Origin of the sequence: Pseudarthrobacter enclensis (assembly GCF_030811655.1) — a bacterium.
GTDB lineage: Bacteria > Actinomycetota > Actinomycetes > Actinomycetales > Micrococcaceae > Arthrobacter > Arthrobacter enclensis_A.
The window spans coordinates 1-57,671 of sequence record NZ_JAUSRE010000017.1 but is presented as its reverse complement, the minus strand read 5'-3'; the positions used below and the strand labels follow the sequence as shown (position 1 = coordinate 57,671).

Genomic DNA, 57,671 nt, shown 5'->3' with positions numbered 1-57,671 from the left:
TGGGTGAATCGGTGGTTTCGGGGAGGGTGACGCCTGAGCACTATGTGCTCGGCCATGCGGGCGCGGTCCGAAGTTTCGTCCCTGGGGGCGGTGAGGTGGTCATGAGCACGGACGTGGGTGGCGGCACGCGCGAGCAGTCCGGGGTCCACAGCGGGGTTCCTTTGCTGAACGCCGACCGGTTGCGCGCGCTTGCCAGGCTGGCTGGACGGCTGCAGGACCATTTTGGCCGGCCGCAGGATGTCGAGTGGGCCCTGGTCGAAGGACGCATTTATATCCTGCAGTCGAGACCTATGACCGCGTTGCCCCCGCAGCCGCTGCGGCTGAACGCTGTCCAGAAGCGGGTGGCGCCCTTCTTTATCGAGATGTTCCAGGAGCGGCCTTACCCGTTGGACGTATCCGGCTGGATGAATCAGGGAATCCTGGCCATGCTGCATGTGATGGCCGGTAGCCTTGGGGTGCGTTTCCCCACGGTTGAGGAGCTGCTGCCTGAGGAGGATGGTGTTGTGGTGCAGCTGGTACCCCCAACCCCGCGCCCGACTCTTCGTCTCTTGGCAGCCCCACTAAGCGTGGCCTGCCGGGCGCGGCAGTTCACGATAGCCGACTGGAAGCAGGATCCCAGGTTCGCTGCTTTCCTGGAGCAGGTGAAGCGGCTCGAGAACCAGGACCCTGAGACTTTGCGGTGGGCAGGGGTGGTGGACATTGCGCGCGATTCCTTCGCCACCATGCGCGGTATCACCGGGCTGCGAAGCTCCTACCTCCCGGGGATCTTCCTGCCGGCGCTGAGGTTACGGCTGTTGCTGGTTCTGCTGGGGAGGACTCGATTGGCCTCTGCCCTGATCGCGGGTGCGGAGACCATGACGAGCAAGGCCAACCGGGCCCTGGAAGAATTGGCCGGGCTGGTCCGTGCTGATCCGCAGCTGGCCGCCGACTTCTCCGCTTTAGACGGGGGCGCCTTGCTGCAGCGGGTGGAGCAGGACCCGCCCCACGCTGCCTTCCGCGACGCGTTCTCCAGCTTCCTGCGCGAATACGGGAACCGCGAGACCGTCAGCGTGGTGTTGAGCAGCTCACCCACCTGGTCCGATGCGCCCGAGGTGGTGCTTGGGCTCGTCAAGGCCCTCCAGAGCGAGGAAACCGACCGGGAAGACCAGACCGGTGCCGCACTGGAGGAGCTGAAACGGCATCCGTTCCTCCGCATTAGCTTTTTTCGGCGACTGTTGCTCAGCACCGTCGAGGCCGCGCGGGCAGGGATGGCGTTCCGGGAGGACAGCCACTTCTACGCCACCAAGGTCATCCCGCCCATGCGCGCCGCATACCGTGAGCTCGGCCACCGACTCGTCGCCGCCGGCGTCCTTGACCATGTCCAGGACGTCTACCATCTTAGGTTCGAGGAGTTGGAGGCGATAACTGATGATGAGGCCGGCGCGCTGCCGGCATCCGTCCGGCTGCGCTATCGGCCAGTTGTTTTGGGCAGGGCGGCCAAGCGGCGGCAGCTGGACGGGGTCCCGCTGCTGGATACCACCCTGCTGTTCAAGGATCAGCGGCCCAGGACCGGTGTTCTGCTCTCCGGTACCCCAGCCAGCCGCGGCCGCGCCGAAGGCCCGGTGAGGATCATCGGTGGCCCTAACGAGTTCGGCCGGTTACAAAGCGGTGACATCCTCGTATGTCCTTACACGAATCCTTCCTGGACACCGCTGTTCCAGCGCGCCGCCGCGGTAGTCGTTGACATGGGAGGCCTTGGCTCACATGCCGCCATCGTCGCGAGGGAGTACGGGATTCCAGTCGTCATGGGAACAGGAAAGGGAACCAGGACCCTGGCCGAGGGACAAAACGTCATCGTGGACGGCACCACCGGCACAGTTCTCGCCACCGGGGACGCCACGGCATGAACGACCGGACCACTCTCCTCTGAGCACAAGCCGGCCGGACCCGGCTGACAGGCTGACGGACGGCGTGGACGCTCATGGTGCTGCTGCTGTGGATCAACGGTTACCGGCATGGCTTCGCCACGGATGAAGGCTTCGACCTCGTCGTCGGAGCCGCCGCGGGGACCATCGATTTGCTCGACTCTGCCGCGCCGATTTCCGAACATCCGGTGCCCCGATAGTCCTTCAGCGTCCGAATCGAGGCGTGGACAATAATGTCCACACTTACGTCTGCTTTATAAGAGAGCATGGGGCTGCGGATGGGGGCCCAGCAAGTTCCGGTTTTGCAACAGAGTGTGCGGTCACAGTTGCGCAGGCGCGGCTCCCAGCGAATAACGAGCTTTGTAAGGGGTGGCAGTGAAGCTGGCGTTGGTCGTGCAATACGTGGCGAGCCGACCGATCTGTGGTGGGGTCCGGTGGGGCACCGGCGTTGAGCGCCAGAACCTGTGCTGGCTCGGACCCCAGCATGGCGCCCCTTGACGACCGAGGACCGTCGGCAGAGAGTGGCACATGTGAAGCGTGAGGCTCTTCGGGAGTATCTGGCGAGTGCACTGTGGGCGATGCCGACATGCGCCGTCGTGCTCGCGCTCATCGCGGGGGCGAGCCTTTCTGCTGTGCAAATCGACAAGGCGTCGCCTGTTGCCGTCCTCCTCTTCCAGGGGACATCCGACGACGCCCGGAACCTGCTCGTGAGCATCGCCAGCACGATGGTCACGGTCATCGCCCTCGTCCTGGGACTTACCGTGGTGGCCCTGCAGCTCGCGTCGACGCAGTTCAGCCCTCGGCTCCTGCGGAATTTCCTCCGCGACATCCCCAACCAGCTGACCCTGAGCGCCTTCGTCGCGACCTTCGCGTACAGCACGGCGGGGCTGTACACGGTCGGCATCGCAGCCGGCCAACGCATCGAGGAGTACCCGCGCCTGGCCGTGAGCGGCGCGCTGATGCTGCTGTTCGTGAGCATGGTGATGCTCGTATTCTTCGTCCACCATCTATCGCATTCGATCCAGGTGGACCTGGTTATGAAGGGCGTCGAGACGGCGACGCTGAAAGTGATCGGGAGGTCATTCGTCCCCGGCGACCTTGGCATCCCCATTCCGGTCGTGCCGCAAGGCGCCACCGCCTTGCCGTCACCCGCATCGGGCTACATCCAGGCCTTCCATGTCGGGCCATTCGTCGGCGCACTCGCGAAGCACGATCTCAAGGCACTGATGGTGCCCATGGTGGGCCGGCATGTGGTTGCCGGTGCACCCATCGCCTGGGTATGGAACGTCTCTGGCGCCGGAGGGAGACCGTTTGCGCCCGGCGCCTCCGCGGAGCTTCGGCGTGCGCTCGCGCAGAGTGTACGGATCGGCTACGAACGGACACTGGAGCAGGACGTCGCGTTCGGGATCCGACAGCTCGCGGACGTCGCCTCCAAGGCGCTCTCGCCTGCTATTAACGACCCCTACACGGCGAACCAGGCAGTCGACCATCTGGGCACGATCCTTGCGGCGCTTACACTCCGGGAGCACGGTCCGCGAGCAGTGACAGATGCCCACGGCACTGTCCGGCTCCACATCCCGGCCCGCGACTTCGCCTATCTCGTCGATCTGGCCCTCGGACAGGTTCGGCGTTACGGATCGAACGAACCCCGCGTCGTCCGGGCCTTGCTGCGCGTGTGCGGTGATCTGGCCTGGTTCGGAGAGACCGCGCACCGCGCCATCATGCGGCAGTATGTGCAGACCCTTATGAACGACGTAGCCCGGCTCGTGGCGCAGCCAGCCGATCGCGACCCCCTCCTGGAAGAGGGCGCAGCCGTCCTTGACCTCTTCAACACGAGGGACGGAACTCCCGGCGCCTCATAACTACGTCAGAGCGTGATTTCGTATTCGTAGGGAAGACGCTTCCAATTGGTGACCCTCAACTGGTCCTTTTTAAGGCATACGCTGGCTTGTGCCCCTTGCCACGGCGTCAATCAGCATCTCGTCCAAGGTGACCCATCTCGAGGACCAGCCACGCCAGTAGGAACTGCGGATCCACTCCTCCCGTATGGGTGTCCTGTTGCCGGTCAGTCCGCCCTCCAGCGGCAGCCGGTACAGTTCGGCGTCGGTGCCGACGGCAAGGCCAGTGTCCGGGAACAAGAGCCAGCCGGAGAGTGAAGGCCGGTACCTTCGGGGGCCATGGTAGGTTTCCAGCGGCAGTGGATGGATGCCGCGTGCCTGTGCAGTCTGGACAAATTCCACCAGGCGTCGCCTGAGCGTCTGCTGCTGTTCCGTCTCGCCCGGCTCGTGCGCCATGGCGCGGTAACGATCCGCTGTCGGCCTGTCCGGGTCCTCGGGAAGTCCCATGCCCGCATGATTACACACCGCGCCGAGTCTTGGTACCGGCTTTGTCCCCCCATTTCCGGCTGCGAGCCGGGGGAGGAGGTGTGCTGAGTTGTTCTGGCTACCGACTGCGGTCGAGGAGGCAGGATGGGTCCATGTCCGCCGCCAGGGGGCGCCGCAGTCTCCTCACCAGGAAGACGAACGGCAGCAGTACCAGCTGGAGCAAGCCATCGGCGATGAGCAGGGGGTACGAGCAGGATGATGTCTGGAAGGTACAGCAGGAAGACTCCGGCAAGCGTGGCAAGGTGGCCGACGGTGTAGCTGAGGATTGTCCCGGTATCCCTGATGCTTCCCGGTGCTGGTGGTTTAGCGGCGGATTTCCCGGAGTCTCAACCTGCGCCTCGGCACGAGACTCCGACCTGTGACAGAACGTACTCGCCGTCACCGGTGCGGCCGGTACGCGGTCAGGTCCGGGGGTGGAGGAGCCGCAGCAAGCGCTGAGGACCCTTTCCTTGGGCGGAGCAGCGCCAGGAGGACAAGCAGGGTCACGCCGATCCATGCGAAGGCAGCCACGAAGATCAGCGCCACGGTCTGCGCCGTGCTCATGACAGGACGTTCTGAAGAGACGCGGGGAGTACGAGCGAAAGCTTGGATGCTGGGTTAGGGTCAGCGTTGGTCATGACGCCCCGGCTCTTGGCGGCTACCGTTGGGCTGACTGCTTAACTCGGTAGCTCACGTCTCCGTTTGCGAAGACGAAGCGGCAAGGGCGCCGGTCTTAAACAACCGCCCCGTCGTTGAGCCCCGCCTTCGGGAACTCCAGGGGAGGTTGCGGGCACCATCCGCGATCATAAGACCCTCGTGGCGGCCCCACCGGCGTAGATCCAGGGCGAGGACCACGATCCTTCCGGGGTGGGAATGGCTAAGGCGATCCAGACGCGGACGTGCCATTGGATGTCACAACTGGCAGCGGGATGTCCGTCTTCTGCCCGATGTCCAGTCGCCGGTGGAGCTTTCGGGGTGACGGGTCCGGTGAGACGATGCCCTTATGAACAATAAAGACGAAGGACAAAGGGATAGTGCGCGACAGCGTACGCCAGGAGCGTCGCCGAGCACGCAACAGATCCGGACCGTGGGGCAGCGCCGCCGGGAAGCGGAGGAGAAGTTGGAGCACCATCTGGACGAAGCCCGTCACAAAGGCGACCACCATATCCCGGAATAATATGACGAGGACACACAGACCGACAGCCGGCCGTAGACCTGGCCTTGTAGAGCGGGCGAAGCCGAGTGTTCGGCGCTGTCGATTCGTGTCGAAGATGTGTCTGCGGCGATGTCCCTCCATCAGGCCTGCGCGTTGGTTGCGGGAAGGTCATTCGCCGCCTCGTTCGTGGGGACGACTGGCAGCGTCATCGCTCGGCTTTCCCCGTGGGAAGCATGTGCCTTCCGGCTCTGTTGACGCCCTGATGGGGCTGTCATCATTCGGAGCATGCCCTATCTCGTGGAATACGTGACGGAGCGGTCTGTTGGTCGGTCGGTTATTTACTCTGCCAGTTTTGGCGAAGCTCTAAGAAAAGCGCAGGATGCGTTGTGGGGGGTGGAGTGCAACTCCGCTGTTCTGTGTCATACCCCGGGATCGGATCCCGTTTTTGGCGAGCGTTCTGTCCTCGCAAGCTATACGCCCGCTGACGGCTGGAGGATCCGTGAGGATAGGCCACGGTAGCTTTCCCGCTCAATCAACCTGGTTGCTGCTCTGCGGGGAAGAGCGCAGTTGAGGCGCCCCAGCACCTTACTGTTGATCTCGGCCAACAGTAAAGGGGGTCTGACGAAGCAGCAGATCCTCGAAGCGATCGCACGGCGGGGGGCAACGCCCCGAGCAGACCATAGGGCAGTCCGGGCTTTCCTTGAGCTGTATGTGCGTGAGCAAGGCTCAAGGGTTCCGTGAAGCCAGAAACGAGCTAGCGTGCTGATACTTCCTCTACCGCCCAAAAGAGGATTAGGGCGTCGTACTCGTCCGGATCTAGGAGACCGTAAATGTAGGCCTCGAAGTCTAGGGGACCGGCATTGCCGCCGTTGGCAAGATATCTCAACCACAGGTTCTCGATGCTGGCCCTGTCTTGCTGGACCATTTCAAGCGCTGCTTGGCGCGGATCGTTCATAAGGGCATTCTCTTTACTGCCGTCGGAATCTTCGTCCGGCGACTACTTGGGTGGCCCGATATCCCCACTGGTGGAGTTACCTCACAGTAAAGACTTCCACCGCCAAAAGCACCCCCATTTACCCCCTCTCTTTCCCTGCAGTCCCTGGTAGTCGGCCGTGGGACGCTGGTTATGAGTCATATCGGAGCAGGGGAGGACGAAGCTTTCTGGCAACTGCGTCGGTTTTGCACCGAAAGGTAGGACTCGCCTTCGAACCTGTCCCGCACCCGATAGTTCAGAACCGATTTGTGGAGACGTTTTTGAGAAACTGCCTGGCTTTTCTCGTGGCCTCCTCGAACTAGACTCGCACAAGGAACTACCCCTAGTCCGGGTTGCTCCCGTGGTTCTGAGGGGACACAGCATGACGAGTGAAGTTAGTGAGCCAGGATCACCTTCGGTTCTGGAAATCAGTCAGTTAAGAGTGGCGTATGAGGGCCGCACGGTGGTTGACGGTGTCAGCTTCCGGATTCAGCGCGGGGAGATATTCGGTCTGCTGGGTCCGAATGGTGCAGGGAAGACCAGTACTCTGAGTGCCATCGAGGGGCTGGTCAGGCCGGCCTCGGGCTCCCTGCTGGTAGACGGTCTCGATGTCGAACAGCAGCCTCTGGCGGTAAAAGCGCTCCTTAAAGTGCAACTGCAATCTTCCAGTTTCCAGGACGAACTGAGCATTCAAGAGATCGCAAGGCTTTATGCCGGTCTGTACGGTGTGAAACTTTCCCGTGAGCAGGTTCGCGGGAACACGCGCCCTGTCGGCCTTGGCGACGAACTGGGCAAGAAGTTCAAGCAGTTGTCGGGTGGCCAACAGCAACGCCTTGCGTTGTATATAGCCACCATCCACAACCCGCTCCTGCTGCTGCTGGACGAACCGACAGCCGGGCTGGACCCCCAGTCACGCCGAGGACTATGGCGCCACATCGAGGAGCTCCGCGCGGAAGGCAACAGCATCCTCCTCACTACCCACTCGATGGAGGAGGCCCAGGCAGTCTGTGACCGGGTGGCGATCATCGACCACGGAAAACTGCTCACCGAGGGAAGACCGTCGGAGCTAATCAACAAACATAAGGACGGCCCCAGGGTGCTTTCGGTCGCCCATGGAGCGCCGACACTGGAAGACGTCTTCATCGGACTGACAGGAAGTGAGATCCGTGACTAACACCGGCGTCAACACCGCGCGCCCGCCGCTTGGCCTGGCCCTAAGGTCGCTGCTTCGCGCTGATTTCCTTGTGCTGCTCAACGGAAAGACGTCGGTCTTCCTGAGCATTCTCCTGCCGGTTGTGATCCTTGTGGCCAACACGTTCGGCAAGGGTCAAAGCCGCCTTGGCGGATCCAGCCTGGTCATTGGCCTGGCCCTGACTTTGGGACTGCTCACCTCCGGCCTGTTCGGGTACACGCTCGCGCTGGCCCATGACCGCGATGTCGGGGTGCTGCAACGACTCCGGGTCACCCCAGCGCCAACCTGGATGATCATGACCAGCCGGGTCCTCGTGCAGGTGGCCACAAACCTGGTCGCCTCCGTCATTGTTGTCATCGTGGGAGCCCTCGCCTACGGGCTGTCACTCAACCCGGGCCAGTACCTCTTGGTGATTGCGGTCTCCGTCCTCGGTGCCGCTGCGTTCCTTGCAATCGGCCAAGCCGTCGTCGGGCTGGTTCAATCCACCAGCGCCATCAACGCGGTCACCCGCGTACTCATGATCCTCCTGCTCCTCCTCGGCCTCCTGGGCGGAACCGGCATCCTCGGTGACACGATGAAATCAATCGCAGCCTGGTCGCCCGTCGGAGCGCTCATGACACTTTTCGCCGACACGCTGAACGCCTCCTCATGGAGCGGTCAGGACACCACCGCACTCCTGGCCTGCATCGGTTATGTCGCCGTATGCGCCACGATAGGCGTCCGCTGGTTCCGCTGGAACTCGCGATAATCCACAGAACGCGGCCTTACGGGCTTGTTCCCTTTGCAGCCCGTACTGTGCGGTGTAGCGGGCAGCGTCCTCCTCGATAAACATGCGCCGCGGCTCGGCCTCACCGAAGGCGATCCATACAACGGCCCCGTCCTGCCTCAGGTCGTCGACCACCCGTTCTCCGAGGTCACGCCCACCGGCATGGATGCGCACGCTCTGGCCACGCATCAGGGCGCTACCATCAACAGTCAGTTCGGTCATCTCGTCAGTACTCACGGCTCTCGTCCTTTCGTCGGAATGTCGTTACTCGACAGTTGGATTCACGCATGAAACGCGGGTGAACGCTGGCTGGGAATGTCGCCGACGGGTGTCGCCCACATCAGGCGTGGAGGCGACGGCCTGCCCAAGCCATCCTGAACGCGTACCCGATGCCAGCCCTCAACAACCGCCACGGCCAGACGCAGCTCACGGAACCTGCCAGGCCGCGCATCAGATGGCCGGAGCCGGCGACGCCGGCATCCACGCCAACCAGAACAACCGGCATCCCAACGCCGGCCGGACCAGCCGCGTCGCCACCCGCAGCGCCCAACTCCGCGCCATCCTCCGCCACGAGGGAGGCGCGTAGCACGGCCAGCGCCTTCGCGTGTTGGGGCGGAAGTCATGGTAAGGCACCAACCCTGACCGGGGCTGTGGCCGCCTGGCTGCTGGTGCCATGCGGGAAACGGCGCGGCGGAACTGGATTCACCACAGGCTGCGACCACCCTGTCCGGCCGGAGGGATCCGGTCGGCCTGGGCCGGCAGTCTCCCTGTCGGGTGCAAGGAAGGCTGCCGGCAGGGACGCTACCGGGCGGGCTCGTTGTGTTTAAGGCTGGGTGGGTCGTTGGGCGATTTTGAAGGCAGCGCCGGTGGAGTCCGTCAGGGTTGCCATCCGGCCGAAGGGCGTGTCTTCCGGGGCGTGGATGACGGTGCCTCCGAGGGATTCAGCGGTGGCGACCGCGGCGTCGGCATCATCCACCCCGAAGTAGATCTGCCAGTTTGAAGGCACCGATTCGGGTAGGTAGGAGGACGCGTCCATGATGCCGGCCCGGGATTCGACTCCGGATCCGAGAGTGGTGTAGCGGAACTCTTCGGTGTCGCTCATGACGGAGGTATTCCAACCGAAGGCGTCCTGATAGAACTTCACGGATGGCTCGTACGCCCGGGTGTGCAGTTCGTGCCAGAACGGGGCGCCGTGTTCACCTGCCAGTTGGAACCCGGTGTGTCCGCCGAACTGCCAGGCACCGATAACGGCACCGCCGGCGTCGGCGAAGAGAGCCATGTGGCCCTGCTCCGGTACTTCCATAGCGGGCATCAGGATCTGACCGCCGGCCGCCACGGCCGCGTTCTGGGTCGCGTGGATATCGTCCACGCGCAGATACGTGGTCCACGCGTCGGGCTGGCCGGAGCCGGGCTCATTCTGCATCATCCCTGCCACCGGGGCGCCCTTGGCAAAGGCCATCACGTATCCGCCGTAGGTTTCCTCGTCACCAGTTTCGTAGGCCCAGCCGAACAGACTGGAATAGAACGCGCGCGACGTCTCGATGTCGGAGCTGGTCAGGTCTACCCAGCAGGGATCACCAGGAGCGATGGTTGGCTTAGGCACGTAAGGTCCTTTGATAGTAGGTAGCAGGTCTTTGTCACTCTAATCCGCGCACACGGACCTGAAGCAGCAACCACGGCGAAGTATTCGCCCGCAGGCGGGGATTATCATCGGCCGGCACTCCGGCAGGATCCGGCCGTTACGGGCGGACGAGGACCGGGGGGGTGGGCCGGCGGCTGTCCGATGCGGCGTCCGGATCTCCGGGATCCCCTGGCCACCGGCCCCTTTCCCCATTTGTAAGGCCCTGCCTCAGCGGCAGGATCTTGATCTCCACAGTAGGAGCTGTTCCCCCGACGGCCCTCCAGGATCAGCACAAGATTGGCTCAAGACTGCACAGCGCTCAGTTACGTGCCAGGTCCGCGCCGCCAGAAATCGAATCGCCTGCCAATCGCCTCCTGGACGCGCGCCTGAGGCGCGGCCGCGGGCCGGTAATCGTGGTCCCGGGCGTAGCGGACGCCTGCGACCACGTCACTCAGGGAGGGCTGCCCGAAGGGCGTGGTGGCGGTACAGATCTGTACAAAAGCAGGTATTCCCTGCATAAATGCAAGTTGTACCCGGGAGTAACGAACAGTAGCCTTTTCGGGGCAACTACCGCACCCCCCGGTCGGAGAAGCCAGGAAGACCCCGAGGCGTCCCCCATGCCTCGGGGTCTTCTGCTCTGCGGCTTCCTCGTCGGCATGAGCGGCAGGAACATGTGATCGGACTGGGTGTTCTGTGCGGCAGAGGAACATATCTGGGGGCATCTGTCGCTCTCCTTTTGTCCGGTCCAGGGCGCGACGCCAGAGACTGTTGATCGCGTCGACGCATCCTCCTTTGGCGACCTGACGGCCAAGCGGACGTCCGCCGGGGCTGTGTCCACGGAGGCTGTGAACAAGCTGGGAGTCCAGGATGCCCTCACGGGCGACACGTTGCTGTTGGCGGTGGTAGGTCCGGTTGTCCTAGGACTGACAGGGCCACGCGCCAGCGACCGCCTGCGGTCTAGGTTTGGGCTGGTGATGCCTGGCCCGATCAGCGTGGCCAGGATCCACGGCGGTGGTTCTCAGCCCGGTGCGGCTCGGAACAGTCGAACAATGTCGAGGAGAGTACTGATGAAAATTGCGGTGACGGGTGGAAGTGGCAAGCTGGGCCGGCACGTGGTGCGGCACCTTACGGAAGAGGGCCACCAGGTGCTGAACCTGGACCGGACCGGTGAACGAAACCCCGGTCTGGTGGTGGTGGACCTGCGGGACTACGGCCAGGTCGTAGATGCGCTCCTGGGCGTGGACCGCCGGCACACGGGCTTCGACGCCATCGTTCATTTGGGCGCGATCCCTGCCCCGGGACTCTTGCCGGACGCCGCGACGTTTGAAAACAACATGCTCTCCACGTACAACGTGTTTCAGGCGGCGCGCCGGGCTGGGATCAAGAAGGTGGTGTACGCCTCCAGTGAGACTGTCCTGGGCACACCGTTCGAGGTCGACCCGCCCTATATTCCGGTGGACGAGGAGTACCCGCCCCGGCCGGAAACCACGTATTCCCTCGTGAAACGTCTGGAGGAGCAGATGGCCATCGAGATGACGCGCTGGGACCCGGAACTGAGCATTGTTGGGCTGCGGTTCTCCAACGTGATGGATCCGGAAGACTACGACGCCTTCCCTTCGTTCGATGACGACGCCATGCTGCGCAAATGGAACCTGTGGGCCTACATCGACGGCCGGGACGGCGCGCAGGCCGTACTCCGGGCACTGGAGAACGGCAAACCGGGGTTTGAAGCCTTCATCATCGCCAACGCGGACACGGTCATGAACCGGTCCAGTGCCAGCCTCGCGGCGGAGGTCTACCCGAACGTGAAAGTGGTCAAGGATTTGGGCGAACACGAGACCATGCTCTCCATCGACAAGGCCCGGCGACTGCTGGGCTTCGAACCACAACACACCTGGCGCACCAGCCACTCCAATCCAACCACGAACTAAGCGACCTGAGGCGCCCCGCGGCTTTGGGCAACAGCGGCGCCGTGGTGAGCGGCCGCTGGCTCGGCCAGTGCTCAGCAGCTAAGGATCGGATCGTGCTCGTGACCAGGGCTTACTGCATCAAGTTAAATATCAGGGGATCAATGTGGTGCTAATGTGGTGGGCCGTCGACGAGGTGCCCTGCACTTAAGATCTTGGCTCCGGAGACGGTGTTCGCCGACGCGGAGCCCCGGTCGCCTGGCTCTCCCGTCTCGGAAACGAGAAAGGCCGGGCGCCCGTGAGGGCTACCCGGCCTGGGTCGGCGAGTGTTCCTATTCTGTCGGCGCCGGAGAACTCACCCCGCGTCGCCCTTGTTCTTGTCCTGCGCTCCGGCTTTTTGTGGTGAATCCGTACGGGGCCGCTGGAGCGTGAAGGTTTCGAAGGATGCTAGCTGACCCTGGGGGCCGGTGACGTTGTAGTAGGTCACCTCGATCTTTGTTGTTCCTCCGGGCTCGGTGCCGGGGTCAACGCTGAAGGACGCGAAGCCGTAGGAGTTGGCTGCGTCGCGCTGGGCTGACCAGGGAGCGTCTTCCTGGGCATAGACCGGGGGACGCTTGTGCGTGGTGGGGTCCGGTTCGCCTACGGCGGTGATGACCCGGCATGCAGGAGGGTTTGTGAACAACTGGTTCGATGTCACGGATGTTCCGCCGCCGCCCAGAACCATGTGGACGGTGCCCTTGGTGGTGTCGATGACGTCCTTGCGGGTGTCCGCCGGGATGGGGGTCAGGGTGGCGTTCTTCTGCTGGCCGCGGATCGGGTGGGAACGTTCGTAGTGGTGCTCGTGCCCGCACACGACGAGGTCGACACCGTACTTATCGAAGAGGGGCACCCATTCCTGCCGGATGCCCAGGTCAGCGCCGTTGAAGGACCCTGCGGTGCTGATAACAACCTGGTGCATGCAGACAACCACCCAGTCGATGTTCTGGTCCGACCGGGCAGCACTGAGCTCTTTCTCCAGCCAGGCCTTCTGGGCGCCCTGCGAGTAGCCCCGGACGTAACTGTTGCCGCCGTCCTGGTAGCAAACGTCATCGTTGGCGAGGCTGATGATCCGGACCGAACCTGCCGTGAATGAGTACCAGAGCCCCCGGGTGGTGTCAGTCTGGCCGGGCTGCAGGGGAACGGAGAAGTACGTCTGGTAGGCGGCATATCCGATGGGCCCGTTACCGAGTTCGTTTTCGTGGTTCCCGGCTGCGGGCATCCAGGGCCGGTGGCGGGCGCTGCGCGAGTTGTTGTCCCAGAAGTCCGTCCAGGTCCGGACGCGGTTCTCGGAGAGGTTGGCGTAGCAGAGGTCCCCGTTGAAGAGGTGGAAGAGTGGCTGGACGCGCTCAACCCCGGCCGGCATGTCGCCGGCCGCCGGGGAGCCCAGGTTGTCGTTGACCCACTGCTGTCCACCATTGGCACTGGTCGCCTTCTTTCCCAGGGTGGGGGTGCCCTGGTCGCCGAAGCTGGTGAACGTGATCTTTCCGCGTCCGTGCGGGCCAGTCCTGAAAGAGCCGAATTCCGCCTGCGCGCCTTCGTGGATCGCCGCATAGACGTAATCGTGGGACGGGGCGAGCCCGGTCAGTTTCGCGTGGTAGGCGTAGACCTTTTGTCCGGACTTGGCGTCAACGTAGCTGGTTTCCACGGCCTCCTCGGTCCGGCCGTAGCTTCCGTCGGCTTCGCCCAGCATAGCCCGCGCGTTCTTGACCGGCTGCAGGGCGTGCCACGAGACGACGACTTCGCTGGATGCATCGGCCCCGAACTGCAGGTGTAGCCCGTTAACTACCGGGGTGGTCAGTGGATCGCCCGCCGAGGAAGGTAGCTTTGCCCTGTCATCGGCCGAGGCCGGAGTGGCAGATGCCCAGGCGGCTGTTACGCCCGCTACTGCCGCGGTGCCGAAAAAGCCGCGGCGCGATAACCCGGACCTAAAAATCTCTTTGTCGTCAGTCATGCAGCCAGCTTCACCGTAAGGCGGGACGAGCCGATTAAGTTTGGTGAAGCGGGGGACCGATGGTAGCTGAACGATGGATTAACTGGCCGCGCTAGTCCGGGGCCACTGCATCAGAGACGACAAAAGCCGGGCACCGGTGAGGTCGCCCGGCCTGCGCCGTAAGCGGATGCTTCAGTTTACGAGGCCGGTGCTGCTTCAGCCTTGCTTGCCAGTAACTGGGCCAACTTCTGGAACCTGTCACCGGTGTCCCTGCACTAAAGACCATTGGGCGACTCGACAGGGACGAACGCGTTGACATGGATTTTGCCCAGCTGCCCTTCGCCAAGCACGCGGAAGTCGACCTCAAGACACTGCGAAGCCTTGAAAAGGGTGGGCGCTTGCCATCGGATACTACGCTGAACAAGGTGGAGAAGGTGTTCCACAGTATGGCGTCCCACGTGGCAGCCTTCGCCCCCTCGGCGGCAGGCTGAAGACAAGGTCATCGCCCAGGGCCTTCGCGGGCTCGACTGGCCTCATTGCCCCGTCAGGTACTTCTTGGATGAGGATGAGGCTGTGGCCTGGCTGGAGGGGCACTGCTAACGAGGGCTGCAAAGGGAGCCTATTGAATTCCAGCGCTCGGTCCGCCGGGCATGGAAAAGGCGCGCCCGTTCCCGGGGACGCGCCATTCGGCTACTTTTCGGCTCAGGCGGCGCCGCGGGCCGGGTAGTCGTGCTCCTGGGCGTAGCGGACCCCGGAGATCACGTCATCCAGGGACGGTCGGCCGAAGGGCATGGTGGCCGTGCTGGACCAGAACAGGGTGCCGTCCTCATCGAGGATGAAGATGCCTGGTTCGTTGAACAGGTCCGGCTCGCGTCCTTGATCGCGTGGGAGAGGTTCAGGCCCCACATCCGTGCAGCTTCCTCTTCCAGACCGTAGGCGACCCGGAGGCTGGCCAGGTGCCATTCATCCACGATCCGGGTGCTCCGTTCGAGCGTTTCCATGCTGACGGCGACCACCTGACCGATACCGGCGGCTTTCAGGTCCTCGATCCGCTTGTCGATTTCAGCCATCTGCTTGCGGCAGATCGGGCAGTGCAGGCCCCGGAAGAAGACGATGAGGCTGAAGCGGCCGCCCTCCCCGGTGCCGAGCTTCAGATCATCGGTGGTTCCCCAGCCCACCAGGGCAAGGTCAAGGGCGGGTGCTGTCTGCGTCGGAATGAGCGTCATGGTTACCTTCCTGCTGTGAAAGATTGATCGGTTGGGGTTAGGCGGTTTGCTCGAGTTCCCAGTCCTTGACGTCGGCGACCGGCGAGAAGAGGCTGCCGTCGAGTTCGTCCAGGCCGTCGTTGCTGCGTGCCCGGCGGGGCCAGTCGCGGGTGGCGAGAGCTGCTTTGCCGAGTGCGATGACGTCGGCCTGCCCGTCAGCGATTAGAGCGGCTGCTGCTTCCGGTTCATCAAGGCTGCCGTTGGCAATAACCCTCAAGCCTGCGTGCTGCTTGGCCAAGGCGGCGAGGGAGTCGCCTTCCTCGCCAAAGGCAGGGGCGTCAGCACGGTATTCGGTGGTGTGGATGTAGTCGATTCCGGTGGCGGCCAGGGCGGTGAAGATCGTCTTTGCTTCGTCGGCCCCCCCGGCCCATTTGTGCGTGTAATCGCTGACCTTGCCCTGGGAAACGCGGATGCCGACGCTCATGTCGGGCCCCACCGCGTCGCGGACGGCCCGGCTCACCTCAACGGCAAGCCGCACCCGGTTTTCGGGTTTGCCGCCGTACTGGTCGGTGCGCTGGTTCAGGTAGTCCGTGAGGAACTGGTCCAGCAGGTAGCCATTCGCGCCGTGGATCTCCACCCCGTCGAAGCCGGCGGCCTTCGCGTTGAGCGCCGCGTTCACGAAGCCCTCGCGCACCTCGTCGAGCTGCGCTGTCGTGGCCTCTTGCGGTTGGCGGTAGGGTCCTTCGCCGCGGTAGAAGCCTAGCTGTTCTCCCTTGGGGGCGACAGCGGAGGGGCCAAGCGTGGAGTCAACGAACCGGTTGCCCTGTGACTGGGCGCCCGCGTGCATCAGCTGGGCGAAAATGCGGGAGCCGCGGGCATGGACGGCGTCCACGACCTTGGCCCAGGACTCGGCCTGTTCAGTGGTGGCCAGGCCCGGCTGGAACAGGTAGCCCTGGCTGTGGGTGGTGTCGGTGTAGATGCCTTCGGTGATGAGCAGTCCGAAGCCGCCGGCCGCGAACCGGGAGTAGTAGGAAGCCATCCGGCCGGTTGCATGGCCGTCTTCGGTGGCGCTGACACGGGTCATCGGCGCCAGCGCGACACGGTTGGGCAGCTCGGTGGACCCGATAGAAAAGGGGGTCCAGAGGGGATCGAGGTGGGGCATGAAAGTGTCCTTGAAAGTCTCGGGGATTGTTCCTGGCAAGGGCGTTTGGAGAAAGGCCCGTATTAGCGGCAAGACCACGGCGCGGCATTAAATTCCCGGCACGTCTGGTCTTCCTGCTGGTGGTGGGCCGTGTTTAGGCGTCTGCTGTCAGGGCCGGTGCGAGTTCGGTCAGGGTGGAAATGGTGACGTCCGGAGCCTCAAAATAGGGGGGTAGCTGCCTGCGGTCCTGTTCAGCCAGGCGGTTCGGAGCCCGGCGCGGGCGGCGCCGTGGATGTCCCACGGGTGAACGGCCACGAGCAGCATGCTGCCCGGATCGGTACCGGTACTGGCGGCCGCGTATTCGTAGGAGCCGCGTGCAGGCTTCCACGCGGGCGCGACTTCGACCGACAGCAGTGACTCAAATTCATCCCTGATCCCGGCATCGCTGAACAGCTTCCCGGCGATCTGGGCTGAGCCGTTGCTGAGCGTCACCAGCCGGAACCCTGCGGTCCTGAGGGCTCGGATCCCCTCCGGCACATCCGGATGCACTCCCAGGTCTTTCATGCCGCCCATAACGTGGTCGACAGCCGCGTCAAGGGGCCGGTCGAGCTCCACCCCACTCAACAGCCCCCGGAGCACACCGGCACCGATGGCGGCAAACGAACCGTTGTCTCCGCTGGTGGCCAGCGCGAAGCCGTCACGCAGGAGAGTCGCGAACCAGAGCTTCGCCATCTCGGTGGGTGCCCCGACTTCGCGGAAGCGCTCCCCCATAGGGGACATATCGGACAATGTTTCGTTCACGTCAAAGACAATGACTGAGCGGGCGGGGGTCATGGTTTCTCCTTGCATAGAAGGACGAATCAGCCGTGCTGGCCTGACGTGATTCCGGGAAACACAGAGCTACCCGGGGAAGTCAAATCCCGGAGGCGCGCATCCGCTGCGGTGCCACCAGCACCCGGGTCAGTTTGCGCCCCCACTCGCGGTCGGGCCTTCGCCAGGGAAATCAGCAGAGTCAGAACGGTGCCCAACCATGCAAACCCGGCAAGGAACACCAGGGTGAATGCCACAAAGGGGTGCATGGCCAAAGCATGGGACCGTGTCCCGGGTGGCCCGGGGGAAACTCCGAGCCATCAGGGGCGAAGTTTCCCGGGCCCGGGCACGGAAAAGGCGCGCCCCGTTCGCTGAGCGCGCCCTGCCCGGTATGCCTGTCAGTCCTTGAAGGCGTCCTTGACCTTTTCGCCGGCCTGCTTCACGTCGCCCTTGGCCTGGTCAGCCTGGCCTTCGGCCTTCAGGCTTTCATCGCCAGTGGCGCTGCCGGCCGCTTCCTTGCCCTTGCCGCCGGCTTTCTCGGCGGCGTTCTGAATCTTGTCGCCCAATCCCATGGTGTTTCCTCCTCTGGTTGGTAGCCGTTCGCATTCGGCTGCACCCATAGTAAGCATGCTTAGGATTGGATGCGCAAGTAGGTGGCCTTCCTTTCAGGACCAGAAGTCGGATGCCTGGGCCGTGTCCTCCGCCATCTCCAGGGCTTCCGACACCTTGCCGCCGGAGATGGTGAATACGATGACAGTCCGCTGGTCCAGCGACTTCCCGTGGCGCTCCGCATGGCCCGACTGCACCCCGATCGTGTACCTGTCGCCCGCGGCAACATCGTCCAGAGTGAGCTTGAGTGTCCCCTGGGACCGTGAGAACAGCTCACCGAAATACGCCAGGATCTCCCCGACACCCTTCTTCTGTCCTGAAAGGCCACCGGTTCCGCCGGTATGCCAGACGGCATCCTCGGTGAACAGCTCCCTGAGCGCGTCCATGTCGCCCGCGCTGAACGCTTCATACCCGCGCCTCACCAGTGCGACGTCTTCCTGTGCTCCCATGTCGAACCCCTCCGTCCGTGTTGTTGGGTTCTTGCGGGGAAAGAGTAGGGCCGGGTACTGCCGGCGTATAGGGGGACGCGCCCCCTTCCTGCACCCCCCATGACCCCAGTCACCACAATGGGGGATTGGCAGTCGAAGGCCCTCAGTGAGCAGGGAAGCTGTCACGTTCTACAGTGAGGCAACCCACGTGACGGCCTTCGCCCTCCACGGCAGCACGGCCGTCGACAAAGTCATCGCCCACGGCCTTCGCGGGCTCGTCTGGCCTCATTGCCCCGTCAGGTACTTCGTGGATGAGGAAGAGGCCCTCTGATGGTTGGAAGGCTAGTGCTAACGGAGAACGGCGTCCATTTATCAGTGCAGCCGGTGTTTGCCCAGCACGTCCCTGGTCGATAAGTCCGCACGAGGAGACCCGGGTGTCGGAAGCTCGCTCTGCACTTCGCACACCTCGTTCGCCTAATAGCCGTCCCGGCAGGCATACAAGGAAGGTGGGCCTGGGCCACCATCAGCGGCACCAGAAGTGCCCACAGGCCCCACAGGCCCGGACTTGTTGTGGCTTCCCAGATGGGGTCATGACCCTATCCCACGATTGTGCTCCGCGGTGGTCTTACCGGCCGGGTCGTCGGAGTTCGTCGGCGAGTTGGCGCAGCGCCATTCGACGGATGACCGAGCTGAACGGGCCGGTGAGTGCCCAGTAACGGCGGAACCGACGGAGGCTCGTCTCGTCCGTGATGGCCACCCGCGTTTCAACCGTCAGAATCGAGGAGCCCGCCCCGTAGGGATCGACCCTCAGACCGGCGGCGATCTTGGCGTAACCCGCCTGGCCGAAGCCGGTGAACTGCGTGGGGGTGGTCGGTGCATCGGCGGAGGCAGCGACCGATTTCCAAGGCCGACTTACCTGGCCCAGGACCACCTCGGCCCCTGGGGATTCGCCGAGCAGGATCCAGCCCAGACCGACCATGTCCTTGAGCCGGAACGTATCCCAGGATGCCGCGGGGACGGTCCCCTTCCCGCGTCCCCTCAGGGTCCCTGCCACACGCTGAGGCAAGGCTCGCAGGCCGAGCAGAACCCGGGCCAGCGGGGCCTGGAAGAGGTCCATCTCGAGGGCAGCCTCGTAGCACTCGGCAGGAGGTGCCCGGAAGACGTCGGCGTGCACGATGGAGAGATCGTATTCCGGCAGGAACTGGTCCAGGAGCAGCACCGGCCCAGCCGCACCTCCAGCGCCCGGTGCGGGCGGTTGCGCCGGCGTCGCGCTCATTGGGAGATCCCTTCGTCCAGGCATCTTGGACGTTCCTCCCGCATCTTCGAAACCCTCGTCAAGGGGGTCATGGCTCCCTGCGGTCTTCAAGGTGTGTCTTGAGGCTGGACCAGTTCCGTTGCTCCTGCCTGCGTCCGATTGAGGCGAAAATGGGGGCCGCGAGCTTCAGCATTCCCTTGGGCCGGAGGTCCCAGGACCAGCTCATCAAGGTTCCGCTGGCCTCGGGGACGAAAGTGAGGGCTCCATCGATGTCTGCGCTGCTCATGCGGGTGATGGATCCGAGGCGGCTCGGGCGTACGTACTCGGTGACCTCCAGCTCAAACGGGGTGATTCGCTTCCCGGATGCCATCACGACGTGCCACAGGGTGCCGATCCCGATCGGTCCCGGGGTGGTCTTTTCGACGCTGCGCATCTGCGGGTTGTACACGGGCTCGTTGCGCTCGTCTGCGACGAAGTCGAAGACCTGCTCGACCGGGCGCCGGATGAGGATCGAGCCATTGATCCTTGTCATGCCGTTCTCCGTGCTCTCGAGCTCCCCTGGGGGCGCCGGGGGATCGAGAGGGCCGGGACCTCGCTGCGGGCGGGAAGCCGCAGGAGCGAGACGCCGACAACTGCGAACCACGCCCACAACAGCGGCCCGTACACGGCATAGAGGGCTGGGGCGGTGAAGCGCAGGGCTTCGCTGAGGAGTCCAAGGGAGCCCGTTACGATCCCGAGCCAGCCGGTCCAGTGTGGGAGTGCGCCGCGGACCATGGGCAGCGAGATCAGGAAGATCCCCAATGGGGTGAGCACCCCCGCGAGCGAAACCGTGTTGTTCTCCGCCACGAAGGCCTCTGCGGCCGCGACGAAGCCAGACCTCGCCGAGGGGTCCGCTGCGCCAACGTACTGGTCGCTGAGGTAGACGAGCGACAGGGTTCCCTCGCTCGTCACCGGCACGGCCAGGAGCGCGGTCCAGGAAGCTCCGCCGACTGCGAACCCGAGGACCGCGAGGCTGGGGCTGGCCGGGAGGAGCGCGATGAGCAGGGCGACGAACACGATGAGCGCGAAAAGGGACGGCACGAGCCAGAGGAGCTGCTGAGCGATGTAGGACCCCTTGTGGTCCGCGATGAACCGCAGCGTCGCCTCACCGCCGGACACCGGCGGTGGATTCACTGCATAGAGGGCGAGGGCCGCCACACCGAAGATGACGACCATGAGCCCGGCGATACCGCCGATCCGGTAGAGGGAGGACCACGCTGGGCCCTTGGGCCATGACAGCTCTGACATACCTCGATGCTAGGGGCAAGGCGGCCGTCGACCTTGGGTCGGAAGTCCCCTCATCGAGGGAAGGAGATCCGTGTTCGGAGAGGAGAAAGGTCAGCACTGAGTGCCGGCCGCGCGCGTGGACTGTCTCGGCACGGCCCGACGCGCACCAACGCAATGATTCGCGGAGTGCCTTGTAAGGGATCCCCCGGCGGCAGGCCGACTTATTCAAGGTCCTGGTCTCGAAACCTCGGTGCCTTGGGACGCTAGATACAGGACAGCCTGTGGATGAACGGGCCGACCTGTGAAGACGGCTTTGGCACTCGTCCAGACGACTTCTGAAAATGACAACAGTACAGGCCGCTCTCCTTCGGCGGCGTCTCACGAACTGAAGGTAGTGGGACGGCTGCCCTGATCCCTGTTCCGCACGTGTGACTCACGGCGATAAATGGCGGTCTTTTTGCGACGCTATTTGTCGCGTTAGTCAGGATGCGTAGGTCTGCTTGGGGGTCGCCTCAAGGTGGTAGGCGTCCATGATCTTCCGTGAACTACTACAGGCAGAGGAGTGCGCCCGGAATTACTGAGCTGCTCTCACGGCGCAGGGCAAGTAACCAGCGCCGACTGGGGGCAGGGCCGTGGATGTCTCGACAGTGCCCGACAGACGACGCCGGTCACGCGAACTTCGGCTAGGGGCCGGAAAGTCATTCGGCGACAGTGAACTCTTAGTAGAGCTGGCTATGCCGACGGGGGCATGCACCTATGTACATGGTCCAGCCTTAGTAGATGGCGTTGCTGCGCCGGTCACATCACCCCTTGCGCCGTAGTCATCCGGTGGCGCGGAGATCAGCAGCATTCTCTATTTGGATTCAGCGGGACAAGGGCGCGCCGGTCCGCGCGGCGGTGACGACGTCTTGGACGGCCTGGATTGTGTTTGCTGCGGCGTCAGGGCTGATGATGAGTGCTTCGTGGGGGGCGGAGTCGATGGTCTTGTGGACGCTGTTCGTTGACAGGTTCGCCAGTTCGATCTGGGAGGCTTGGTGTTTGCTGTCGTTGCGATTTCGGTCCTGCACCCATGTGTGCGGTGAGACTGTGCGGTCTCTTTGGGGTGGAGCAGTACTGCTCGGGGAGTAACCCCGGATACCACCCCGGGATGATGCGGGACGTGCCGCTGTTGATTAGCGTGGTTGGTATGGCAACCATCAAGAACTCGGGGCGGGGATTTTCCTCGGATCGTATGCGCCGCGCCGTCGCGTCCCTGATGCTCCTCGAGGCCCTGTCTTTGGCGGTGATCTCGGGACTGCACCTCTCCGGTGTCATCGCCGGCGGGGCCAGGCCCTATAACCCGGGGGCTGCGGGGATCGCCGAAGCAGTCATTGGTGTGGTCCTCCTTGCCGGCGCCGTGCTGGTTATGCGCAGTCCGGCGCGCGGGCGGACAGCAGCGGTAGGGGCAACCGGTTTCGCTATCGTGGGCTTCCTCGTCGGGCTCGGCTTTACGGTCAGCGGCGGGCAGCCTGCTGACGTGGCCTATCACGCCACGGTGCTGCCTTTGCTGGTCGTCACCCTGGCGCTGTCACTCCGAAAGTCCAGGGCCCGCGGTCTATCCGGACGTGCCCAGGCCTAGCCGGTGGTCAGCGTGAACGCCGGCCCGGTGCCGGGATTGGCGATGTGGGTGAGCAGCTCGGCTGACTTGTAGAAGTTGTCGCTGCCCACTCGTTCTGACCGTCCTAGGTACGGCCGTAGAAGGCGGGCCGTTGTCCCGGACAAGGCACAGAGCCCTGGACGCCTCTCGAGTCCAGCTCCGCGACCGTGGTCAGCACCTTCGACGCGGTCTTGGTGCCAGGATCGCGACAGCTTCTCAGCTGACACCGTTCACCTGGGCGCCGCGGTAGGCGGGTGAACCGGCGCATTAAAGCCGCTGTCCCCTCCTTGTCCCGAAATCGCTCATTGCGACCGTGACGCCGTTCCAGGACAAGCCATGACGGCCGGCCAGCTCCAATCCCTGGAAGCAGACATCATTGACGAGGCGAGGGCCCGCTTCGTCGCTCCTTTGACGGGCTCGCCTACGCCCAGGACAAGCACCGGTTCGGCTCCGACCTGGCACGCGCCTACGTCTGGAACACCAATCTCGACACCTTGAGCGGCTGTGAGGCCACGGACGTGGCCACGTTCAAGGACGGGTTGCCATTGCTGACCGGCCAGAAGAAGATCCTGGCGCACGCTCCGGTGAACCGGCTGTCCAGGTACTGGCGGCTCCCTCGTCGACCTACGGTCCGCGTGGGCTTCACAACGGCAGCCGGTCGCTCACCAATCATCCTCGTGGCCTCCCTCTCTGGGGACGCGATCCAGCTGGAGCTCGTATTAACGTCACCGAACACCTTCGGCCCCGAAGACTTCATCACCCGTCCCTCCAACCTGCTGGGTGCCCGCGCTGCAGCCCGGCTCGCCATGGAGGTCGCCGCCGCCTGACGGGGACGGGGGGCGTTATGCTCGCTCTCAAAGGCGAGGGGTGCTCGCTGTGAGTCAGGGGAGTGCGCACATGACAGAAAAGACCGGAGACCGGCCGTCCAGCACGGCAACACCGCAGACACGTGCCCACTCGTATCTGAGGCCGGTGCGGTTGCTCGCTCAAGGAGAACGGTCGAATCGTCACCCATCGGTCCTGGCGGAGGCGGAGCACAGGGCGGCAAGCCTTCAGCTGCGGGTCGCCGACGCCATCACCTCGTTCGCCGGGTCGATGAATTTCGTCTATTTGCACGTTGCGCTGTTCGCTGTGTGGATGCTCGTTTTCGAACAGAGTCCATGGCCGACATTGACCCTGATCGTCTCGCTTGAAGCAATCTTCCTCTCAACATTCGTGATGATCGGGCAAAACCGCCAAGCGGCCTTCCAACAGGCGAAAGCCGATCACGACTACACCGCCCAGGAACAGCTGCTCGTAGAAAACACCGATCTCACGCGTGCGGTCCATGAACTCACACGCCAGATTCACGCGCGGATCCTGAAAGACGGGATGGCATCGTCCAGCGAGAGCGTGTCCGCCGACCAGGCGACCCCGGAGGACCCTGCCAAGCCATAAGCGGCGGCCGTCGACCGCAGGGCGAACAAGGGGCATCCCGAGCCAAATCACCGATCGTTCCGGGCCACCCTCATGGAGAGCCAGACGATGGCTTCTTGTTCATCGGAGAAGTACCGGGTGGGACAGCCAGGTGCGGGTAAGCCTCGGCGACCTGTGGGCGATGACACGGTCGACTTCACTGCTGCCCAGGATGGCAAAAGCGGTGACGGTGACCGCCTCACTGAAAAATCGGACGGCGTACCGGCCCACTGACTTAACACCGACGATCTGCAGGAGGATGCCCGCCCCGTTACCACCTGTCAGCGCCAGGAACCGGGCCCGACTGAGATCCCGTCATTAGTGGTGAAGGGCGTTCCCGGCCGCATCGTGATCCTGACGACGCCGTCAGCGGCGTCGTTTATCCTCACATTCGCCGGCCATGGTGAGGCCGAATCGGGGCACTCGTCTGTGACGTCGGCGATGGAAGGGGCCCCTTACCGCTTCGTCCGGCCAGGTCCCGTCAGCGTCGGTGATCGGAACGGCGACAAGAAACGGACCGCCCGATCAAAGGCAGACTGAAGATCACGCCGTAATGCCAACCATCATGGCTACCGGCCGCGGCTGTAGATGACGGCCATGCTCCTACGCAAAGAAGGCTCCGTCCCAACTTGGGATGGAGCCTTCTTAAGGAGCCAACCGCTAACCGCTAAAGTGGACCTCGCACATCTACGAGTCCGACTTTTGGGGACCAGTTCAATGCCCGTGTGGGTCTCGCCCGCGGACCCGGAAAGGAAATTCCTACCCAGCCGGCAGTCCCGGCCGGCAAGTCGCGTCGTCACAGTCGGGAGCTGCTTCCGGGGAAGGGCCGAACCTAAGATCATCTGAAGAAAATCGAGGCCTGTTTGAGAATCTCGTTGGACCTTCCAAGTCCCCCACCTCAGCCCGCAGCTGCTTGGCTTCCTTCAGCTCCTCACTGCTTGTCCGGCCCAGGCGCACAGCGATGCAGGGCCGACTCCGAGCTTCGGCGCCAGCGCCCTTCAAGCAGCGTAAACCGATGGGTATTCGGACAACCGGTCCATCATCATGCGACTGCAGGGTCAGGGACTTCGGGCGGGAACTGCTTGTGCATAATTGCTATCTTTCTCACGGAAGATAGTGGCAAAAACGCGGGACGATTAATCCATTCGCATGCTTATTGAAACAAGTTAACGGTCAGGCTGTGGTGACACGGCCGCTAGACTCTCTTCATGCGCAGAACGTCGGCACGAGGCCCCGACGCCGCCGGGAGGGAGCGCGTACTTATCCTTTCAGCAGGGGTAGGAGCGGGGCATAACAGCGCCGCGGCGGCGTTGCAACAGGCCTGTTCCGCGCGCGCCGACATCGATGAGGTGCAGGTGCTGGACGTGCTGCAGGTGAGCAGTGTGCTCTACCGCACACTGCTGGGCAAGGGTTACTTCGTCCTGGTCGAGGACTTGCCCTGGCTGGTCGAGTGGGGCTACGACGTCAACGACCGTCCGTTCCGGCGCCGGGGCCCGATAGACCCCTGGACACGGGTGAACGCACTTCCGGTGATCGATGCGATCAAGCGATTCCGACCGACCGCGATAGTGTGCACGCACTTCCTGCCAGCCCAACTGCTGGCGTCACTGCTCCTTCGCGGCGTGATTGACGCGAGGACCGCCGTCGTTACGACGGACTACGACTTCCAGGGGCTATGGCTTACGGGCGCGTTCCACGCTCTCTTCCTGGCCAGGGAGGAGGGGAGGGTGGAACTGATGGCGCTGGGTTTGCCACCGGACCGCGTCGCGGTCACGGGCATTCCTATCGCTGCGCAGCTGAACGTATCGCCTGCGCGCTATACGAATGAGCCCCCGATGCTGCTGATCTCGGCGGGCGCGACTGGCGACGACTATGCCGTCTCGGTCGTGCGGCAGACGCTGCACATGCGCTCGTCCTTCACGGCCACCGTCTTGTGCGGACGCAACAGTGCGCTGCGGCAGCGTATCGAGCAGCTTGTCGCGCCCGCTGGCGACCGCTACCGGGTGCTCGGCTTGACGGCGGAGATGCCGCAGCTGCTCAGCCGCGCCGATCTGTTTGTGGGCAAGCCGGGCGGGCTGTCGGCGTCGGAGTGCATGGCTGCAGGGTTGCCCATGGTGCTGGTGAACCCCATCCCGGGGCAGGAGGTTCGCAATGGCGACTACCTGATAGAGCAGGGGGCGGCGGTCCGCTGCAACACTCCCGCGACGATCGGCTGGAAGATCGACGAGCTGCTGCGGGAGCCGGGCCGCCTGCAGCGGATGCAGGCGGCCGCGCGCGGAACGGGCCGCCCTAACGCTGCGGCGGACGTGCTGACCGGACTGCTGGACGGGCCGTCCCGTCCCCTGGTCGTGACACGCGCAGCGCAGAAGACAATCCTCACCGAGAGCGAGCGGCGCGTCGTTGCGAGTGATCTGACGGGACCCTCATCGCTGGTCCGCGTGGTCGACTTGGCTGGGTCCAGCACGGTCGCGCTGCTGCGAGCCGAGGAGCTGGGAGATCTGCAGAAACGGTACGCCACCCCGAACGGGGATCTGGTGCTGCGGGGCGGCGGCGCGCTTATGTCGCTCAGGGGGGAGGAGCGGCGGCTGCTCCGCGCCATTCTTCGGGGGGACGACGCTCTGCCCGTCCGTGTCGAGCGTCCGTCGCCACCCCCTCGCATCCTCCCTGCGGGACCGGCGGTACACGACCCCTAACGACCTCAGTGGGGCCGGCTCGCGCAGCCGCGCCTCGTCCTGCGGCAATGGCTTATCGAAGAGCTGTTCCCCGACTGCGCTCAATGCCGCGGCGTGATGCTCGGATTTGCCGACATCGAGCCCGCAGTAGACCTCGTATCGTTCGTCCAGCCGGCGCTCCTTTGCACCACTGTCTGGCCGCAGTCACGACACCCGGTGCTGGCACCCACGTTACAAAGAGACCTGGCCGCATCGGAAGAAGCCGGCCGTGTCCCTACTAGCAGTCACCGCGTGCCTCCGAACCCGGCGACAACACCCTCGGATCATCCAATGACAGGGCAAGAAAGTCATACCGGGTTCAGCGACCAATCCCCGGCCTTTGGGACGGAATAGATGTAACGGGGATCCCCTACCGGGCAATTACTTGCTTCTGATCGATGCTCCAAGTGCCGTTCGCTGGAAGATACGACCCTCTCGGACGGTGCCGTGCTCCAAGTTCCCTGCCAAAGGATCGCGCCCAGCCTCGCATGGCCGAATTCGGTCCCCAAAAATAAACAGATAAGCGCTGATCAAAGCGACTGCGCGCATGGGGCCATTCCTCTCGCAGTATGGAGTAGATGGCCGTGTCACGCCATCTGTCGTCAGCCCGTCGTTGGACATGTCTGAGCACACCTTCGGGCTGGCCACCTATCTGCTCTATGGCTGCCCGTGAACGAATGTTGAGCACATCGGCCTGTAAGCTCGTCTGGCCGAAAGTAGAGGGACACCGCGGGGCGGTTCTCCTAGTTTCCGGGAAAGCGTTCGCGAAGATTCCGGTGGACGTCCGCGGCCGATCCTGCGTCGGTCGCTGCCTCCGCGGTGAGCCTGAGCAGTGCTGAGGCCCCTGCACCGAGCGTTCCCGGGGGCGAGAGGGCTGACAAATCGGCGGCGAGCAGAATCTCGATGGCCAGTAGATCCTCGAGGAGGCCTAATGCATGCTCGGTGGTCCGGACGCTGAGCATGGCACCTGTTGCATGGTCCTCGACACCGACATCCAAGACGGTCGAGTCCAAGGTGGCGGGTGCTGCCAGGAGCCGGAGTTCGGTGTAACAGGCTGACCCGGCGTAGCGAAGCTGTATCCCCGGGGCCGCCTCCGGCCTACGGTTCCCGGGCGGAGGCCCTGGCTCTCCCGCCGCCATCACAGCATTCCACAAATGGCTCATGCGGCGTTCGCTCAACTGCCCCACATGGACCATGGCGACGCGCAGAGCGTCGAATGCAACGGCCAGCACCATCGGATGGAAGTTGCCGTTGCTCAGCACCGAGCCGGATTCGACGTCGACCAGAGGATTGTCGCTTGCGGAGTTCAGTTCGGTATCCACCGCGCGCCGGGCTACGGCGATAAACTCCCGGAAGGCCCCGTGGACCTGCGGAACCACCCGGAAGGAGAGAGCATCCTGAACGGACCGCGGGCCGTCCCGGGCCAGGAGTTGGGAGCCTTTCATCAGTTCATGCAGATGGCCCGCTGCCGCGACCTGCCCCGGATACGGCTTGGCCGCCGCCGCGGGCGCCGAGAATCCCGAGGGGTTCCCATGGGTGGCTTCAATGGACAGGACGACGGCCTGGTCCGCTGCGAGGGCTGTCCTCGCCGCCCTGGCCAAGACCAGGGCGCCATGGCCGATCGAGACGCCGTTGGCCGAAATCAAGGCCAGCCCATCCCGGCCTTGAAGCCGGAGAGGCTCGATCCCAGCCCGCTGCAAAGCCTCCGCGCCTGGGAGAACCTCGCCTCGGAATTCAGCCGTGCCCGTCCCCACAGCCACCTGCGCAATGCCAGCCATTTGGCTGATGTCGGCAGCCCCGACCGACCCTGTGCTGTGCAAGACCGGGTGTACCCCGGCATTCAACATGGCCAGCAGCGTGTCCGCTGCGGCCGGGCTTGCACCGGAACCGCCCCGGGCCATGCCGCAGACGCGGACGGCCATCGCGGCCCGGACCACTGTCCGGTCCAGCAGCGGCCCGACCGCGCCGCCGTGGCTCGCAACCAGGAACTGCTGCAGCTGTTCAAGCTCTTCTTGTGGAACCCTGGTGTCCTTGCCGTGGCCGACTCGGGTGCTGAGCCCGTAGATCGCGTCTCCGCTGGTTAGAGCCTCATCTAACAATGCCCGGCTCGCGGCAATCCGTGACTTGGCCGGCTCGCTAAGCACCAGCGGCCTGCCGTGGGCTACCGAGACGAGATCCTCCTGCGTCATTGGCAGATCGCTGATGGTTACTGGTTCCATGGGGTAGCCTCCCGTCAATTAGTGTGGCCCCGCGGGCCACACCGGGCAAGAGGAGACCCGTGAAGCGGTTCTTCACGAAGTACGCGACGTTCTCCGGCCGCGCCAGCCGCAGCGAATACTGGTGGTGGTTCCTGGTGTCCACCCTGGTGGGCATCGTCCTGAACATCATTGTCCGGTCCGGCGTCCGCTACACCGCCTACGGATCCACTGCCGGTCCGGGCACGATGATCGGTGGAATCCTGGCGGTGATCATCCTGCTGGTGTTCAGCCTCCTGGGACCGGACCCTCGAGGCCAGCAGTACGACCAACCCACGGCTTGGCCGACAGGAGAAACCGTCAGGGTCCGGCGGTACAGCCGTGACGTGTCGTAGGCTGAGCGCACCATATGGACAGCGGACGGGGAGCAGTATTCCATCCGCAGAGTGAACGAAGGAGATATTCATGTTGCTTTGGATAGCCATCATTATCGCCGTTCTCTGGCTGCTCGGCCTGTTGGCCAACATCGGGGGCGGACTCATTCACATCCTCCTGGTAGTGGCCGTGATCGTCCTGATCATCCACTTCGTCCGCGGCAGGTCACGCGTCTGACCGCAACGTCCGACGCGAAACCTGCGGGACAAAAAGAGGGGAAGGCCATTCCAGCCTTCCCCTCTTTTTTGCGTTTGCTCTTCTGGTCGGCGATGGAGCAGCCTGGCGAACGGTGACTGTTTCGCCCTTCCGGGTTCTCCATGACTGCGCCGCGCCGTTGACGGCGGGAGCCACGCTGCTCAACCATGGCGCCACGATCGACCAAACCAACGCCTTCGGCAACACACCGCTCTTCATTGCCGTCTCCAACCCGCCCGGGTGGCCTGAGATGATCGTTCTGCTAGATTCACGTGCTGCGGATCCGGTGCATTCAAGCATGACAGGACAGACGCCTGCAGGACTGGCTACATCAACCGGCAATTAAGAACGTGGCACAGAACTTTCGAGATCTCGGCCGATCCGCGTTAGCCAGGAACGTCCGAGACGGGGTCCTCTAGCGGACGACGACGTCGAGCGCCACGAGCTGCGCACCGTCACCTTCAACGAAGACCGCCAGCGCCGTGGCCGCCGCTGGGGGGAACACCAGGTCCGTCATGGTGGCGAGCCCGTCCTGGGCGAACACCTCTACGGAACAGCGGTCAAGGTAGATCCGCAGTCGCAGGCGGCCTTCCTTCTGTGGCACGGCGACGGATTCCGCGGAAGGGAAGGCGTCATGGAAACGTACGTCCCCCGAGTTCCGCCGGTCCAGCCGCAGAATACCTTCCGTTACGTCGTAGCGCAGAATAGTGCGCCCAGCGGCCCCGGCGCGAAGTATCAGCCCAACACTCTTGGCGCCACCCGGCTCGAACTCGGCGTCGATCCGCGCCACGGAGGCCGATGTCGGAAGCTCCATCGTCCCTGGTTCCAGTGCCTGTGCGCCGAGCCGAAGGCCCGGCACTTCCGGGCTGCCAAAAGGGTCGATGGCCTCCTGCCGGAGCACCACCTTCCCCTCCACACGGGTCAGCGAAACTTCCCGCGGCAACGACATGCCACTCCGCCAGCTCCCGGTGGGCGTTTGGTGGGCGTAGTCCCAGTTGTTCATCCAGCCGATCATGATCCGCCGGCCGTCAGGTACGTTGTTGAAGGACACTGCGGCGTAGTAGTCCCGTCCCCAGTCCAGCCAGTTGTACTCACGCATCCGACCGTCGTCCTGCTGGAGGCCCTCGGTGACCGTCGTTTCGGACCGGAACGCCACGCCGTCGAACGTTCCCAGGAAGTACTGACCTGCCGAGCCGCCGGCGACCCCGCCGGGGTTGATGTTGACGATGAGGACCCAGCGGCTGTCCCGCCGATTGCCGTCCACGGGCAGCTCGAACAGGTCCGGGCACTCCCAGACACCGCCCGTGGCGTTGGCGGGGCCAAAAGTGCTCAGGAACTCCCAGGCCTTGAGATCTGCTGACTTGTAGAGCACGACTTGGCGGTGCACCGCCTCGACGGCGACCATGACCCAGTAACTGCCGGCTTCGCCGTCGTACCAAAAGACTTTCGGGTCGCGGAAGTCCGCGGACGCGCGGTCCAGGACGGGATTGCCGTGGTATTTCGTCCAGGTCCTGCCTTCGTCCAGGCTGTAGGCGAGGGACTGCGCCTGGCGGCCCGCCAGCGGCGATGCTCCTTGGTACGCGCTGGTATAGATCGCCACCAGCGGCGGATCCGCCGCCGTCCCGAGCCCGCTGGAGTTGTGCTGATCGAACACGGCTGAGCCGGAGAAGATGGCTTCGTCGTCGTCGTACGGTATGGCCACCGGCTGCTCTTCCCAGTGGATCAGGTCCGGTGAGGTTGCGTGGCCCCACGACATGTTGCCCCAGTCCGCGCTTAAAGGGTTGTGCTGGTAGAAGAGGTGGTAGGTGCCGTTCAGGTACACGAGACCGTTGGGATCGTTGAGCCAGTTCCGTTCGGCGGTGTAGTGGTACGCAGGCCGGAACTGCTCCGCGCAGGAAACTGCGGCGTCACCGGCCGCCGTCGTCAGTGAATTCACGCTCAGCCCTTCACGCCGCTGGAGGCGATGCTGTTGACGAAGGAACGCTGGAAGGCGATGAACAGCACCACCACCGGAACAGTGATGAGCGAAGCGTAGGCCATCACCTCGCCCCAGGAAACGTTCAGCTGGAAGAAGTACTGGATGCCGATCATCACGGGCCGCAGCTCCTCGGACTGGATCACCATGAGCGGCCACAGGTATGAGTTCCAGGCCGGCAGGAAGGTCAGGATGGCCACGGTGGCCGTTGCCGGGCCAGCCAGCGGCATAACCACCCGGCGGTAGATCTTGAACCAGCCGGCACCGTCGATGCGTGCGGCCTCGTCCAGTTCCTTGGGGATGGATTCGAAGTACTGGTGGTAAAGGTAAATGGAGAAGGCATTGGCGATGAAGGGGACAATCTGCACCTGGTAGGTGTCCAGCCAGCCCTTTGAGATTTCGAGGCTGAAGCCGTTCAGCTCGAAGTAGGGGAGCTGGTTGACCCACCACACCAGTGGCAGGGCCAGGGTCTGGAACGGCACAATCAGGGTGGCCAGGATCGCCGTGAATACAATTTTTTTGCCGCGGACCTGCATGCGGGACAGGGCGAAGGCGCAGAGGCTGTTGACGAAGATCCCCAGGATGACGGTGACGGTGGAGACACCCACGGAGTTGAGCAGGAAGCGGGCGGCCGGGACGCGGTCGAAGACGGCGGCATAGTTATCGAACGAGATGTTCCCTACCGGCAGGAACGCCGCAAACGAGGACATGTCGCCGAAGATCTGCTGGTCCGGCTTCAGCGAGGACACCAGCATGAAGACGATGGGAAACGCCGCGACGACGGCGAAGAGGACGCGCACCAGCATGGTGCCGGCGTTCTTGAGGAGCAGTTGGTTTTTCATGTCAGTCTTTCTCCCGGGTGAGGTGGCGCTGCACCGCGGAGACGATCAGTACAAGGACAAAGAACACCAGCGAGATGGCGGAGGCGTAGGAAGTCTCCTGCTGCCGGTAGCCGGACCGGACGGCCTCATAAACGATGGTGGTGGTGGAATCCATCGGCCCGCCCTGTGTCATGACGCTGATCTGGTCGAACAGGCCCAGGGCCTGGATGGTGATGGTGACGAGAACCAGGCTGCGGGTGTGGAAGAGCCCGGGCCAGGTGACGTACCGGAACTGCTGCCAGCGGCTGGTGCCGTCCAGCTGCGACGCCTCGTACAGCTCGCCCGAAATGCCCTGCAGACCCGCCAGCCAGATGATCATGTGGAAGCCCGCCGCCTGCCAGATGGACAGAATGATGATGGCGGGCATCGCGGTATTGGGCTCACCCAGCCAGTCCGGGCCGTGGATCAGGCCGAAGCTGACATTGGAGAGGATTTCATTGATCAGGCCATCCTTGCGATACATGAACAGCCAGAGCAGTGAGACCACCACCATGGAGGTGACCACCGGCAGGAAGTACACCGTACGGAAGAAGTTCACGCCACGGAATTTCTTGTTGATCAGCAGTGCCATCACCAGGGCCAGGCCCGACTGCACCGGAACGATGACCACGGTGAAATAGGCGACGTTGAGCAGTGCCCGGTAGAAGGTGGGGTCAGTAAAGAGCCGGGAGAAGTTGTCCGTTCCCACAAATTCAATGGGACGCGGTGAGATGAGCCGGGCATTCGTGAAGGCGAGGCCGAAGCCGAGGATGGCTGGGATGAAGACGAAAGCCAGCAGCAGCACTGCTGCCGGGGCGATCATGCCCCAGCCGCTGAATTGCTCGCGGCGGAAGCCGGGGCGGCGCCGTGCGTTGCCTTTGGCGTACGACGGCGGCGGGGCGGCTTTCGAGGTGTCGGGGACACGGGGACGGGTGGGGAGGGGAACAGTTGCCATGGGAATCTTCCGTTGATCGGGCGCGGGAGGCCTGCCGCGTGCGACGCAGCAGGCCTCTGCGGCTCCGGCTATTTCTTGTAGCCGCCGTTGGACTTGATGTTGGCGTCGATGGCCTTCACCGCCTTGTCCAGGGTGGACTTGGGCTCGGCGCCGTTCAGGATGTCCTGGGTGGCCTTGCCGAATTCAGTGGCGATGAAGGGATACGCCGGCGTTTCGGGACGCATGACCGCATACTTCCGGGAAAAGTCCATGAAGATCCGGTCGGCGCCGCCCTGGGCGAACGCCGGGATCTGGGCAGCTGCCTCCTCAGTCGCCGGAATGGCGCCGGTGGCCTTGGCCACGGCAGCGACGTTCTCCGGTTTCAGTGAATACGACAGGTAGTCCATGGCCGCCTCCGAGTTGCCGCAGGCGCTGGTAACGCCCCATTGCCACGATGCGCCGCCGATCTTGGGGCCCGTGCCGAGATCCACAGGTGGCATGACCACCAGATCCTCCCCGATGGCGGCCTTGGCCTTGTCCGCAGCCCATGATCCGGTGTAGATGATCGCGCTCTTGTTGTTCAGGAAATCCTGGGTGGAGTCCTTCCCGCTCTTCTTTGCCATGAAGCCCTGGTCGGCCAGGCCATGGAACCAGTTGGCCCACTCCACCGCCTTGTCGCCGTTCAGCTTGCCCTCGGCGCTCTGGAAGCCGTCCCTGTTCACCAGGTCGCCGCCGAAGGACTGCAGGAAGGGCGAGTAGGCGTATGGAAGCCATTCGCCTGTCCCGGCAGTTCCCAGGTCCAGAGGGTAATCCCACTTGCCCAGCGCCTTGAGTTTGGTGAGGGCATCCTGGAACTCTTCTTTGGTCCAGGGCTGTTCGATGGTGGCAACACGGACCCCGGCAGCCTTCAAGTCCGAGGCCCGGGCCATCATGGCCAGGGCGACGTCGTAATAGCCAACCGCATAGGCCTTTCCATCCCATTTGGCGACGGTGCTGGGGAGCTGCTTGGAAAGGTCTGTGTCCAGTTCGAGGGGCTTCAGATATCCCGCCCAGGCCCAGTTGGGGACGTTGGGGCCGTCAATGTCAACGATGCACGGCAGCTTCCCGGCCGCGGCCGCGGAGACCACGGAATCGTTGTAGGAGTCCTGGGGGAAAGCCTGGACCTTGATCTTCACCTTGTCCTGGCTGGCGTTGTAGGAGTCGACGATTTTCTGGACCGCGGCGAGTTCGTCCGGGTTGCCCGCGTTGTGGGTCCACAGTGCAATTTCGTTGGATCCTTCTGCGGGGGAGGAAGCGCTGCCCTTGCCGCAGCCGGCGAGGGCGGCAGTGAGGGTGACGGCAGCTATGCTGGTCGCCAGGACCTTGGTGAGCATCTTGTTCATGGGTCGGTCTTTCTTTTTTGGACAGAGGGGATTGATTCGGGTCCTGCCGGGAACGCGGCCGCTGCAACGGCTGCGTTCCCTCTTTTTGGGTCTGGGTAGCTTGACGGCTGATCGGGCCGCTTCTGCCTTCAGCTCTTGGGTGGAGCGACGGAGTACCGCTCCACGGGCGGGCAGGCTATCTTTTCGTGCACCCGCGCGGCCGCGGGGTCCTCAAGCTCGTTGAGGAGTTTCAGGACAGCCCAGCGGCCCATCTCGTAGTGGGGGAGCGCGATGGTGGACAGTCCTGGCCAGAGCGCGTCGGCAATGAGTTCCAGGTTGTCCACCCCCACAATCGAGACATCACCGGGGATTTCCAGCCCAAGGTGGCCGGCCGCCTGGTATGCGCCCATGGCCATTTGGTCGTTGAAGCAGAACAGCGCCGTGGGACGTTCGGGTGCCGTCAGGAGCCTCAGCGCAGCTTCGCGTCCCCCGGCCGTGCTCGGATGTTCCACCGCGAGGCGGTCCGCCGGCAGCTCCAGTCCGTGTCGGGCCAGCGCCGCGCGGAAGCCTCCAAGACGTCCGTGTGCGGCGGGGATATCGTCCTCGTTGTTGATCATGGCGATTCGGCGGTGGCCTGCCGCGACCAGCAGTTCGGCGGCGGACCCGCCGGCGCCGGACTCATCCGGCACCACGGAGGACAAGCCTGCATTGTCCGACGTCGCATCCAGGATGATAGTGGGCGTTGCCCTGAGCTCTTCTGGAACGGACACCACTTGGTTGAACATCCGGGCGTAGATGACACCGTCCACCTGGTGCTGCTGCAGTGCGCGGATCTCCTGCCTCTCAAGTTCGTTGTCGAGGCCCGAGTTGACCACCATCAGCAGGTGCCCGTGTTCAGAGGCGGCGTCCTGGGCGCCTTGGATCATGGCGCCCGCAAAAGGGGTGGTGGTGATCTCATCGCTGACCAGGCCAAGGATTTGGGAGCGCTGGTTGCGGAGGCCGCTGGCCAGCCGGTTGGGTGCGTAGCCGAGGTCACCGGCTACGGCTTTGATGTGCTCCACGGTCCGTGCATTGACCCGCGAGCTGTGCGCCTCACTGAGGGCATGCGACACAGTAGTTACTGAGACGCCCGCGGCTTTTGCCACGTCCCGGATGTTTACCTTGGTCGCCATCGACGCTGTTCCTTTGCAAAACGTTTTGTATGTTGCGTGCATCACTATATGCAAAACGTTTTGTAGGAGTCAAGGAACTCGTTGACCCAAGCCAGGAAGGGGTGGCTTTTTTCCTCGCCTCGTTCACTGTGGATGAAGAAGGGCCCAATACCGAGAATTGAGCTGTCGATCCGCGGTCCTAACGTGGGGCCGTTGACAGAGGTCCACGGGACAAGGCCGGCCCGCACCCAGGGACTGCTCTTATCAGGCGTTGAGGCGGGTGGCCTCCACGGGGCCACCCGCCTCAATCAGTGGCCGCCCTCATGGCGGGCAGCGCTGGAGTCCTTGCTGATAGTCCAGGCAGCCCGTTCACCAGGGCCGCCACGCCCTTCACACCGCTACCAACGGTTCAGGTCTACGACGAGGCCCAAAACTTCAGATGTAGCGGCCCAAGGGCAAGGTTGAGGATGTTACATGTGCCGTCGGCCTGGCGGACTGAACGGTTGTCGTGATGGCCTGATAAGCGGTCTGGGTGGCCCCGCCCATGGCGGCCGTTGCCGTCCCCACGAGCTGGCCACTGACCTGCGGAGCGCCGTTGGCCGCGGAGAAGGAAGTGGGAGTGAACGTTCCTGTGAAGCTTCCGGCCTTGGTCCCGGTGCTATTGAGGAGTGGGAGGCGCCTGTCCGGCCTGGGGCGGGGGACGTACAGTATGGGGATCACCAATACATCAGCGAGCCGGTCCAAAAGAAGCAGGACGGGACCACGGACATCTAAGGGGTAGCCATGGCTCACGCCGAGAACGAGACGACCATCAGCCGCTCACCGGAGGACATTTACGCGTTCCTTGCGGACGGACTGAACAACCCCAAGTGGCGCTCCGGGATCCAGCACATTGCCCTGCAAAGCGGCAACCCCGGAGCCGTGGGGGCCATCTACACCCAGACACTCACCGGCCCAGGCGGCCGGCCCATCGCCGGCGACTACGAAATCACAACGGCGGAGCCGGGAAAGCGCCTGGCCTTCCAGGTCGTGGCCGGCCCCGCCCGCCCCACGGGCGTATACCTGCTCAGCGTCGCCCCCAACGGGACCACCCTCCGGTTCATCCTTGACCTTCAGCCTAAAGGGCTCATGAAACTCATGGGACCGATGATCAACCGCACGATGCAGACCGAAGCGGCCCAGCTGGCCAACCTCAAATCCGTTCTCGAATCCTCATTGCCCAACGAAACGGCGTAAAGCCGGCAGATGACACCCTGGACCCGGACGGTGTCCTATGGAAACCGCCGCCAGCGCGGACACGCTCCAGAAGATCCAGGGAACCGACGAGCCAGCCTCTCCATAGCCGGCACCGAAAGATCGGCTCAAGCGCGTTGCCCGGGATCCAGGCTGATGATTCAGTTCATCCATGCCACCGGCGAAACAACCTCAGGGCGGCCGACCCCCAGCGTCCAAAGAGGAAGCCCGACGCAGGATCACCCGGCTCACGTACTGGTCACTGCCATTTCTCCCCGTCTTCGCGGTGCTGAACCTCATCCCGAACATCCCCTTGCCATGGCGCCTCGGGATGCTGGCCGCTGAGGTTGTCTTCGTGATCGTTTATGGGACCGGGGTGGTCCGCATATCGCTCTGGCAGCGCGACGAGTACTGGCGGAAGCGGGGCAGGGACCCAAAGCACCCGGAGCGGTTCCCCAACGACCGGCCACAAGAATAGAAACATCAGTCGCTGAGACATTTCCAGCGTGGCAGTGAATAATGCGGCATTGCAATCTGACGGAAGTGGTCGCCGCAACGACGGGTGGGGGATGCGGTAAAGGGTGGTTCAGGAATCGGGCAAGAAGCCAGGGCTATGGGACCGGAGCCAGGTACTGTTCCGCAGATCATTCGGGAACGGTGTCAGCGTGACGGTGGGCGACCTTCCATTCGCCATCCTCGCGCCGGTAGACCTGCGTTGCCCGAAGCGTGTAGGAGTTTGGCACCCCGTTCGTCGAAACGGCGGAATGTTCCAGGCCCGCCGTGTACGCCATGTCGCCAATCACGTCGCATGCCTGCATCTCGAACCTCCAGGATCTGCAGTCGGAGAAGCTTCTCTCAAGTAAAGAGAAGAGCTCTTCCAGTTCCTGCTGGCCGTAGGCATTGCGCCAAGCGCCAAGAATGCAGACCGGTTCATTGCGGGACCAGATGGCCCGACGAGGGTCGGCGTCACCGTTATGAAGTGCTACTTCTGCGTCGTGCAAAGTCGTTTCAACCCAACGAATGAACTCGTCCCTTTGGCTCATGCCGACAAGCTACGCGCACCTGGGCTCACGGGCAAGGTCCCGCATCGCTGACTGCAGAGGGGCTCGTGCCATCCGCCGTAAAGCCATGAGAGCACAGAAAAGGCGCGCCCCGTTCGCTGAGCGCGCCCTTTTTGCCGGGCCTTGGACCCGTTGTTGCTACGGCTTGCGGCCGGGCAGGAGCAGGATGGCGTCGCCGATGGGGCGTTCGCCGGTGGGGTCCGAGGGGGAGTTCATGACCTGGCCGCTCTGGACCATGGTGGTGGATCCGCCGCCGTCCAGGTTCATCGCGTTGACCATGCCGAGCGACTTGGCCACGTGCGCCTCCTCATTCAGGCTCAGCCCCAGGGACGTGGTTTGTCGTCCATCTGCGGTGACCAGCAGGGTGCGGCCCTGTGTGTCGACCCCGGCGAAGGTGCGGGGGTTGCGCTTGTGGACCCAGCCGTAGAAGAAGCTGTTGCTGTCGTTGGTGCGGACCATGCCGTCCCGTTTGGCCGTGACGTCCAGCTGCCCGTTCTGGACCAGGGTGGGGCCGCCGTTGACGACGTCACTGGTGGTGCTCGTCGTGAGGGTCTTGCCATCTTCGGTGAGCAGATCTGTGTCGACCTTCAGCTTCTTGCCCGGGACGGCCAGGGCGGCGAGCTTGTCGACGTCCGTTCCGATGGCCTGCAGGCTCTGGCCGCCGGCGGGTACCGCGGTGCCGCGGGTATGGTTGACGGCGGTAACGGTGCCTTGGGCGTCCAGGAGGACTTCGAGTCCGGGGCCAGCCGGGGTGGTGGGGCCAAAATCGGGGGTAAAGTCCACGATTTCGTTGGCGTCAGTGCAGGTGAAGTCGTGCAGCGGCAGGTTCGTCGGGGTGTCATTGGTGCCGCCGCAGTTGCGGATGAGCCCCGGCACGCGGTCAATCCCGTCCAGGGGGAGTTCTGCTGAGCCCGGCGCACTGACGGTGCCGTGCCAGTGCAGGCGCTGGATGGAGGTGCCGTTCTTGTCCAGGACCAGGGAGGGGCGGTCGCCGACGGGTTCGCTGAGGACCTTCCCATCGTGTACTGCGGTCCCGGCGGGGTCCCCGGGGGCGCCTGCGGCGGGGTCCATGGTGAAGAACCCGCCGTTCACGGCTGCCAGGGCCCCGGCGGCAGCGGAGAGCTGGCTTGTGGTTTCGCGGTCTTCGAGGTTGGGCCCGAAGGAAGAGGTGAGGTCCCCGTGGAATTCCTTCGGGTCAATGGTGAGGACCTGGAGGTTCCAGGGGCCGCGGTCATTCTCACTGGAACCGGCGTCGCCGTCCCAACCGGTGTAGATCACCGATGCTTTGTAGCCGGCGGCCTTGATCTGATCGATCGTGGCAGAGCCGTCAGCCTTGGAGCCGAACTGGCCCACCCGCACCCGGTATCCGAGGTCCCCGCCAGCGTCGGCCAGTTGGGGTGACTGGACGTGTTCGACCCGGGCGGTGAGGTTGGCCGCGGTGAGCTTGTCGGCGACCTTCTGGGCCTGCGCCTGGGTGGACAATGCGGAGGCCGGGGCGTCAGGGTCCGGCGAGATGGACGGGACCGCGACTTCGGCGGTCCAGAAGAAGTCCTGGTTCGGGGCGCCGCGGGTGATTGTGGTCCGGGTCAGGCCCGGGGCCAGGGTGGTCACGTTCCGCGTCTCGGGCAGGTCCTGCGCTCCGAGATCCAGGTGGGAGGGCTGTGACGCGGCAGTCTGCTGATCCTGGGCCGGAGCCGTGGGCGCCGCGGTGGAAGCGCCTGCTGGGGTGAGGAAGGCGAAGGGGAGGGACACGGCCAGCGCGGTGATGACCGAGCGGCGGTGACGATGGTTGGGGGAGGTCATGGTTATCGACACTAAGGCGCGATGAAGTCAGAGTGGGCTCCCACACGCCGCGGTTGGACATGCTGCCAGCAACTGTTCACCATCTGTTCGGAAGACTGTTTCCAGATATTCGCGCCCGATGCGTGACCCCAACGAACCGGCGGTCGGGTGCCGGCGGATCGGCGCCGCGGACCAGGAGCTCGCGCACCGGATCGCCAATCGGCGGCCTAGCGGATCGAGGTCGGCGGCAGCACCGTGTACCGGGCAGCGTCCTCTTCGAGAAACATCCGCCGCGGTTCAGCCCCGCCAAAGACAATCCAGACGATGGAGCCGTCCTCGGTCAGGTCATCCACGACGCCTGTTCCCAGGTCGTGGCCCCCGGCCTGCACGCGGACTCCCTGGCCCCGCCATAGTGCGCTTCCTTTGACGGTCGTTGCGGTCATCTCATCTTGTTAGCCGACCCAGCTGCCGCGTCCGGTGACCATGTCTTCGCCGGTAAGGCAGGGGTTGCCGTTGTTGCCGGTGATGATGTCCCGGAACGCCACCGAGGAGCCGTACACGTAGGAGGCGTTGACGAGTGCGCCGGTGTCCGCAGCGCGGGCTGCCCACATCGGAGAGGATGCGCTGGTGCCGCCGACCGTGAACCAGCCGGTCTGTCCGTTGTACGAGGTCGAGTCATAGACGGAGACCCCGGAGGCCGGGTCAGCGTCCAGGGACACGTCAGGAGTGGCCCGCTTGCCCGCGCAGTTCAGTTGGGCGTACTGGCTGAAAGCGGCCTGGACCGCTGTAGCGACTTCGAAGGCGCTACATCCGCCGCCGGAGCTGCTCCAGCCGGTTTCGCTGGACAGTGCGCCTGTGCTGTCGAAGTTCAGCCTGGTTCCGCCGACTGAAATCACGTTCGGCGATGCCGACGGGTAAGTTGCCGGTGCGCCCTGGTCCCCGGCGGAGGCGAAGAAGCTCACGCCCGAACGGTTGAAGTGGGTGTCGTAGGATGCTTCTCCGCTGAACTCGGCACCTCCCCAGCTGTTGGAGACGTACTGGGCGTGCGCGGAAGCGTAGTCCTCGGCGGTCATCAGGTCGGTGAAGCTGCTGCTGTTGGCTTCAACGAGCAGGATCTTGGCACCCGGTGCGATCGCGTGTGCCCATTCGACGTCCAGCGCGATCTCCAGCGCCCAGCCGGAGTCGGACTGCGGGTACTTGGTCCCGCCCTTCTGGTTGACCTTCGTGAAGCAGCCGTTGGCGCTCGTGCAGGCAGGCAGCCCGAACTGGGTGCTGAATGCCGACAGGTCGCTGGCGATGGTTGGGTCGTTGTAGGCGTCGACGATGGCAATGGTCTTGCCGGCACCGGCGAGGGCCGAAGTCGGGAAGCTGTAAGCCTGCTTGATTGTGGCGGGCGAGAGGCCGGTCGGCGTCGTGTTCGTCACCTGCGGTAGGACCCGCAGCGGGTGGTTGGCGAAGTGTTCGTGCTCCGTCCCCTGGCCCGGGTTGGTGGGGCCCGGGGCGGCAGAGGCGGGCACGGCGGCAGTGAGGAGAAGGCCGGCTGCTGCGACAGCAGTTGCGGCACGGTGAAGCCAGGACATGGGACCCCCGGGGTGGGTAGAAGAGACCAAAGTTTTGGCCGCCGCCACGCACGCCTGAAAGCCCGGCAGTGTTCGGCTGAAGGGCTGGGAAATACGAAAGAAGAGACCACCCACAGTCTAGGGCAGGAGCGGCCGGATATCTTACCGCCGAACGTAGGTCACTGGCCATTGCCGCGCCGGTGACGGCTGTGAAGCGCCGCACACCTGGATGGCATGAGAACCCGCAAAGCACTCCAGATCCTAATCCTCGCAACCGCTCTCGTCGTCGGTGGGTTCGCACAGCACGGGACGTTCACGGCGTTCGAAAGCGTCCTTGACCTTTTCACCGGCGTCCTTCACGTCGCCGTTGCCCTGGTCAGTCCGGCCCGCGGCACTCCCGGCCGCTTCCTTGCCCTTACCGCCAGCTTTCTCGGCGTCGTTCTCAATCTGGTCACCCGACCCTATGGTGTTTCCTCCTCTGCCTGGTCGGGCTTGAAGTTGCCGCGCCCCCTTCCACCCTGGCAGTGCGGATCCTTGGTCGGCTTGGCGTCAAACCGTTGCCTGAAGTAACCAAACCCGTCACCTCGATGTCATCCAGGGCCCGTACGTTCACAGGCATGACAAGACCCTCGCCGGCAGTCCCTGAACAATCCACTACCGAAGAACAGCCCAGCACGAGCGTGCTGCGCAGGCTCTCACGATCCGTTCGCAGCCAAAGGCCGCTTGTGATCGTGGCCGCCAGCTGCACCCTCGCCATTCTGGGTGGCGCCGGCATCGCGACTGCTTCCACCCTTCCCTTCGGCCAACAGCAGGTCGGCTCCGAGGATGAGAAGGGGGAGCAGATTTCCTCGAACCAGGCGATCAAGCCCATCGGCGACCGCCTAATGACACCCTTTGGCAAAATCATGGGCTCGACCGTCAGCCCGGACGGCCGTTACCTCGTCGGGACCAGCGCCGACCGGTCCGTGGACCTGCAGGTCTTCGACCTCACCACGTACAAGCCGGTCGCGGCCGCGGGCACACAAGCTGCTACCGCGTTTGCCACCGCGGCTGCCAACGCAGGCTATGCCAACATGGCGTACCAGCAGATCACCGATGGCTCGGTGGGCCAGGACGGCCCGGTCTTTTCACCTGACGGCAAGTTCCTTTATGAGCCCGTCGCGACCGGCATTGTCCGCTACCCCTTCAACCCGGACGGCTCGCTCGGAGCCGGTACCAAGATCAATATTCCGGCCGCCGGTGACAAGCAGGCCCTGACCGCCGGCATGGCTTTCTCCCCGGACGGCTCGACCCTCTACGCCGCCGTGAACGGCCAGAACTCGGTCGTCGCGATCGACCCCGCCGCCGGCACGATCAAGCAGACCTTCGCCACGGGGATCGCGCCGCGGCAACTGAAGTTCGTCGGCACCAGGCTGTACGTCTCCAACGAGGGTGGCCGCCCGGCACTGCCCGGGGAACCCACGATGAACTCCTACGGCACTGACGTCCCGGCGGACCCCAACCTCGGCACCTCCACGACTGGAACGCTCAGCGTCATCGACACGGCCAACGCGGCGGCACCGGTCTCCTCGATCGACGTTCAACTGCACCCGACCGGGCTGTTCCTGGACGGCACCACCCTGTACGTGGCGAACACCAACAGTGACACTGTCTCGGTGGTGGACACGGCCAGCAACAAGGTTCTTCAGACCATCGCCACCCAGCCCTGGGCCTCCTCCCAGGTCGGTTACGAGCCCACCGCCATCACCATGCAGGGCGACCACCTGCTGATCTCGCTCGGCCGCGCAAACGCCGTTGCGGTCTACAAGGTCAACAAGCAGGACCCGAAAGACCCCGCCAGCTACGTCGGCCTCCTGCCGACCGATTACTACCCCGGAAATGTCACCGTGGTGAACGGCCAGATCGTGGTCACCAACATCCGCGGGATCGACGCGCGCGGACCGGAAGTGACCATCAACGAGGGGCCGAACACGACCGCAGCGACCGGTCACGGGACGCACTCCACCACGGCGTCGCTGACCAGGTTCACCCTGCCTAGCGATGAAGAGATCCAGAAGAACACCGAGACGGTGTTCGAGCAGAACGGCTGGGACGGCAGCTCCGTGAAGGACGCGACGGCTGCGGAGGCCGCCAAGATCCCCGCGGTCGCCGTCCCGAAGCGGATTGGGGAGCCGTCGACCATCAAGCACGTCTTCCTGATCGTGAAGGAAAACCGGACCTACGACCAGGTCTACGGCGACATGAAGCAGGGCAACGGGGATGCCGCCTTGGCCCAGTTCGGTGCGAAAGTCACCCCAAACCAGCACGCCTTCGCCGGCCAGTTCGGCCTGTATGACAACACCTACGACATCGGCACCAACTCGGCCGAGGGCCACAACTGGATGATGCAGGGCGATGACCCGGCCTACACCGAGACCAGCGCCGGCGAGTACAAGCGGTCCTACGACACCGAGGACGACGTCCTCGGCCACCAACGCTCGGGTTTTCTCTGGACCGCGATCAAGGACGCAGGCAAGACCGCGAGGAACTACGGCGAATTCGACTCCGAGGAAGGCAAGCCCGCCGGGGCGACGTGGCAGCAGTATTACTGCGCCGCGACCAGCACCATGGCCGGCGGCGACCCCGCCCAGCTCTTCACCCCGGCACTGCAGATGCACGCCGCCTCGGCCATCCCGTCACTCAACGAAATCACGGACCCGAACGCAGCACCGTTCGACACCTCGGTGCCGGACATCTACCGCTATGAGGCCTGGAAGCAGGACTTTGAGAAGAACGGCCCGAAGAACTTCCAGATGACCTGGCTTTCAAGCGACCACACCGGCGGCACCGCCGACCCGGAAGCCCAGGTCGCCGACAATGACCTCGCCGTGGGCAAGATTGTCGACGAGATCTCGCACTCCGAGTACTGGAAAGACTCCGCGATCTTCATCGCCGAGGACGACAGCCAGAACGGTACCGACCACGTCGACGGCCACCGCGCCCCGGTCCAGGTCATCAGCCCCTACGCCGTGCACGGAAGAACTGTCAGCACGTTCTACTCCCAGATCAACATGGTCCGGACCATTGAACAGATCCTCGGCGCCCAGCCGCTGAACCAGAAGGTGGCCGCAGCCACCCCAATGTTCGACGCCTTCACCAACAAGCCCGACCTGACACCATTCGCTGCGGTCCCGAACCAGATTCCCCTCACCGAGGGCGTCAAGACCGCACCCGCCTGCGGCCCCGACACCCTGGGCCAGACCGGAGCGGCGGCTGCCGCGGTAAACGACGCCGCAGCCAAAGCCACCGCCGTCCCGGCCCCCATGAAGGAAACCGCCGAAAAGTGGGACGACTGGTCAGAGAAGCAGCACCTCACAGGCAACGGTGCGAAGGAAGACTACGCGGACCCCAACCTGTTCAACCGCTGGACCTGGTACCAGGCCCACAACTGGTCAACCCCCTACCCAGGTGATGAGAAGATCTACGGCCCTGACGAGGTGCCCGGCATTCCCGCCGGATCAACCAACCACGAAGACGACTAAGCACGCCCGGCCCGCGCCCCGTCTAAGCGAGTATCACTGCGTAAAGCCTGCGAGGGCTGGATACACATCGTCCAGCCCTCGCGACCGTCCACTAACGCGTCCAAACGGTCGGGCGCCCAGCCAACAAGACTGCCGTCGCCATGAGTTCGCAGTGGTGGGGCTTATTCGTTCCGTCGAAGTCCCTCGACTGGGATGCTCGTCGTGGCTGCGGCAGTCGGCCCCCGTCGATGGCACGTACCGTCGCGCGGGGGCTCAGCTCGTCGGGATCCCGTCAGGATCGCTCGGTCATTGAACCAATGTTCTTATGTCCTAACATTTTGGTTGGGTTCACCGTCGGTTCATATGCCATGCGCTGTCCTGTCACGTAGTCCCTGGAAGATTGTCCGTGCATTCGGGGGACTTTTCGAGACAAGATGAAGGAATACCCATGACCAACCGCTTCTTAGCAGCGGCCGCCGTCGCCGTTGTTGCAGCTACCGCTGTGACCGGCTGCGCCCAAAGCAGTACCTCCTCGACCCAAAACAATGGGACCGGCGCTACTCCGGACAAGACGGTCACCGTCTTCATCAGCGGGGATACCAATGTTCAGAACTTGTGGGAGAAGAGCCTTGTTCCGGCGTTCGAGAAAGCCAATCCTGGCTACGACGTGAAGGTGACGCTGGATCTGCACGGTGAGCACGATTCGCAGACCTTGGCGAAATTGACCAGCGCGACGGAGCAGAACAAGGAACCTGACTTTGACCTGGTGGACGGCGGGTTTGTTCCCAAGGCCTCAGCGGCCAATCTGCTGACCCCCGTGGGCTCCCAGACGATTCCGGCCCTGAATGATGTCCCTCAGGATGTCATCAAAGCCGGAGGCACAGGTGGCATTCCGTACCGCGGCTCTGCAGTGCTTCTGGCCTATGACACCAAGACAGTAGCTAGGCCGCCTAAGACCCTGGATGATTTGCTCGCGTGGATTAAGGCAAACCCGGGCAAGTTCACGTACAACTCGCCGAAGTCGGGCGGCTCCGGGGGGGCCTTCGTTGCCACTGTGTTGGACAAGTTCGTCCCGGCCGACGCCCGCGCGAAGATGGCCGTGGGTTATGAGAAGGATCTGGAGTCGTACTGGGACCAGGGCTTCGCGACGTTGAAGGACCTCAACTCGTCCGTCTTCCAGAAAGGCGTCTACCCCAACGGCAACAAGCAGACCCTTGACCTGCTCGCCAGTGGGCAGATCTCGATGGCTCCGGTCTGGTCAGACCAGTTCATCACCGGCTTGACCAACGGCCAGATCCCTTCCACAGTGAAGGCCACTCAGATCAGCGACCCGTCCTTTACCGGCGGTGCCGCCTACCTCGGCATCCCCAAGTCTTCGCCCCGCCAGGAGGCTGCGCTGAAGCTCGCCAACTTCGTCCTGTCGCCGGACGCGCAAACCATGATCATCAAGGAAATGTCCGGCTTCCCGGCCATCAGCCTGGACAAACTGCCTGCTGACGTGAAGGAAAAGTTCAAAGACGCAGACACGAACAACCTGCGCAAGGGCTACTTTGACCAAATGGGCAAAGACCTGAACAACCTCTGGGACCAGAAGGTTCCCGGCCAGTGACCAGCACGCTTCCCAAGCCGGCGGAACGGCAACAAACGGTTCCGCCGGCCCGTGCCAGGCGCCCCAAGCGTCTGGGCCAGCGAGGCGTCGGGTTCTTCATGGCGTTGCCGCCGATCCTGCTGATCGCTCTTTTTGTCGGCTTCCCGATCGTGCTTGCTTTCGGGTTCAGCATCGGCTTGAACGGCGGGTTGAACCACACAATTGCCACCATTGGCCAGAACGTGCACGAGTCCGAGGGCTGGTGGGGAACGCTGGCGGCGTACCAGGAGATGTTCTCGAACCAGCGTTTCCTCGGGGACCTCCTGGTCACGGTCATTGTGACGCTGGTGAGTACGATCACGGTCCTCTTTCTTGCCCTGGGGATTGGGCTGTACCTCAAACTCAAGGGTGGCCGGATGGCCCGGCTGCTCTCCGGGCTCGCGATTGTGCCGCTGTTCATCCCGGTGGTGATCGCTTCCTGGGCCATCCTGACCTTTTACTCGGGGACGGGTTTCCTCCGGAGCGTCTTCGCCATCGTCGGGCTTGACTTCCCCGTGTGGGCGTTCACGATGGTGGCGGTCATCATCGGCTCGGTGTGGACGTCGCTGCCTTTCGCGGTGCTTATGGTCTCCTCCGGGCTGCAGTCGGTACCGAACGCCATGATTGAAGCAGCCCGCGACGCCGGCGCTGGCTCGTTGCGGACGATCGTCTCCGTCATCATTCCCATGGCTGCCGTTCCGATCATCATCGCGACGACGTTCACCGCTATTGGCATCGTAGGATCGTTCACGGTCCCTTACTTCACGGGGCCCAACTCGCCCAACATGCTCGGTGTGGACATGTCGAACTACTTCTCCTCCTTCAATCAGCCGCAGCAATCGGCCGTCATGGCCTTCACGGTTTTCGTGATTGCCTCCGGAATTGCCGCGCTGTATGTGTGGGCTAACTTCCGTTCCGCCAAGGAGCAAGGGAAAGTCTGATGTCTAACACTCCTGTTTCCCGGGCCCGCACGGCCTCCTCCACCCGCCGGCCGCCGTCGTTGGACTCGATTCTCCGCAGTGCCCTCGTGGGCCTGTTCGTGATCCTGATGCTCGTTTTCATTCTGGGCCCCTTGCTATGGCTGGGCGTGCGCGCCTTCGCCGGTAGTTGGACGTTCCCCAATCTCCTACCTGATGATTGGACGCTGCGCTGGTGGCAGGTCGTCTTCAACGATGGCGCGCTCAGTATCGCGGTCCAGAACTCTTTGTTTTTTGCCCCGCTAACGGTGCTCGTTTCGGCAGTCATCTGCCTGCCGGCGGCCTATGCGTTCGCCCGTTTCGATTTCCCCGGACGGCGCTTGTTCCTGATCAGCCTGTTCGCCACAAATGCGTTTCCGAAGATGGGGTTGTTCGTCACCCTTGCTGCGCTCTTCTACGCGTTGAACCTCATGAACAGCGTGTTGGGAATCCTGGTGGTACATGTGCTGGGCACGGTGGTGTTCATGACGTGGATCCCGGCGGCAGCGTTCGCTGCCGTGCCGCGGAACCTCGAGGAAGCTGCCCGCGACGCCGGCGCTTCCAAACTTCGCGTGTTCGCTTCCGTGACGCTCCCCATGGCGCTGCCCGGGATCATTGTTGCGGCGGTGATGTCGTTCCTGGCGTCTTTCGACGAAGCCCAGGGAACATACCTGGTGGGTGCACCGGACTTCATGACCATGCCCACCCAGATGTACAGCCTGGTGCTGAACTATCCCACCCAGGTGGCGGCAGTCTTTTCCATCCTGCTGGCCATCCCGTCCGTCGCGCTCATGCTCGCGGCGCACAAGCACATCCTCGGTGGCCAGCTCGCCGAAGGATTCCAGATTAAATAGCGGCCCGTACTCAACCCACGCAGCACGCCCGCGCTCAACGTCAGACAGAGACCCCATGACACTTCATGAACCAGTGACTGAACCCTCCGCCAGCACAACAAGCACCGGAACTGCCGCCTCGGGCGGTGGCCTGACCATCCGTGGCCTTCACAAAATCCTCGGTGGCCGCACCATCATCGACAACCTCGACCTCTCGGTAAAAGAGGGCGAACTGGTATCCCTGCTGGGCCCTTCCGGGTGCGGCAAGACAACGACGCTCCGGATGATCGCCGGCTTCCTGCAACCGGACGAGGGCTCCATCGAGGTGGAAGGCCAAGAGGTGTCACACCTTGGCGCGGAGAATCGCCCCAGCGCCATGGTGTTCCAGAACTACGCCCTATGGCCCCACATGACGGTAGCCAAGAACGTCGGCTTCCCGCTGAAGCTCCGCAAAATGTCCAAGACCGAGATCAAGGACAGGGTGGAGGCAGTCCTTGAGCTGGTCAGCCTCTTGCACCACAAGGATTCCAAACCCGCCCGAATCTCTGGTGGCGAGCAGCAGCGCGTGGCGTTGGCCAGGGCCCTGGTCCAGGAGCCGAAGCTCCTGCTGCTCGATGAGCCGCTGAGCAACCTCGACGCCAAACTGCGTGTCAAAGTGCGTGAAGACATCCGCAGGATCCAGCAGGAGCTGGGCATCACCACGGTCATCGTCACCCATGATCAGGAAGAGGCGATGTCCATGTCCGACCGCATCGCCGTGATGAACGCTGGCAGGATCGAGCAATACAGCACCCCCGAGGCCCTCTATGCCCGCCCGGAAACCGAGTTTGTAGCCACCTTCATCGGCAGCATGAACCGCCTGGAAGGCTCGTTCGTCGACGGCCTCATCACCTCGGGTCCCGACATTCTCGGGATTCGACCCGAGGACGTCATCCTTGCAGATGCGCCCTTCGCCGGTGCAGTGCCGGCCACTGTCGAGAGGGTCGTTCCGCGGGGACATTTCCAGGAAGTGTATGTGCGCAGGGGAGATACCCAGCTACGGAGTTTTGTTAGCGGTGAGCTCGTTCAGGCCGGCCAGCAGACATATGCGGGGGTCCGCAAGGCCATGACGTTCCGGGACGGACGGCTGGTGGCAGAGGCCGGTGCGGCACTTTGACCAACATGATTGACACCAAAAGGACCCGCGCAACGGCACATCGGGGCGATTCCAGCAAACACCTGGAGAACACGCTGCCTGCCATCGCGTCTGCCATCGACGCTGGTGCGGACCTCGTGGAGGTGGACGTCCGGGTAACGAAGGATGGGCAGGTGATCCTGCTCCACGACGCCTCGCTGTTGAGGATTTGGGGTCTGGACGCCGACGCTGCGGCTGTCGACTATGAGCGCATCAGGCAACTGGGAGCGGGCACGGAACGGATCCCGTTGCTTTCCGAAGCCATCGAACTGTTCCGCGGCAGCCGGTCAACGCTGCTCATTGACATGGACGAAGCTGGCCTGGCAGAGGCCGCCGCCGCCGTTGTACGCGACGGCGGCGTGAATGTGGCCTGGTGCGGCAACCTCGAGGGAATGCGGACCGTCCGCGCCATAGACCCCGCAGCCAGGATCTGGCTCCCGTGGAACAAGAGGATCGCCCCACCCAAAGAGCTGCTTACGGAACTGAAGCCCGAGTACGTCAATTCCGAGTACGTGGTTCTCAACAAGGACATCGTGGAACAGATCCACGCCACGGGCGCCAAAGTTGCTTGCTGGACCGTAGACGACGTGGAATCCATGCGCTGGGCATTGGCACTTGGCGTGGATTCGATCACGAGCAACCGGTTGGATCTGCTGCAAGGCGCGATCGCCGAAGACCCCGACGGATGGTCCTCGGCCCAGGCTCCCCGGCGGCTGGCGGGGGACGAGGTTCTCGAATCCCGAAAAGTAGCCTTGGAACTCGCCGCATGGGCCGTCGGGTACATGCGCGACGCCGATCGCGGCCAGGTCTCGACCAAGGCCAACCCCGGTGATCTGGTCACGGAAGTCGATGTCGCCGTCGAGCGCCATGTCCGCGAAGTCATTGCGGCCCGCCTCCCCGGCCACACCGTGGTGGGAGAGGAAATGGGTGGGACCGCGGTGCCCGGGGCACCATGTTGGTACCTTGATCCCGTCGACGGAACCACGAACTACGTCAACCACCTTCCCTGGACGGCGTTTTCGCTTGCCTTGGCTGTCGACCGCAAACCTGAGGTGGCTGTCGTCGCGGATCCATGGCGCGGCGAGATTTTCGAAGCCGTGGCCGGCTGGGGCGCCCACCTGAATGGTCAGCCCCTATCGCTCGCTTCCCAAGGCACCCTGGCGCCCGCGTCTCTTGCCGGAGCCGTCGTGGCGACGGAACTCGCCGGGCACTTGCCGTGGCCCGGAATGCTGGACCTGCTCGCGCAGCTCGGCGACCGGCACAGCATCATGCGGATCATGGGGTCGGCAACGATGACTGTGGTGGGCGTCGCCGCAGGGCGGGGTGCCGGAGCCATCATCGGCAGCTTCAGCCCGGTCGATCATCTGGCGGCCACGCTGATCGTTCAAGAGGCCGGTGGCGTCGTGCTGAATGCTGTTGGCGAAACGGATACCTTCCCGGAGCATGGCGGGGTGTTGGCGGCGCGTCCGGAATACTCCTCCGAGCTGTACGGACTATGGAGGAAAGCACATGACAGCGCCCGCGGTTGAGGTGCAGGGACCGCTCCTCGATGCGGTGTTCACGCTGGACAGGCGGAGCCGCTTCGAATTAATCGGTGAAGTCCGCCTCGGCTTCCCGACGCACCACCCGCAGGGCATGGTGTTCGCGCAGGGTCTGACGTTCCTGTCATCTGTCGAGATCCTCGACGCCCCGCGCCCCGCCGCAGATCCAGCGTTGCGCACTCCGGGCCGGGGAAGGGGCCACATCTTCGTTCTCGACTCACAAGGTGCCTTAATCCGCGACGTGGTCCTCGGCGAGGACACCATGTATCACCCCGGAGGCATTGACTTCGACGGCGAACACGTGTGGGTCTCGGTAGCCGAATACCGGGCTGGAGGGCGGAGTATCGTTTACACGATTGATCCGTCCAGCTTCGAGGTGCGCGAGCGGTTCCGAGTGAATGACCACATTGGCTGGATCGTCCGGGATCCAGGACTGAATCTCGTCTTCGGCGGAAGCTGGGGTTCCCGGCAACTCCATACCTGGGATAGTGAAGGCCGCATGGTCGCCAGCTGGGCGAACCCGGGCCACTTCATTGACTACCAGGACGCCCAACTGCTGGGCCCGGGCCTGCTGTTGTGCACAGGAATTTCCGTGTTGCCGCAGGAAAACGGCGCGGCTTTCGAACTGGGGGGACTGGCCCTGGTGGAACCGCAGCGGCAGAGAATCTTGCGGGATATACCCATCAGCATATTCAGTACCGCCGGGCACGTCATCACACGGAACCCTGTTACCGTCACTCCAGCTGAATCAGGACTTCACATTCACGCGGCTCCCGACGACGGCGACGACAACGGTGGAACACGGATCCTCAGCTACAGGATGAGCTAGCACAGGCCGAACCGTCAGGTAAATCGAGATTCCGTACTGCAACTATGCCTGGGCACAAGGTTCGGCTCTTCGCCTGACTGCAGCTAAGGCGTGTGGGGTGACGGGTTCAAGTCCCTGGCTGGTGCGCCTTCCGCCTGCTGTCTTTGGAGCCCGGCGGTCCTGGCTATTTCAGCCCACCTGATCCTGTTGGGGGGCGAAGCGAAAAAGATGCAGCAGCTTGGGATCGGAAACCTGAAGCCCAGTGCCTTACCTCGAGCTCAATCCGCACCGACAAACGCCGCAATAGCTGACACGCATCGTGTTGGCCATTCTGGCTATCCTGACCGCGGCGGTGGTCGACCTGAGCCCTGCCCTGCCTGGCCTCAGGCAGGGTGCACACATCACAGTGGGAGGCCGCGACGTTCCGGAGATGGGCATGGTCCTGCGCGTGGTGTCTGTGGGCATAGCGATGTGACGGGCTTGGTCACACGGCTTTTCCAATGGAAAACCAAGGCCGGTCGGCGCGGGGTTTAATCGCGGCAGCTGGATACAATCCTCGGCAGCTGGGTACGATCCCCGGCAGAAGCGCCCGGACTGTTTTAGACTTCAGCAACTGGGAGGTTGCGTGCTGGACCGGGGCGAGGACAACACGGAGGATCAATGGCCGGGCAACAGGATGATCTGCTGACACAGTCGCTGCTGCTCGATGAGATCGGGCAGTCCGTGATCGGCATGGACAACCGTTGGCGGGTCACCTACTGGAATCGTGCCTCGGAGCGTCTCTATGGTTACGCAGCCTCAGAGGTGTTGGGAAGGACGCCTCTTGAGCTGGGAATCGTCGGTAATTTCAAGACCCTCGCTCCGGGGCCCACGGGAGAGGAAATCGCTGAGTGGATAGCGAGAGGCAGGGACTGGTCGGGGGAGTTCTGGGTGCGGGACCGGTCCGGCAGGGAGTTCCCGGTCCATGGAACGATCAGCCCAATCAGGGGCCGACACACGGTGCCGGTGGATATTGTGGCCATTTCAAAAGACATCACCGACCGGAAGCACCAAGAGGCGATCCTGCGCCGGCTCTCGGCGATGGTGGAGTCCTCCGGTGATGCGATCATCAGCGCTGACATGGATGGGAAGATCAGCAGCTGGAACGCGGGCGCCGCCAGGATGCTTGGCTGGAGCGCGGCGGAAGCCGTGGGCCAGAACCCTGCGCTTTTCACGACCCGAGGGCCGGAGGACGTGGGCGAGCGGGTCGCCGAACGGATCCGCAACGGGGCATTCGTTCCGGGTTTGGAAGCTAGGTGGCGGCGTAAGGACGGGTCGCTCATTGACGTTGAACTGACGGTGTCCCCGGTCTATGGGCAGGACGGGACGCTGGCCGGTGCTTCCGGGATCGCAAGGGACATCACTGAAATCAAGCGGTTGCGCACCGAAGCTGATGCGGAGCGGCGTCGGTTATTGGCCGCCCAGGAGATGGCGCACGTGGGAAGCCTCGAGTACTCGGCCGATCTGGGTACGGCGTGGCACTCACAGGAGCTCGCCCGGATCGTGGGCCTCGGGCCGGGGGAGTCGTTGTCGTGGGAGCGGATGCTGGAGCGGACCCATCCCGAGGACCGTGACCTGGTGCGGAGGGTATGGCGGAGCCTGCGGGCAGGGGCAGGTTTCGCTGATGTTGAATACCGGCTCCTCCGGCCCGATGGCGGGCAGCGGTGGCTGCATTCGAGGATACGCAGCGTCGATGGCCCGGACGGGAAACCCCTTCAGTTCCTTGACACGGTGCTGGACGTCACGGAGCGCAAGGACGCGGAACAGATCCTGGAATGGCAGGCCCGGCACGACGCCCTGACAGGTCTGCCGAACAGATACTGGATCACCGAGGTGCTGCAGGGTTTCCTTGACCAGGGTTGTTGCCCTGCCGTCATGTTCGTCGATATCGACCGGTTCAAGCTGGTCAACGACGGCATTGGCCACAGCGGTGGAGACAGGATACTGATGCTCGTCAGTGAACGCTTGAAGAAGGCAGTTCGGGCCGGTGACACCGTGGGCCGCTTCGGGGGCGATGAATTCATTATCGTTTGCGAGAACATGGGAATGCGTGCCGCCCAAGTATTGGCCGGGCGGATCCGTGAATGCATCAGGTCTCCATTCGAGGTCGAAGAGCGGCAGATTTTCCTGAACGTCAGTGTCGGCATTGCGCTCGCCGGGCCCGATGACACGGCCCAGTCCATGCTGGGCGGGGCGGACACTGCGATGTACCGGGCGAAATCTGCTGGTGGGGACGCCTCAGCGATCTATCACTCCCGCATGACCCGACGGGCCAGCGGACGCTTGGACCTGGAATCAGACCTGCGGTTGGCCCTGGACAGAGGAGAACTTCGCCTGAACTATCAGCCGATTATCGACCTGGATTCGGAGGCCCCGTTGGGCTTCGAGGCGCTCCTGCGGTGGGAACACCCGGACCACGGCCTCATATCCCCTGAAGCATTCATTCCCATCGCCGAAGAGACCGGCCTGATCATTCCGATAGGCACCTGGGTCCTGCACGAAGCACTCCGCCAAGGGAACCAGTGGCGTCAGCAGATAGATGGCGCGGCAAGCCTGACGACCGCGGTGAACATTTCCGGACGCCAGTTGGTGGCGAAGAATTTCCCGGACATCGTCGAAGCCGCCATCCGGGATACCGGCATCGACGCTGCAGCCGTGCATCTGGAAATAACGGAAACGGTCCTCATGGACGAACCCGATCTGCCCAGGGAAACCTTGCAGCGCCTCTCCCGCTTGGGTGTTTGCCTCTCCATCGATGACTTCGGCACAGGCTATTCTTCCCTCAGCTATCTGAAGTGGCTCACGGCGAAGACGTTGAAGATTGACCGCACCTTCATAAGGGAACTTGGAGAAGACCCCCGCGCCGGAACAGTCATCGAGCTTGTGCTGGGCATGGCGAAAAGCCTCAGACTTGACGTCATCGCCGAAGGCGTCGAAACCCTCGATCAACTCGGTGAACTTCGGCGTCTGGGTGTGACGCGCGCTCAAGGTTTCCTGTGGAGCAAATCGATTCCTTCCGATCACGTCCCGGCCTGGCTGCGCAGCCGGGTGCGGAAAACGGCACAACAGCTTCAGTAAGACGCCCGGATGGTGGTGTACGGATATACGCCGGTCACCGGCAGCCACCTCATCGGCCCGACCTGCTCACAGCAAGCCGGGGGCGTTTTCGCAACCTCGATGGCGGACTGGAACAACCATGCATGGGGCTGACAGGTGCTCTGGCATGTGTCCAATGAGGTTCACGATATTTTTGACGGAATGGGACCCGCGCCCCTGTTGGAGCGGCCGGTCCGGTCGTAGACTGAGAGCGACTGCAGGTAACCATCAGATGACGCCGGGTTGTTCAGGACATGAGAATGTCCGAGCCTTCTCTTAGCGAGATCGCGAAGGTACCTGCAGGTTCTGCGCATACAGGCTGGAGGGCAGCCCCATCCCAACACCGGGCGAGTCGATCAGGTAGTCGCTCAGAAAAGGCGCCCTCCGCTGGGATCTTTGGCTCTTGCACCACCACAAGATCAGGCGTAACACTGTGTATACGTTCTTCGAAAGAAGGACGGGAACGGACAACAGGGGAAGTCTGGAAGGCACGGTGGATCTGATCCGCAGTGGTCTGCCGGTGACGAGGCAGGAAGCACCAGGACTCCCGCAAGTTCGGGAGATGATGTTCGTCATAACGCAATCAAAATAGTCGAAGCCCCTTCAGCATTGCTGGTGGGGCTTCCCCTATTTAACGCCGACATGGCTGGGCCGGAGCACCCGCAATCGAAATATCGAGACTCCACGTTAGAGAACCCTGAAGTAGAGCTGGCGGTACCACCGGGTTTTCGTGGCCGCCGGTGCAGCGGCGTGAGTGCTGATGTGATCCTTAATTCCAACCTCATTGTTGGAATGTCGCTGGCGTGGGGATAAAACGGGGTAAGCGGCGTCTCAAGGGCCCCGACGCGAGCTTGCGAGCGTGGGTAGGGACCTCCGCGGTACGACGGCGACTGGCGCCCCGCCGTAGTACCTCACCCTTTGGTTGAGCTGCTTCGGGCAAGTGCTAGGCGGCTGCCCGGGGCGAGCTTCAGGGACTTAATGATGGCGTCGGTGACGTCCTCCGTGGTGGCGTTGCCGCCGACGTCGCGGGTCAGGTGACCGCGCCGGTGGCCGCTTCGATTGCGGCTTCCACCTGGTGGGCCTCCTCATGCAGCCCGAAGTGATCCAGCATCAGGGCCGCACTGGCGATGCGACGATCGGGTTGCTGATGCCTTGGCGGGCATTGCCCGGCGCGGACCCGTGGACCTGCCCGAACATGGACGGGAAGCGCCGGTCCGGGTTCAAATTGGCGCTGGCCGCCAGGCGCAGGCTGCCTGCTCTGCAGCTCCAGGCCAGCGAACTCTGTGCCGGTGCCGCCTTGTCCGCCGCCGTTGGTGTTGTTCGGACGGTCGGCGGAATGTAGATCGTGGCTTGGCCTTCCTCTATTGGTTCGAATCCGCTTCCTCCGAGACAAAGGGCCAGAAAGGTCAGGTCGTTGGGCAACCACATCTAATGGCCAACGGACACTCACATAAAAACACCCAATACCGTTCAGCCATATTCGTTCAAGTTCAAACAGAATTCGGCCGTTGAACGTAAATCGGTTACTAATGCGAGAAGGTCGGGCTGACGCGAGGGCTGGATCGCGTCGATACCACGGTGATGTGGGATCAAACCATCTGGTGCCGGGCAACCGAAGGGTGTCATGACAAAAGTTCTCAAGGTCTAGCGAGAGGACGCCGGCGGGGGCCTGTCACGATTGGGTGTCGAGGTAGTGCACAATCGCGCGCGCCGTTTCTTCCGGTGCACTTACGTGGGGGCAGTGCCCGGTGGCTTGAAGCTGCACCAGGGTGCTGTGTTCCAGGTTCTTGTGCAGGTAGGCGCCCACTTCGGTCGGGGCAAGGCGATCGTTGGAGCATTGCAGAATGAGGCAGCTGGTGTGCAGCTTTCTCAGTTCAGGACGGGTGTCGGAGAAGAAAGTTACTTCGGCGAAGTGTCGTGCGATGGCCGGATTTGTCCGGCAGAAGCTGACACGCAGGTCCTCAGCTAATTCCGGCTCTTGCGGGTTGCCCATGACTATGGGCGCCAGCGCCGCGGCCCAGGCGAAATAGTTGCTGTCCAGAGATGCCAGCAGGCCTTCGATGTCTTCCCTCGAGAAGCCGCCGATGTAGCCATCGTACGGGTCGTTCGTATGGCGGGGTGAAGGAGCAAGCAGGATCAGGTGGGAAAAACGAGTGGGTTCGTGCGCTGCGGCGACCACGGCGATCATGGTGCTGACACTGTGTCCCACCAGGATGACGTCCTCAAGTTCAAGGGCGGCGCAAATTTCCAGCAGATCCATCGCGTACCCATTCAGGGACCCGTACTTCTCCCAGTCATAGGCGCTGATGTCGGAATGTCCTGCACCAACATGGTCAAAAAGCACCAGCCGGTAGTCATTAACGAAGTAGGGGAGCAGCTTCCGCCACATGCTCTGATCGCAGCCGAAGCCGTGGGCAAACATCAACACAGGCCCGTCCTCCCGGCCCAATAAGGTGACGTTGTTTCGGGCGCTTACCGCAGCAGCTGCTTTGACCACATTCTCACTGACCCTCACGTAGGGTGTCGTTCTTTCCCAGACTATCCACGGGAAATAGAGAAATCCTAGGGTTCCAGCCACTGTGACTTTCAAGGCGGCGACGATCCAACCCATTTGGGGAATCGGCACATCGGCGGCCTGTATCGACCGGAGCCGCGACAAGGAGTTTAACGGCCAGGACAGTGGAGAGTGCGGCGAAGGGAAGTTCAACGAGGAAGCTTCAAGGACCGCTGTCAGGAGTTGCATACCTGCTCGGCCATAGCGAGCGGGCCGTCGTGTGGTCCATTAGCTCACTTTGTGAGTCCTCAAGTTATGGGCAAATGAAAACCGCCCGTACAGGCGAACCTGTTCGGGCGGTCTTCAGGGCTCCAGGCCAATTTGTTTTGCAGGCTAGGCTGTGGCAACCTGGCGGGCGCCTTCTTCCTTTGGTGTCATTTCGCCGTGTCCGGCGATCATGGTCTGCTCGTCGAAGGGCAGTTCGCCGGAGAGGAC

51 protein-coding genes and 2 pseudogenes (1 of these 53 running past the window's edge) are annotated in these 57,671 nt (G+C 63.5%); 25 read left to right on the top strand and 28 right to left on the bottom strand.

Going from position 1 to position 57,671, the window contains the following annotated elements:
• The 3 genes from J2X98_RS15640 to J2X98_RS15630 form a co-directional block, all read left to right on the top strand.
• On the top strand, window positions 1–1,886 hold the 3' portion of the coding sequence (locus J2X98_RS15640) for a PEP/pyruvate-binding domain-containing protein (protein ID WP_307309916.1). 610 nt of this gene lie to the left of the window's left edge; only the last 1,886 of its 2,496 coding nucleotides appear in the window; its start codon lies off the left edge, out of view; it ends in the stop codon at window positions 1,884–1,886.
• 74 nt (window positions 1,887–1,960) lie between these two features.
• Window positions 1,961–2,104 (top strand): hypothetical protein, encoded by a 144-nt coding sequence (locus tag J2X98_RS15635; protein WP_307309914.1) that lies wholly within the window; start codon window positions 1,961–1,963, stop codon window positions 2,102–2,104.
• A gap of 264 nt (window positions 2,105–2,368) precedes the next feature.
• Window positions 2,369–3,766 (top strand): DUF2254 domain-containing protein, encoded by a 1,398-nt coding sequence (locus J2X98_RS15630; protein ID WP_307309912.1) that lies wholly within the window; start codon window positions 2,369–2,371, stop codon window positions 3,764–3,766.
• A 69-nt stretch (window positions 3,767–3,835) separates the two neighbouring features.
• Here J2X98_RS15630 and J2X98_RS15625 read toward each other — a convergent pair whose 3' ends face one another.
• From J2X98_RS15625 to J2X98_RS15615, 3 genes are all read right to left on the bottom strand, one after another.
• A complete protein-coding gene (locus J2X98_RS15625) occupies window positions 3,836–4,249 on the bottom strand; it encodes a hypothetical protein (protein ID WP_307309909.1) in 414 nt (137 codons plus the stop codon).
• Window positions 4,250–4,666: 417 nt separating this feature from the next.
• Window positions 4,667–4,831: a hypothetical protein gene (locus tag J2X98_RS15620; protein ID WP_307309907.1), complete on the bottom strand. Its 165-nt coding sequence runs from the start codon at window positions 4,829–4,831 to the stop codon at window positions 4,667–4,669.
• A 1,346-nt stretch (window positions 4,832–6,177) separates the two neighbouring features.
• Window positions 6,178–6,378: a hypothetical protein gene (locus tag J2X98_RS15615; protein ID WP_307309905.1), complete on the bottom strand. Its 201-nt coding sequence runs from the start codon at window positions 6,376–6,378 to the stop codon at window positions 6,178–6,180.
• Window positions 6,379–6,778: 400 nt separating this feature from the next.
• Between J2X98_RS15615 and J2X98_RS15610 the strand changes: the two genes are divergently transcribed.
• From J2X98_RS15610 to J2X98_RS15600, 3 genes are all read left to right on the top strand, one after another.
• Window positions 6,779–7,570, top strand: coding sequence for an ABC transporter ATP-binding protein (locus tag J2X98_RS15610; protein WP_307309903.1), 792 nt, complete (start codon window positions 6,779–6,781; stop codon window positions 7,568–7,570).
• Window positions 7,563–8,336, top strand: a complete 774-nt coding sequence (locus J2X98_RS15605) for an ABC transporter permease (protein ID WP_307309901.1) — start codon at window positions 7,563–7,565, stop codon at window positions 8,334–8,336. The genes J2X98_RS15610 and J2X98_RS15605 overlap by 8 nt, the downstream gene beginning before the upstream one ends.
• A 472-nt stretch (window positions 8,337–8,808) precedes the next feature.
• On the top strand, window positions 8,809–8,940 hold the full coding sequence (locus J2X98_RS15600) for a hypothetical protein (protein WP_307309899.1): 132 nt from the start codon (window positions 8,809–8,811) through the stop codon (window positions 8,938–8,940).
• A gap of 237 nt (window positions 8,941–9,177) precedes the next feature.
• Here the strand turns inward: J2X98_RS15600 and J2X98_RS15595 are convergent, their stop codons facing one another.
• Window positions 9,178–9,957, bottom strand: a complete 780-nt coding sequence (locus tag J2X98_RS15595) for a VOC family protein (protein WP_307309897.1) — start codon at window positions 9,955–9,957, stop codon at window positions 9,178–9,180.
• Between the two features lie 1,085 nt (window positions 9,958–11,042).
• Between J2X98_RS15595 and J2X98_RS15590 the strand changes: the two genes are divergently transcribed.
• Window positions 11,043–11,906, top strand: a complete 864-nt coding sequence (locus J2X98_RS15590) for an NAD-dependent epimerase/dehydratase family protein (RefSeq protein WP_307309894.1) — start codon at window positions 11,043–11,045, stop codon at window positions 11,904–11,906.
• 331 nt (window positions 11,907–12,237) lie between these two features.
• Here J2X98_RS15590 and J2X98_RS15585 read toward each other — a convergent pair whose 3' ends face one another.
• The 7 genes and pseudogenes from J2X98_RS15585 to J2X98_RS15555 form a co-directional block, all read right to left on the bottom strand.
• A complete protein-coding gene (locus J2X98_RS15585; RefSeq protein WP_307309892.1) occupies window positions 12,238–13,872 on the bottom strand; it encodes a purple acid phosphatase family protein in 1,635 nt (544 codons plus the stop codon).
• 681 nt (window positions 13,873–14,553) lie between these two features.
• Window positions 14,554–14,757, bottom strand: a complete 204-nt coding sequence (locus J2X98_RS15580) for a hypothetical protein (RefSeq protein WP_307309890.1) — start codon at window positions 14,755–14,757, stop codon at window positions 14,554–14,556.
• 29 nt (window positions 14,758–14,786) lie between these two features.
• Window positions 14,787–15,077, bottom strand: a pseudogene (locus J2X98_RS22255) (redoxin domain-containing protein); the annotation flags it as partial.
• A gap of 37 nt (window positions 15,078–15,114) precedes the next feature.
• Window positions 15,115–16,218: an NADH:flavin oxidoreductase gene (locus J2X98_RS15570; protein ID WP_307309886.1), complete on the bottom strand. Its 1,104-nt coding sequence runs from the start codon at window positions 16,216–16,218 to the stop codon at window positions 15,115–15,117.
• Window positions 16,219–16,386: 168 nt separating this feature from the next.
• Window positions 16,387–17,031, bottom strand: a complete 645-nt coding sequence (locus J2X98_RS15565; RefSeq protein WP_307309884.1) for a haloacid dehalogenase type II — start codon at window positions 17,029–17,031, stop codon at window positions 16,387–16,389.
• A 374-nt stretch (window positions 17,032–17,405) separates the two neighbouring features.
• The gene (locus J2X98_RS15560) at window positions 17,406–17,579 is read right to left on the bottom strand and encodes a CsbD family protein (RefSeq protein ID WP_307309882.1); all 174 of its coding nucleotides are present in this window, start codon (window positions 17,577–17,579) and stop codon (window positions 17,406–17,408) included.
• 93 nt (window positions 17,580–17,672) lie between these two features.
• Entirely contained in the window at window positions 17,673–18,065 is a 393-nt protein-coding gene (locus J2X98_RS15555; protein WP_307309877.1) for a nuclear transport factor 2 family protein, read from the bottom strand.
• Between the two features lie 145 nt (window positions 18,066–18,210).
• On the opposite strand from J2X98_RS15555, the gene J2X98_RS15550 reads away from it, so the two are divergent.
• Window positions 18,211–18,375 (top strand): hypothetical protein, encoded by a 165-nt coding sequence (locus J2X98_RS15550; protein WP_307309874.1) that lies wholly within the window; start codon window positions 18,211–18,213, stop codon window positions 18,373–18,375.
• A gap of 294 nt (window positions 18,376–18,669) precedes the next feature.
• On the opposite strand, the gene J2X98_RS15545 is transcribed toward J2X98_RS15550, so the two are convergent.
• The 4 genes from J2X98_RS15545 to J2X98_RS15530 form a co-directional block, all read right to left on the bottom strand.
• The gene (locus J2X98_RS15545) at window positions 18,670–19,320 is read right to left on the bottom strand and encodes a hypothetical protein (protein ID WP_307309872.1); all 651 of its coding nucleotides are present in this window, start codon (window positions 19,318–19,320) and stop codon (window positions 18,670–18,672) included.
• Window positions 19,321–19,387: 67 nt separating this feature from the next.
• Entirely contained in the window at window positions 19,388–19,831 is a 444-nt protein-coding gene (locus tag J2X98_RS15540) for an SRPBCC family protein (RefSeq protein ID WP_307309870.1), read from the bottom strand.
• Complete coding sequence (locus J2X98_RS15535) at window positions 19,828–20,586, bottom strand: DUF4386 family protein (RefSeq protein ID WP_307309867.1); 759 nt, start codon at window positions 20,584–20,586, stop codon at window positions 19,828–19,830. The genes J2X98_RS15540 and J2X98_RS15535 overlap by 4 nt, the downstream gene beginning before the upstream one ends.
• Before the next feature lie 842 nt (window positions 20,587–21,428).
• On the bottom strand, window positions 21,429–21,632 hold the full coding sequence (locus J2X98_RS15530; RefSeq protein WP_307309863.1) for a hypothetical protein: 204 nt from the start codon (window positions 21,630–21,632) through the stop codon (window positions 21,429–21,431).
• Between the two features lie 119 nt (window positions 21,633–21,751).
• Here J2X98_RS15530 and J2X98_RS15525 point away from each other — a divergent pair, with 119 nt between their 5' ends.
• The 4 genes from J2X98_RS15525 (at window position 21,752) to J2X98_RS15510 (ending at window position 26,349) form a co-directional block, all read left to right on the top strand.
• The gene (locus tag J2X98_RS15525) at window positions 21,752–22,183 is read left to right on the top strand and encodes a hypothetical protein (protein WP_307309861.1); all 432 of its coding nucleotides are present in this window, start codon (window positions 21,752–21,754) and stop codon (window positions 22,181–22,183) included.
• Window positions 22,184–22,695: 512 nt separating this feature from the next.
• On the top strand, window positions 22,696–23,028 hold the full coding sequence (locus J2X98_RS15520; protein WP_307309859.1) for a hypothetical protein: 333 nt from the start codon (window positions 22,696–22,698) through the stop codon (window positions 23,026–23,028).
• Window positions 23,029–23,098: 70 nt separating this feature from the next.
• Window positions 23,099–23,638, top strand: a complete 540-nt coding sequence (locus J2X98_RS15515) for a DUF1003 domain-containing protein (RefSeq protein WP_307309856.1) — start codon at window positions 23,099–23,101, stop codon at window positions 23,636–23,638.
• A 1,226-nt stretch (window positions 23,639–24,864) separates the two neighbouring features.
• Complete coding sequence (locus tag J2X98_RS15510) at window positions 24,865–26,349, top strand: MGDG synthase family glycosyltransferase (RefSeq protein WP_307309854.1); 1,485 nt, start codon at window positions 24,865–24,867, stop codon at window positions 26,347–26,349.
• A 761-nt stretch (window positions 26,350–27,110) separates the two neighbouring features.
• On the opposite strand, the gene J2X98_RS15500 is transcribed toward J2X98_RS15510, so the two are convergent.
• Window positions 27,111–28,586, bottom strand: a complete 1,476-nt coding sequence (locus J2X98_RS15500) for an aromatic amino acid ammonia-lyase (RefSeq protein WP_307309851.1) — start codon at window positions 28,584–28,586, stop codon at window positions 27,111–27,113.
• Window positions 28,587–28,645: 59 nt separating this feature from the next.
• Here J2X98_RS15500 and J2X98_RS15495 point away from each other — a divergent pair, with 59 nt between their 5' ends.
• Both J2X98_RS15495 and J2X98_RS15490 read left to right on the top strand, forming a co-directional pair.
• Window positions 28,646–28,957 carry a DUF805 domain-containing protein gene (locus J2X98_RS15495; protein WP_307309848.1) on the top strand — a complete coding sequence of 104 codons (312 nt, stop codon included), beginning with the start codon at window positions 28,646–28,648 and terminating at the stop codon, window positions 28,955–28,957.
• Window positions 28,958–29,027: 70 nt separating this feature from the next.
• Window positions 29,028–29,174 carry a lmo0937 family membrane protein gene (locus J2X98_RS15490; RefSeq protein WP_110543403.1) on the top strand — a complete coding sequence of 49 codons (147 nt, stop codon included), beginning with the start codon at window positions 29,028–29,030 and terminating at the stop codon, window positions 29,172–29,174.
• A gap of 433 nt (window positions 29,175–29,607) precedes the next feature.
• On the opposite strand, the gene J2X98_RS15485 is transcribed toward J2X98_RS15490, so the two are convergent.
• The 5 genes from J2X98_RS15485 to J2X98_RS15465 all read right to left on the bottom strand — a co-directional run bounded on the left by J2X98_RS15485 (window position 29,608) and on the right by J2X98_RS15465 (window position 35,494).
• On the bottom strand, window positions 29,608–31,128 hold the full coding sequence (locus J2X98_RS15485) for a glycoside hydrolase family 32 protein (RefSeq protein ID WP_307309842.1): 1,521 nt from the start codon (window positions 31,126–31,128) through the stop codon (window positions 29,608–29,610).
• Between the two features lie 2 nt (window positions 31,129–31,130).
• Window positions 31,131–32,009, bottom strand: coding sequence for a carbohydrate ABC transporter permease (locus J2X98_RS15480; protein ID WP_307309839.1), 879 nt, complete (start codon window positions 32,007–32,009; stop codon window positions 31,131–31,133).
• 1 nt (window position 32,010) lies between these two features.
• Complete coding sequence (locus J2X98_RS15475) at window positions 32,011–32,982, bottom strand: carbohydrate ABC transporter permease (RefSeq protein WP_307309836.1); 972 nt, start codon at window positions 32,980–32,982, stop codon at window positions 32,011–32,013.
• A 68-nt stretch (window positions 32,983–33,050) separates the two neighbouring features.
• Window positions 33,051–34,343 (bottom strand): ABC transporter substrate-binding protein, encoded by a 1,293-nt coding sequence (locus J2X98_RS15470; RefSeq protein WP_307309834.1) that lies wholly within the window; start codon window positions 34,341–34,343, stop codon window positions 33,051–33,053.
• A gap of 128 nt (window positions 34,344–34,471) precedes the next feature.
• Window positions 34,472–35,494, bottom strand: coding sequence for a LacI family DNA-binding transcriptional regulator (locus J2X98_RS15465; protein ID WP_307309831.1), 1,023 nt, complete (start codon window positions 35,492–35,494; stop codon window positions 34,472–34,474).
• A gap of 762 nt (window positions 35,495–36,256) precedes the next feature.
• Between J2X98_RS15465 and J2X98_RS15460 the strand changes: the two genes are divergently transcribed.
• Entirely contained in the window at window positions 36,257–36,709 is a 453-nt protein-coding gene (locus tag J2X98_RS15460; RefSeq protein WP_307309828.1) for an SRPBCC family protein, read from the top strand.
• Between the two features lie 169 nt (window positions 36,710–36,878).
• Complete coding sequence (locus J2X98_RS15455; RefSeq protein WP_307309825.1) at window positions 36,879–37,184, top strand: hypothetical protein; 306 nt, start codon at window positions 36,879–36,881, stop codon at window positions 37,182–37,184.
• Between the two features lie 166 nt (window positions 37,185–37,350).
• On the opposite strand, the gene J2X98_RS15450 is transcribed toward J2X98_RS15455, so the two are convergent.
• The 5 genes and pseudogenes from J2X98_RS15450 to J2X98_RS15430 all read right to left on the bottom strand — a co-directional run.
• On the bottom strand, window positions 37,351–37,749 hold the full coding sequence (locus J2X98_RS15450; RefSeq protein ID WP_141941057.1) for a nuclear transport factor 2 family protein: 399 nt from the start codon (window positions 37,747–37,749) through the stop codon (window positions 37,351–37,353).
• Window positions 37,750–37,905: 156 nt separating this feature from the next.
• Window positions 37,906–39,570: a phosphodiester glycosidase family protein gene (locus J2X98_RS15445; RefSeq protein WP_307309822.1), complete on the bottom strand. Its 1,665-nt coding sequence runs from the start codon at window positions 39,568–39,570 to the stop codon at window positions 37,906–37,908.
• A gap of 206 nt (window positions 39,571–39,776) precedes the next feature.
• Window positions 39,777–39,992 (bottom strand): hypothetical protein, encoded by a 216-nt coding sequence (locus J2X98_RS15440; protein WP_307309819.1) that lies wholly within the window; start codon window positions 39,990–39,992, stop codon window positions 39,777–39,779.
• A gap of 9 nt (window positions 39,993–40,001) precedes the next feature.
• Window positions 40,002–41,129, bottom strand: coding sequence for a S53 family peptidase (locus tag J2X98_RS15435; RefSeq protein WP_307309816.1), 1,128 nt, complete (start codon window positions 41,127–41,129; stop codon window positions 40,002–40,004).
• A gap of 297 nt (window positions 41,130–41,426) precedes the next feature.
• Window positions 41,427–41,573 (bottom strand): annotated as a pseudogene (locus J2X98_RS15430) (CsbD family protein); the annotation flags it as partial.
• Window positions 41,574–41,725: 152 nt separating this feature from the next.
• Between J2X98_RS15430 and J2X98_RS15425 the strand changes: the two are divergent.
• From J2X98_RS15425 to J2X98_RS15385, 9 genes are all read left to right on the top strand, one after another.
• On the top strand, window positions 41,726–44,629 hold the full coding sequence (locus tag J2X98_RS15425; protein ID WP_307309814.1) for an alkaline phosphatase family protein: 2,904 nt from the start codon (window positions 41,726–41,728) through the stop codon (window positions 44,627–44,629).
• 427 nt (window positions 44,630–45,056) lie between these two features.
• Window positions 45,057–46,217 (top strand): extracellular solute-binding protein, encoded by a 1,161-nt coding sequence (locus tag J2X98_RS15420; RefSeq protein WP_307309811.1) that lies wholly within the window; start codon window positions 45,057–45,059, stop codon window positions 46,215–46,217.
• Window positions 46,214–47,176 carry an ABC transporter permease gene (locus tag J2X98_RS15415; RefSeq protein ID WP_307309809.1) on the top strand — a complete coding sequence of 321 codons (963 nt, stop codon included), beginning with the start codon at window positions 46,214–46,216 and terminating at the stop codon, window positions 47,174–47,176. Before J2X98_RS15420 ends, J2X98_RS15415 begins: the two co-directional genes overlap by 4 nt.
• Window positions 47,176–48,045: an ABC transporter permease gene (locus J2X98_RS15410; protein ID WP_307309807.1), complete on the top strand. Its 870-nt coding sequence runs from the start codon at window positions 47,176–47,178 to the stop codon at window positions 48,043–48,045. Before J2X98_RS15415 ends, J2X98_RS15410 begins: the two co-directional genes overlap by 1 nt.
• Before the next feature lie 73 nt (window positions 48,046–48,118).
• Window positions 48,119–49,180, top strand: a complete 1,062-nt coding sequence (locus tag J2X98_RS15405; protein ID WP_307309806.1) for an ABC transporter ATP-binding protein — start codon at window positions 48,119–48,121, stop codon at window positions 49,178–49,180.
• Between the two features lie 5 nt (window positions 49,181–49,185).
• Complete coding sequence (locus J2X98_RS15400; protein ID WP_307309804.1) at window positions 49,186–50,727, top strand: inositol monophosphatase family protein; 1,542 nt, start codon at window positions 49,186–49,188, stop codon at window positions 50,725–50,727.
• Entirely contained in the window at window positions 50,708–51,568 is an 861-nt protein-coding gene (locus J2X98_RS15395; protein ID WP_307309799.1) for a DUF6454 family protein, read from the top strand. The genes J2X98_RS15400 and J2X98_RS15395 overlap by 20 nt, the downstream gene beginning before the upstream one ends.
• Window positions 51,569–51,866: 298 nt before the next feature.
• Window positions 51,867–52,022 (top strand): hypothetical protein, encoded by a 156-nt coding sequence (locus J2X98_RS15390; protein ID WP_307309797.1) that lies wholly within the window; start codon window positions 51,867–51,869, stop codon window positions 52,020–52,022.
• Between the two features lie 185 nt (window positions 52,023–52,207).
• Window positions 52,208–54,664 carry a sensor domain-containing protein gene (locus tag J2X98_RS15385; RefSeq protein WP_307309791.1) on the top strand — a complete coding sequence of 819 codons (2,457 nt, stop codon included), beginning with the start codon at window positions 52,208–52,210 and terminating at the stop codon, window positions 54,662–54,664.
• A gap of 1,128 nt (window positions 54,665–55,792) precedes the next feature.
• Here the strand turns inward: J2X98_RS15385 and J2X98_RS15380 are convergent.
• Together J2X98_RS15380 and J2X98_RS15375 are read right to left on the bottom strand one after the other, a co-directional pair.
• Window positions 55,793–56,104: a hypothetical protein gene (locus J2X98_RS15380; RefSeq protein WP_307309788.1), complete on the bottom strand. Its 312-nt coding sequence runs from the start codon at window positions 56,102–56,104 to the stop codon at window positions 55,793–55,795.
• Between the two features lie 250 nt (window positions 56,105–56,354).
• On the bottom strand, window positions 56,355–57,179 hold the full coding sequence (locus J2X98_RS15375) for an alpha/beta fold hydrolase (RefSeq protein ID WP_307310048.1): 825 nt from the start codon (window positions 57,177–57,179) through the stop codon (window positions 56,355–56,357).
• Between the last annotated feature and the right edge of the window lie 492 nt (window positions 57,180–57,671).

Coding starts and splice junctions, on each gene's coding strand:
- J2X98_RS15480 (WP_307309839.1), bottom strand. CDS start 32,009: ATGAAAAACCAACTGCTCCTCAAGAACGCCGGCACCATGCTGGTGCGC.
- J2X98_RS15445 (WP_307309822.1), bottom strand. CDS start 39,570: ATGACCTCCCCCAACCATCGTCACCGCCGCTCGGTCATCACCGCGCTG.
- J2X98_RS15565 (WP_307309884.1), bottom strand. CDS start 17,031: ATGACCCCCGCCCGCTCAGTCATTGTCTTTGACGTGAACGAAACATTG.
- J2X98_RS15545 (WP_307309872.1), bottom strand. CDS start 19,320: ATGAGCGCGACGCCGGCGCAACCGCCCGCACCGGGCGCTGGAGGTGCG.
- J2X98_RS15590 (WP_307309894.1), top strand. CDS start 11,043: ATGAAAATTGCGGTGACGGGTGGAAGTGGCAAGCTGGGCCGGCACGTG.
- J2X98_RS15410 (WP_307309807.1), top strand. CDS start 47,176: ATGTCTAACACTCCTGTTTCCCGGGCCCGCACGGCCTCCTCCACCCGC.
- J2X98_RS15450 (WP_141941057.1), bottom strand. CDS start 37,749: ATGAGCCAAAGGGACGAGTTCATTCGTTGGGTTGAAACGACTTTGCAC.
- J2X98_RS15615 (WP_307309905.1), bottom strand. CDS start 6,378: ATGAACGATCCGCGCCAAGCAGCGCTTGAAATGGTCCAGCAAGACAGG.
- J2X98_RS15500 (WP_307309851.1), bottom strand. CDS start 28,586: ATGGAACCAGTAACCATCAGCGATCTGCCAATGACGCAGGAGGATCTC.
- J2X98_RS15395 (WP_307309799.1), top strand. CDS start 50,708: ATGACAGCGCCCGCGGTTGAGGTGCAGGGACCGCTCCTCGATGCGGTG.
- J2X98_RS15465 (WP_307309831.1), bottom strand. CDS start 35,494: ATGGCGACCAAGGTAAACATCCGGGACGTGGCAAAAGCCGCGGGCGTC.
- J2X98_RS15440 (WP_307309819.1), bottom strand. CDS start 39,992: ATGACCGCAACGACCGTCAAAGGAAGCGCACTATGGCGGGGCCAGGGA.
- J2X98_RS15515 (WP_307309856.1), top strand. CDS start 23,099: ATGACAGAAAAGACCGGAGACCGGCCGTCCAGCACGGCAACACCGCAG.
- J2X98_RS15555 (WP_307309877.1), bottom strand. CDS start 18,065: ATGGGAGCACAGGAAGACGTCGCACTGGTGAGGCGCGGGTATGAAGCG.
- J2X98_RS15635 (WP_307309914.1), top strand. CDS start 1,961: ATGGTGCTGCTGCTGTGGATCAACGGTTACCGGCATGGCTTCGCCACG.
- J2X98_RS15510 (WP_307309854.1), top strand. CDS start 24,865: ATGCGCAGAACGTCGGCACGAGGCCCCGACGCCGCCGGGAGGGAGCGC.
- J2X98_RS15470 (WP_307309834.1), bottom strand. CDS start 34,343: ATGAACAAGATGCTCACCAAGGTCCTGGCGACCAGCATAGCTGCCGTC.
- J2X98_RS15425 (WP_307309814.1), top strand. CDS start 41,726: ATGACAAGACCCTCGCCGGCAGTCCCTGAACAATCCACTACCGAAGAA.
- J2X98_RS15570 (WP_307309886.1), bottom strand. CDS start 16,218: ATGCCCCACCTCGATCCCCTCTGGACCCCCTTTTCTATCGGGTCCACC.
- J2X98_RS15585 (WP_307309892.1), bottom strand. CDS start 13,872: ATGACTGACGACAAAGAGATTTTTAGGTCCGGGTTATCGCGCCGCGGC.
- J2X98_RS15610 (WP_307309903.1), top strand. CDS start 6,779: ATGACGAGTGAAGTTAGTGAGCCAGGATCACCTTCGGTTCTGGAAATC.
- J2X98_RS15400 (WP_307309804.1), top strand. CDS start 49,186: ATGATTGACACCAAAAGGACCCGCGCAACGGCACATCGGGGCGATTCC.
- J2X98_RS15535 (WP_307309867.1), bottom strand. CDS start 20,586: ATGTCAGAGCTGTCATGGCCCAAGGGCCCAGCGTGGTCCTCCCTCTAC.
- J2X98_RS15540 (WP_307309870.1), bottom strand. CDS start 19,831: ATGACAAGGATCAATGGCTCGATCCTCATCCGGCGCCCGGTCGAGCAG.
- J2X98_RS15490 (WP_110543403.1), top strand. CDS start 29,028: ATGTTGCTTTGGATAGCCATCATTATCGCCGTTCTCTGGCTGCTCGGC.
- J2X98_RS15560 (WP_307309882.1), bottom strand. CDS start 17,579: ATGGGATTGGGCGACAAGATTCAGAACGCCGCCGAGAAAGCCGGCGGC.
- J2X98_RS15460 (WP_307309828.1), top strand. CDS start 36,257: ATGGCTCACGCCGAGAACGAGACGACCATCAGCCGCTCACCGGAGGAC.
- J2X98_RS15620 (WP_307309907.1), bottom strand. CDS start 4,831: ATGAGCACGGCGCAGACCGTGGCGCTGATCTTCGTGGCTGCCTTCGCA.
- J2X98_RS15625 (WP_307309909.1), bottom strand. CDS start 4,249: ATGGGACTTCCCGAGGACCCGGACAGGCCGACAGCGGATCGTTACCGC.
- J2X98_RS15475 (WP_307309836.1), bottom strand. CDS start 32,982: ATGGCAACTGTTCCCCTCCCCACCCGTCCCCGTGTCCCCGACACCTCG.
- J2X98_RS15600 (WP_307309899.1), top strand. CDS start 8,809: ATGGCCGGAGCCGGCGACGCCGGCATCCACGCCAACCAGAACAACCGG.
- J2X98_RS15435 (WP_307309816.1), bottom strand. CDS start 41,129: ATGTCCTGGCTTCACCGTGCCGCAACTGCTGTCGCAGCAGCCGGCCTT.
- J2X98_RS15385 (WP_307309791.1), top strand. CDS start 52,208: ATGGCCGGGCAACAGGATGATCTGCTGACACAGTCGCTGCTGCTCGAT.
- J2X98_RS15525 (WP_307309861.1), top strand. CDS start 21,752: ATGGCAACCATCAAGAACTCGGGGCGGGGATTTTCCTCGGATCGTATG.
- J2X98_RS15420 (WP_307309811.1), top strand. CDS start 45,057: ATGACCAACCGCTTCTTAGCAGCGGCCGCCGTCGCCGTTGTTGCAGCT.
- J2X98_RS15455 (WP_307309825.1), top strand. CDS start 36,879: ATGCCACCGGCGAAACAACCTCAGGGCGGCCGACCCCCAGCGTCCAAA.